Source organism: Gottfriedia acidiceleris, from assembly GCF_023115465.1.
GTDB classification, from domain to species: Bacteria; Bacillota; Bacilli; order Bacillales; family Bacillaceae_G; genus Gottfriedia; species Gottfriedia acidiceleris_B.
In genome coordinates, this window is record NZ_CP096034.1 from 2,190,614 (window position 1) to 2,248,284 (window position 57,671).

Consider the following 57,671-nt stretch of genomic DNA (forward strand, 5'->3'; position numbering starts at 1 on the left):
TTGGTGGTAAGTTAAGAATTTCTCCAATTTGATTACAATTTGCAAGAGTAGAGCCCATATAACATATACCTAGTCCTGCATTCTCAGCAGCTAAAGCACAGTTTTGAGATGCTAAAGTAGCATCAATAGCACCAATCATAAAGCTCATGAAATTATCAAAATGTACTGGTGCATCATTCAGCGTAAGCCATTTTCTCATTCGATTAAAATCTACACAAAAAGTTAAAAGGATCGGTGCATCAATAACCATTGATTGCTCCATATGTGCTGTATATAATTTCTTTCTAATTTCTTTGTCTTTTGTAACAATAATCGAATAAGATTGCATATTGCCACTTGATGAGGCACGAATACCCGCATCTAATATTTGATCTAAAAGCTCCTGGCTTACTTCCTTGTCCTCATATTCTCGTATTGATCTGTGCCCATGTAAAACATCATTAAATTCCAAAGCTTTCACTCCTCATATCAAAAGATTTTCATTAGACATATTATGAATGTAAAATAATTCGACAGATTATTTTAATCCATAATTATTTCTGAATAATCAAATTATAAAGTAAACATATCACAAAAATCCTTTATCGTACACAAATTTGTAGTTTTAATAAGTTTTTAGTAAAAATTACTCAGTTAAACATTTTTGCAGAATAGTACAGGTTTATACCAATGTCTAAATGTGTCAAATTTTCAAAGTTGTAGTATTTAAGACAATATGCTATTTACAAGCAAATCTGTTATTAAAATATAACAATAGATGAATCATAAAAAATTAGTAGAATATAGTAAAAAATGAGCCTAAAAAACAGGAAGACAAAGGGGTGAAAAAGTGAAAAAATTACTTTCAGGAGTTATTACATTTGTAATCTTGATACTGACACCTTTTGGATTTTCCCATGCAATGGGTTCCACTTGGACCGATTGGCTTTTTGCTAGTTCATTGCTTATTACAGCTATAATCGCTTTTTTTAATATTAGTGGTGATGGCTTGATTGGAAGATTAGATAAATCAACAGTTAAGGGGAAAACAGGAATCACAGCAAGAATAGATAATGAAACAGAAGTTTTTAAAGTTCCATTTGCATTTTATGTTTCTTCTATATTTACAATTGGAAGCCTAATTATGACGCATATAAATTGATTACGCTATTTGTTTTAGTCTTTTTTAAAAAATATAAAATAAATTAAAGCTCAGCCTACTAGTTTAGACTAAGCTTAATACTTTCATATCAATTTTTTTTAGTGTCTACTTATCAATCAAGTTCTTTATTCTAGCTTTAAATTTTTAAATTCAATTCGATATAAATCACGACGTCGATCGCGTAGCTGACGGACTGATCCTGTATTTCGGGAACGTCTTAATTTTTCAAGGTCAACATCGCCGACTACGACAGTATCAACATTTGCATCGCATTCACCAACAATGCCATCTCTTGCGAAGCCAAAATCAGAAGGGGAGAAAATACCAGATTGTGCATATTGAATATCCATGTTTTGTACATGTGTTAAGTTCCCAACTGTGCCTGCGATACAAGTATATACTTGGTTCTCGATTGCTCTTGCTTGAGCGCAATAACGAACACGGAGGTAACCTTGGCGATCATCCGTACAAAATGGAACGAAGATGATATTCGCACCCTGATCTACTGCAATACGAGCAAGTTCTGGAAACTCGATATCGTAGCATATTTGGATAGCGATTTTACCACAATCCGTATCAAACACATGGATTTCGTTTCCTTCTGAAATTCCCCACCATTTTCTCTCATTAGGAGTAGCGTGAATTTTTAATTGCTTTTCAATCGTACCATCACGTCTAAATAGATACGCAACATTGTAGATATTACCGTCTTCCTCAACGAAGTGAGATCCCCCAACAATATTGACATTGTAGCGTACAGCAAGTTCTGTAAAAAGTTCGATATATTGCTCAGTATAGGTTGCAAGCCTGCGTACAGCCTGATCAGGGCGTTTTTCTTCTAGAAAAGACATCAATTGTGTTGTAAACAACTCTGGGAAAACAGCAAAATCGGAACCGAAGTCAGCTGCAACATCAACATAATACTCGATTTGCTTCGTAAAATCAGAGAATGAATCGATTTTTTTCATCATGTATTGTATTGCGCAAATTCGAACTGGGAATGATGCTCGATAAACTCGTTTAGATTTTGGAAGATAGTCAATATTACTCCATTCCATCAAAGTGGCAAATGAATCTGATGCCTTATCATCGGGAAGGTAACGTGTATTAATCCGTTTAATTGTAAAACCTTCCATTAATTGGAATGATAAAACTGGGTCATATATACTATGTTTTTCTACTGCAGCTACATATTCACGTGGTGACATTTCATCTCTATGTTTATGATAATTTGGAATTCGACCACCAATGATAATACTTTGAAGATTTAGTTGTCGAGCCAATTCCTTTCGTGCTTCGTAAAGGCGATGACCAATTTTCATACGACGGTATTCAGGATCAACCATAACTTCAATTCCATATAAATTAAACCCATTCGGATCATGATTTGTAATATAACCATTATCAGTTATGACGTTCCAAGTATGCTGGTCATCATATTCATCGAAGTCAACCATTAAACTTGAACAAGAACCAATAATTTTATCTTCATACTCTACGCAAAACTGACCTTCAGGAAAAATGCGAATATGACTTTCTAATTGTTCTCTTTTCCATCCTTCCATGCCAGGAAAACAACGGTTTGATAACTTCATAATTTCAGTAATATCTTCCATACGTATATTTCGAACTTCAATTTTCTTCTCGTATTTTGACATATCTGTCTCTGACATAATCTCACGTCCTAAATATAAATGTCTCGCTTGCAAAGGGACCATTATAAATGGTATATAGCACTCGAATCTAACAGTTAGGATACCCACAATTTACCTTTTCAATATAGTCTAAAAAATATAGTTACTCATAAGAGGTTGATGAGGAAATAAAAAAGCTAGAAGATTTTTATCTGATCCATTTGTATAGTAATAAACATTATTTATGAACAGAACGGAACCTTAGTTCATGTAAATAAACAAGTAGCATATTATACTAATTAGTATTTAGTAATATTATTATGTAAACTAATTATCACAATAAGAAATGAATCCATACTCGGACATTGACTACTTTCAAAAAATACTTTAAAATTATCTTTAATTCAAGATAGTTGAAAGGGGTTGATATGAATTGAATCAAAATGAAATTTCAACTAATTCGCTCCAGTTATACTCTGAAATTTGTAAAGCAAATCGATTTTTGACTGATGCTTCTATTAATAATATTAAATGTTATGGTTTGAATTTGACTGAGTTTGCAGTCTTAGAATTGCTTTATCATAAAGGAGATCAGCCAATTCAACAAATTGGAAAAAGGATATTAATCTCAAGCGGAAATATGACGTATGTATTAGATAAATTAGAGGCAAGGCGATATATTGAACGCATTCATTGTCCAAAAGATCGACGAGTTATTTATGCAGCTTTGACTAAAGAGGGTAGAAGAGTAATTAGTTGCATCTTTCCAGCTCATAGTGAAATGATTCATAACGTATTTTCTCAACTAAATTCAGCTGAAAAAGATATGTTAATCTACTTATTAAAAAAGGTTGGATTAAGCAAAAATCAACCTCAAGGTTGAGATAACTTAATTCGAACTAATTTGAATTAAAAGCTGTCATTTGACGGCTTTTTTTGTTAAGGCTGGAAATAATAGTAATAGACTAATTGCATGAAGAGGTATAAAAATATGGAAGAAAAGTTTATAGGGAAATCAATTATTATTACAGGTGGTGCGAATGGAATTGGAGAGGGTATTGCACTTGCATTTGGAAGATTAGGTGCAATTGTATTTATAGCAGATGTTAATGAACAAAAAGGTCATAGAGTTGTAAAGGAAATTGAGGAAAATGGTGGGAGAGCAATATTCTTTAAGACTGATGTTAGTAAAGAGGAAGACATCATAAATCTAATTCGCAATGTTATTGAAAAAATTGGTAAACTTGATATTTTAATTAATAATGCAGGAATTTCCGCTTTTAAGCCATTTTTAAGCTTATCAACAGATGAATGGGATCAAGTAATTAATACTAATTTGAGAAGTGTTTTTATTTCATCAAGAGAAGCTGTTAAAGTGATGAATAAAGGTGGAAGAATAATAAATATGGCATCAACAAGGGCCATTATGTCAGAACCAAATTCAGAAGCTTATGCAGCATCAAAAGGTGGAATTGTATCAATTACCCATTCGTTAGCAGCATCGCTACAGCCAAATGGTATAACAGTAAACTGTATTAGCCCTGGATGGATTCAAGTTGATCAGAATGAAGAATTAAAAGAAACTGATCATCTTCAACATTGGTCAAATCGAGTAGGTAGGCCTGAAGATATCGCTAAAGCATGTATTTATTTAGCTGATCCAGAAAATAACTTTATAAATGGTCAAAATATCATAATTGATGGTGGCATGACTAGAAAAATGATTTATGAAGAATAGGAAAGCAAGGAAAGGTAATTTTCCTTGCTTTCTTATTGGTTACTTATCCGTTTTACCTTACTTTCTTGTATCCTTGCTCTAAAAATATATCTTAATAAATATGGTACAACAATAAAGATGAATAGTGTTCTAAATAGTTGATAACACATTATGACAGTAATGTCTGCATCTACTTCTTTTGCAATTAATGCCATTTGATCCATTCCACCAGGGGCTAAGCTTAATAAGGCACTTATATGATCAATGGTGTGAGTATGTGTTAAAAATAGACTAGATAAAAGCGAAAATGTTAATAAAACGACTCCACTTAAGATTGAAACTAAAACTATTTTTAATTTGTTATTCAAGTTTTCTGGTTTCAATAATAAGCCAATATAACTTCCCATCATTAACTGGGAGCAGTCTAATATAACAGAAGGTAAGGCAGGTCCATGTAGTCCTGATAAATTAAGGATAATTGTTGCGATCATTGGACCTAAAAGTAATGCTGTTGGAAAATTTATTTTCTTCCCTAAAAGCCCTAGGAGCGTACATACAATCGCAAAAATAATAATATTTGGAAATAAGCCATGCCAGCTTGCTGAAGAGTGGTAAATGGCTTCTGAGATCGAACTTTTATGTACATTAAAAAATGGACTGAAAATTAATAATGGGACCATAAAAATGATCATCATAAGCCTAGAAATTTGTAAGAATGTCACAATTGTAAAGTCAATATCTTTAATCTCTTCAGCAAGAGCAATCATTTGACTTAAACCACCTGGAATACTACCTAATAAAACAGTTGGATAATGAATTTTAAATACTTTAGAAATTATGATTGACATTGTAATTGTAAAAAGGATGAGTAGAAAGGTCATCAAAATCATAGAAGTTAATTGATGTCCGATTTGAATAAACGTAGAAGATGTAAATGATAGCCCAATTGTGTAGCCGATTATGATCATGGCTGTATCTCGAACTTTACTTGGCCAATACAATTTTATCCCTTTAATTTTAGAAAGGATCAGTACAAAAAACATTGGGCCAAGGAGCCAAGGTATTGGAAGTTTAATTAATTGAAATAAAAAACCACCAATAATTGCTATAATTAAAGTAAATAAAAGCTGTGTCCATTTATTATCGTTGTAATTTATTACCATAGTTTCACTTCTTTTCAAATTATAAAATTTTAATGTAAAGATCATGTTTACATTTATTCATCGCGCTTGTTATGTTAATATCATTATTGACCTTAAGTTTATGGTATGCAAGGATTTTGCTCTGTTAGTCGTTTGAACATTTAACAGGATAGTAAAACTAATCGGAGGATATATTAAAGATAGTAAATTTGTTACAATTTTTAATTTGAAAACCCTTGCAAATTTTAATTAGAAAGGACTAATTGAATTGGCTAAACAACAAATAGGCGTAATCGGTTTAGCAGTAATGGGAAAAAACCTAGCTTTAAATATTGAAAGTAGAGGTTTCTCAATTTCTGTATATAACCGTTCAGTTGAAAAAACAGAAGAATTTTTAAAAGAAGCAGAAGGTAAAAATGTAGTTGGAACATTTTCAATTGAAGAATTTGTAAATTCTCTTGAAACACCTAGAAAAATATTAATAATGGTAAAAGCAGGTGGCCCAACTGATTCAACAATTGAAATGTTATTACCTCATCTTGATAAAGGTGATATTTTAATTGATGGTGGAAATACATATTATAAAGACACTCAAAGACGAAATAAAATGCTATCTGATAGCGGAATTCATTTTATTGGAACAGGTGTTTCAGGTGGAGAAGAGGGAGCTTTAAAAGGACCTTCAATTATGCCTGGTGGACAAAAAGAAGCATTTGAACTAGTAAAGCCTATTTTTGAAGCGATTGCTGCAAAAGTAAATAATGAGCCATGTACAACATATATTGGTCCAGATGGTGCTGGTCATTATGTAAAAATGGTTCATAATGGAATTGAATATGGAGATATGCAATTAATCTCAGAAGCTTACTTTTTATTAAAAAATGTACTTGGCTTAACTGCTGACGAATTGCACCATGTATTTAGTGATTGGAATAAGGGTGAACTTGATAGCTATTTAATTGAAATTACTGCCGATATCTTTACTAAAACAGACGAAGTAACAGGTAAACCACTTGTAGATGTTATTTTAGATAAAGCAGGACAAAAAGGTACAGGAAAATGGACTAGTCAAAGCACGCTAGATTTAGGCGTTCCTACTTCTATTATTACTGAGTCTGTATTTGCACGATTTATTTCTGCAATGAAGGATGAAAGAGTAAAAGCAAGTAAATTATTATCTGGTCCATCAACTAGTACATATAATGGTGATAAAGAGCAACTTATTGAAGATGTGCGTAAGGCTCTTTATATGAGTAAAATTTGTTCATATGCTCAAGGATTTGCTCAATTAAGAGCTGCATCTGATGAGTATAACTGGGATTTACAATATGGTGATATTGCAATGATTTTCAGAGGTGGATGTATTATTCGAGCGGCTTTCTTACAAAAAATTAAAGAAGCTTACGATTTAGATGCTAATCTATCTAACCTATTACTTGATCCATATTTCAAAGAAATCGTAGAAAGCTACCAAGGTGCTTTACGAAAAATAAGCGTAGTAGCAATTGAAGCTGGTGTACCAATTCCATGTTTCTCTGCTGCTTTAGCTTATTTTGATAGCTACCGCACAGAAACACTTCCTGCAAATTTAATCCAAGCACAAAGAGATTATTTTGGTGCGCATACTTATGAACGAATCGATAAAGAAGGTACGTACCATACTCAGTGGACATAATTTAAAATTTGTTTTCGAAACATAAAAAAGTTACCCCCTCGATAAAATGTACCCTTTGTAAAGGACATTGAAAAAAAGTCTATGCAACTTTAAGGAGATGATTTCTGTATTGAACAGGGGTCATCTTCTTTAAATTCCACTGATATCTATAATGATTGTAATAGTTCATATAATGTTTTATTTCTTTATTAAGCTCTTCTAAATTTTGACATGACTTAATAGAGGCTTCATCTTTAAAATGGCCAAAAAATGATTCTTGTGGAGCGTTATCCCAACAGTTTCCACGTCTAGACATTGATTGAATTAAACCTAATTTTTTTACTAGTTTTTGAAAGTCTGGGTGTGTATAATGTGTTCCTTGATCTGAATGAATGAGTGAACCTTCTACTTTCTTAAAGTTACGATTCCTTTTTAACTTCCGAAGAGTATTTGTAGCTAACTCCATTGTTATTCGGTCTGAAACATGGTATGCCATTATTTCATTTGTTGAACTATCTAAAATTGTTGATAAATATGCTTTCTGACCTTTACCATATTTTAGATAGGTTATATCTGTTAGAAGTACTTTCCCAGGTACTTCTTGTTTAAATTGACGATTCAATCGGTTTGGCACAACCCTATGTTCTTTTGTAGCCTTCATCATTCGTCTGTAGGGATTTGCCTTTCTAATTGGGCAAACTATACCGTATTTTTTCATGATTCTTCGTATACGTTTTAAATTGTAGACAATCTTAAATTGACCCGCCAATGTACTCTTGATTTGACGTGCCCCTTTTTTATAACGTTTAAAGCGATAAGCCTTTAATATATTTACCCTTACAATTTCATCCTTTTCATCTTGTTGCTTTCTTCGTTCTTGTGACTTAATAGAAAAGTAATGATAATAACCACTTCTTGATACGCCAGCTATCTTACAAAGGTAAGTTACCATATGTTTTATTTCAAACTTTTCAATTATGGAACGTATTAGAGTATATTTTTGGCTAGGAGAAATAACGACTACTTCATCCTCCCTTCTAAGAAACGAATCTTTTTTAGTAGTTCATTTTCAGCTTTAAGTAGATTAATTTCTGCTTCTAAACGAGCGTTCTTTTCCTCTAAAGTTAGTTCTCTATTTAAAGGTCTTCCTGAGCTATCGGATCTCGTGTCACGAAGACCAAGTTCACCATTCTCTCTATACGCAGAACGCCATCTACTACCAGCAGCTTGAACTCTTTTCATTCCAATCACTTCTATATCAAATCCACACTCTTCAAATATTTGTCTTGGTAATTTTCCTTTCTTATTTTCCGAAATAAAAATACGCTTGAACTCATCGGTGTAAGTGATCCCTTTCGAACTAACTGACTTTACGTGTTGGTTTTTGGAAAGTAGATTAATTTCTTTATCTGTAAATATTTTATCGCTCATCTAATATTTCCCCGATCCCGTTTTTTCTAATTATAAACAAAAGTACCCTATAGAGGTCACTTTTTTTAAGTGTCTACTCTATAGGGTACATTTTACGATAGTTTGGGGGTAACTTTTTATTATTTTAATTTTCATTTAATCGATCAGTAACAGGCCACCATTTATGACCATCAACTGTCAATAATGTATCAGCTTCGTTTGGACCCATTGAACCAGAACTGTAAGTTGCAAGTGGTGCTAAATTATTGTTCCAAGCTTTCGAGATGACATCAACAAAGCTCCAAGAATATTTTACTTCATCCCAATGTGTAAAGTTTGTTCCATCACCTTGCATACAATCATAAATTAATCGCTCGTATGCTTCTGGTGTATTAATACAATCAACGCAATTATTATTAAATGTTAATTCAATTGGCTTTGTGTAGCCTTCATCTGAGCCAGATCTTTTTGCATTTAATTGCAATGTAATTCCTTCATCTGGTTGAATATGTATTATTAATAAATTTGGAGACATTGTCTCTTTTGTATTGTAATAAAGATTCATTGGTATATCTGAGAACTGAACAATAATCTTAGTAGATTTTGTTGCCATTCTTTTTCCAGTTCGAATATAGAACGGAACACCAGCCCATCTAAAATTATCGATAAAAAGTTTGCCCGCTACAAAAGTTTCAGTTTGAGACTCAGGTGCAACATTGTTCTCATTTCTATATGCTGGTACTTCTTCACCGCTAATTACACCAGCATCATATTGTCCGCGAACAAAATAATCTTTTACTTCGGTTTCATCAATTTTACGAAGAGCTTTAAATACTTTAACTTTTTCACTACGAATTTCTTCAGTTGTTAATTTGATCGGAGGCTCCATAGCAAGTAGTGCCGCCATTTGAAGCATATGATTCTGAACCATATCTTTTAAAGCGCCCGAATTCTCATAGTACTTTCCACGGTCTTCAACACCAAGAATTTCACTAGAAGTAATTTGGATATTTGAAATAAATCGATTATTCCAAAGTGGTTCAAACATGGCATTCGCAAAACGGATCACTTCAATATTTTGAACCATTTCTTTACCTAAGTAATGGTCGATACGGTAGATTTGATTTTCTGAAAATGCTTCACGAATTTCATCATTTAATTCAATTGCACTTGGTAAATCATGTCCAAATGGTTTTTCGATTACAATTCGACTCCAACCTTCTGTATCAGCCAAACCATTTTGCTTTAACTGTTTAGCAATTGTTCCGAAAAATTCAGGTGCCATTGCTAGGAAGAAAACACGGTTACCAGGAATTAAATAATGGTTATCCAAGTTTGTTAATAAATTTCCTAATTCTATATATGAAGAAGGTTCTAAAACTTCAAATTGATGGTAATAAAAATGAGATAAAAAGCTTTCAATCTCAGTCTCAGATGAAGCAATAGATTGAATTGATTTTTTTACTGTTTCACGAAACTCTTCATTTGACCAAGGTCTTCTACCTACACCAACAACCGCAAAACCCTCATCAATTTTTTGACTTAAAAATAATCTATATATTGAAATAAAAAGCTTTCTTTTTGCAAGGTCTCCTGTTGCTCCAAATATGACAATAGCTGCTTTTGGGTTTACTTTAGTTTTCAATTAATTTACCTCACTTCTTAAACATAAATTACTAACTTATTTTAGTAATAATCAAGGCTGATTATACAAAATATGTAAAATCACATTCAAAAAAATATTTGAAAGCATTTTCATTAATTATTAAAAAATAAATTAAATTTCCAAATTATTCATCTTATATCATAAACAAAACAAACAGATTCGTAAATAAGAGACTTGATAATATTTAACTTTTTTCTTACAATTCCTTGTAAACAAAGGGGTTTTAAATGATTTGGATAATGCAACTTTTTTTCTTATATTAAATAGAAAGTATGTAATTGCTAGATTGAAAATTAAAAAATAATTAAAAAACAATAAAGGTAATTTGTAAAAATTTTAGTTTTTTAGTAGAATTGTAATGTACCTTAATCTTAATTTGGAAAATATAGTAAAATTGAAATCTCGTTTTGATTTCTGTTATACTGTTTTTTATAACTTTTTTTGATTGTAAATTCTGAATATAATCAAAAAGTCAATTATGGAAATGATGGGTAATTTATGAGAGTTCCATCGATATCTTAATAAGCCAAGAAGTGCTTAAACCATTTAAAAAAGATTTAAATGGTTTTGTTATTTTTAGTAAATTAAAAAACTTGGCAAAATTCTATTACAAGGGGGACTTTTATTATGAAAAAAATTGGCTTAGCTTGGCAAATATTAATTGGTCTTGTTATCGGGATCATCGTAGGCGCAATTTTTTATCAAAATCCAAAGGTTGCAGATTATTTACAACCAATTGGAGACATCTTTTTACGTCTGATTAAAATGATTGTAATACCAATCGTTGTTTCAAGTATCATTGTAGGTGTCGCTAGTGTTGGTGACACAAAAAAACTTGGCCGTTTAGGCGGAAAAACGATTCTGTACTTTGAGATTATTACAACAGTAGCAATATTAATCGGATTACTAGTAGCGAATATCGTTAAACCAGGCGCTGGTGTAGATATGAGTATTCTTCACAAAACTGATATCAATACTTATGTTGAAACAGCTAAAGAAGTGAAAAGTCATGGGTTTGCAGATACATTTGTAAATATCGTACCGCCAAATATTTTTTCAGCTTTTGTTGAAGGAAATATGTTAGCAATTATCTTTTTCTCAGTGCTGTTTGGTCTTGGGATCACAGCGGTAGGAGAAAGAGGAAAACCAGTATTAGCATTTTTCCAAGGTACAGCTGATACAATGTTTTACATTACAAATCAAATTATGAAATTTGCTCCATTTGGTGTTTTTGCATTAATCGGTGTTACAGTTTCAAAGTTTGGATTAGAATCTTTAATTCCATTAGGGAAATTAGTCATAACTGTTTATCTAACGATGGCATTCTTTATCGTTGTAGTATTAGGCTTAGTAGCTAAAATGGTAGGAGTTAACATATTTAAGTTCATTAAATTAATTAAAGATGAACTGATTCTAGCATATTCTACTGCGAGTTCTGAAACAGTTTTACCTAAAATTATGGAAAAAGTAGAAAAATTCGGAGTACCAAGATCAATTTCTTCATTCGTTATTCCGACTGGTTATTCATTCAATCTTGATGGATCAACTTTATATCAAGCATTAGCAGCAATTTTCATCGCTCAAATGTATGGTATTCATTTATCAATCACTGATCAAATTTCACTAATGTTAGTTCTAATGGTCACTTCAAAAGGTATCGCAGGTGTACCAGGCGTATCATTCGTTGTATTATTAGCAACATTAGGTACAGTAGGAATTCCAGTTGAAGGTTTAGCATTTATTGCTGGTATTGACCGTATTCTAGATATGGCTAGAACTGCAGTAAACGTAGTAGGTAACTCTTTAGCAGCAGTTGTAATTGCTAAATGGGAACGTGAATTTAAACCAGAAGTGGTGAAGAATGATAATAACGTTGCTATGTAACGTATAATATAGTAAAGATATTTTAACTCTCAAATAAATTACCTAAAAACAACAGCCACAAGGAAAAAGAAATTCCTTGTGGCTTTTCTACTTTTACAGAAGTTTTTTTAAAGGGAAAAATCTAAAAACATAGAATATTCTTAATTGTGTTTAATTTAAGTTCTACTAACGCGTCCTTTTGGAAGGGAACCAATTAAGGAGGATAAGATGACAAATTTACTAGATATTACGATAGGGAAACTATTAGAAGAAAAAGCGAAATTACATCCTACTCATGAGGCTGTTGTCTATGCGGATAGAGGTTTAAGGATGAATTACGAACAATTTGAAAACCACTGTAGAGAAGTAGCAAAAGGTTTGATGAGTCTTAGAATTCAAAAAGGTGATCATATAGCCATATGGTCCTCAAATACACCTGAATGGCTTACTTCACAATTTGCAACTGGCAAAATGGGTGGAGTTCTTGTTACAGTAAACACAAATTATCGTACAGCTGAGCTAGAATATTTGTTAAAGCAATCTGATTCAACAACGATTATTTTAATGGATCAGTATAAAGACTCTTCATATATTGAAATGCTTTATGAAATTATACCTGAATTAAAGGATGCTGTTCCTGGAGAACTTCATAGCAGTCGACTGCCATTTTTACGGAATGTAATTGTTCTTGGTGAGAAAAAATACCCTGGAACATTCTCATGGAATGAGCTTATTACCATGGCTAAAAATACATCAGACATCGAGTTGGATAAGCGAATTGCAACAATGAGTCCGTATGATGTTATAAACATGCAATATACATCTGGAACAACTGGTTTCCCAAAAGGTGTCATGCTAACTCACTCAAATATCGTTAATAATGGGTTTAATATTGCGAATTGCATGGAATTAACAAAGGCAGATCGATTATGCATACCCGTTCCATTTTTCCATTGCTTTGGATGTGTTTTAGGCACCATGGCTTGTGTTACTGTTGGAGCAACGATGGTACCTGTACAAGACTTCAGTCCAAAAAGAGTACTTCAAACAGTACAAGATGAAAAATGTACTGGATTACATGGAGTTCCTACAATGTTTATCGCTGAATTAAATGAACCTGATTTTTCTAAATATGATTTATCAACATTACGAACAGGAATTATGGCAGGTTCAAACTGTCCAATTGAAGTTATGAAGGCAGTAATCGAAAAAATGGGAATAACAGAGATTACAATTGCCTATGGCCAAACAGAGTCTTCTCCAGTTATCACACAAACTAGAACAAATGACCCGATTGAAGTACGAGTTGAAACGGTTGGTAAGGCATTACCAAATGTTGAAGTAAAAATAGTAGAACCAGGCACTTCTAATGAAGTACCACGTGGAGTACAAGGTGAACTTTGTACTAGAGGCTATCATGTAATGAAAGGCTACTACAAAAATGAAGAAGCTACTCGTACTGCAATTGATGAAGATGGATGGTTACATACTGGAGATTTAGCAATTATGGATGAGAATGGCTATTGCAAAGTTACAGGTAGGCTCAAAGACATGATTATCCGTGGTGGGGAAAATATTTACCCACGTGAAATTGAAGAATTTTTATATACTCACCCAGATGTGTTAGATGTTCAAGTTGTTGGAGTACCTGATCATGTGTATGGTGAAGAAGTAATGGCTTGCATTATTCTTAAAGAAGGAATAAAAATTACACCTGAGGATATTCGAAATTACTGTAAAGGAAAAATCTCAAAACATAAAATTCCTCGATATATAGAATTTGTAAAAGAGTATCCTATGACTGCCTCAGGAAAAATACAGAAATTCCGACTTAGAGAGCAAGCAGTAGAAACTGCTTCAAAACAAGTTTAATTAAACTGATTTAATCATTGAAGAAATAGCAAAGTGAAACAGAACGCTTTGCTATTTTTTCATTAAATATTTGTAAGGAATATTCAAATAATTAATCAAGTTATGGTAAAATGTGGAGACAATAAATTTAAAGGGGATACAAATTTGAAAATACGAAAAAAGGAATCTTCATGGCAAACTTTTAAAATAATAGTCTATTCTTTTACAACTGCATTAATTGTTAAGATTTTTATTTTTTCACCCTTTATTGTTCAAGGTGCTTCAATGCAACCGACCCTACATAATCATGATTATTTGTTTGTTAACAAAGCCTCATTTCATATTTCGTCAATAAATAGAGGCGAAGTTGTCATTATAAAAAAACAAAATGACCCTAAGTATTATGTCAAAAGAATCATTGGTTTGCCAAACGACAACGTTAATTTAACGAATGGGCTCCTATATATTAATGGAAAACAGATAGCTGAAAACTATTTAAATGATCATTTAAAAAATGTCTATAAAGAATATCTTCAATTTAATCAAGTTAAAGTACCTAGCGGGTCGTATCTAGTAATGGGTGATAATCGACTAAATAGTAAGGATAGCAGAAATGGTTTAGGGTATATAAAGCAGTCAGAAATAGTCGGCAAAGTTGAAGGCGTTTTTTTCCCTTTTGATCGAGTAAGAATAATACACTAAACGAAAAAGTAAAATGGATTAAATAAAGATAATTGAAATAAGAAAAGGGTTTTCATTAAAATTTCATTTTCATTATATAAAGTAAAAATGTAACAAATTTATACTTACAGGTATTTTAAGCTTTATTTAAGGAAATAAATCTTAAATATAAGAATAAATTAATCAAAACTGAAAGTAGGAATATATAATGAAAAAAAGTGAAGAGCTGTTATTGGAGGAAGAAATTACTCAAATTAAGAAGAATAATTGGTTATTAATGATTGTAGCGATCATCACGATACCTTTCTTGGTCATAAATATGTGAAGAAGTAAAGCCTGGAATAGTTAAAAACCAGGCTTTTATGCTGTTTAAATAGAAATTGACTATCTTCTTTTTCTAGTAATCTAAAATGGACGACAATTTAATTGACTTCATACCTATCTGGGTATATAGTTCAATTTAACTAATGTAAAAATTTTACTAAGAAAGGAAAGATTTCTATGTCTTATGATGATCAAATAAAAAATAGAGTAAAAAGAATTGAAGGGCAGCTTAGAGGCATTTTAAAAATGATGGATGAGGATAAAGGTTGTAAAGATGTTATCACTCAATTATCAGCAGTAAGAGCGGCAATGGATCGTACAATTGGGGTCATTGTAAGTACGAATCTAATTGAATGTGTAAGACTAGCTGATGAAAATGGAGAAAATGCAGAAGAGCTTGTAAAAGAAGCAGTTAACTTATTAGTAAAAAGTAGATAAAAAACATTCGTAAAACTTATCACTGGCCAAAATATTTCTGACCATCAACTTCTCGAAAGTAGGACTTAAATGGAAATGTTAAATATTCTAATCATCGTATTAATTGCTTATTTTCTAGTACAAACTTTTCTTCCAATTAAAGGAGTTAAGCAAATTTCAACAAATGAATTAAAAAATGAATTGAAAAGTAAGGAAAAACAATTCATTGATGTTAGAACGCCTGCAGAATATAAAGGAAGACATATTAAAGAATTCAAAAATATTCCATTGCATTTGTTAAAACAAAATTTAAATCATCTTTCAAAAGATCAAGAAACAATTATTATTTGCCAAAGTGGAATGAGAAGTAAAAAAGCATGTAAAGTTCTTAAAAAAATGGGTTATACCAATATTACAAATGTAAAAGGCGGTATGAGTACCTGGTCTTAATAAAGGAGAATAATGAATGAGAGAAATTACAGCAGAAAAACTTGAAGATCTATTAAAGAATGGAAATTCCCTAAATATTATTGATGTTCGCGAGGCGGATGAAGTAGCAAACGGAATGATCCCAGGTGCGACGCATATTCCACTCGGTTTAATCGAATTTCGCATGGCAGATCTTGATAAAAATAATGAATACATCGTTGTATGCCATGCTGGTGGCAGAAGTAGTCGAGCAGTACAGTTTTTAGAAAGTCATGGATTTAATGTTGTGAATATGACTGGCGGTATGCTTGCTTGGACAGGAGAAATTAAATAATCGAATTGCTCAAAATTGCTTATATAAAAAAGAATATAGGCAATTTTTTTATTTGAATTGAAAGATCACAACATACTCAGGTTTATTAGTAGGAGAATACAGTAAAAGAAAGGGTTCATGAGTAAGTAAAAAGGGAAAAAGCGGAGAGAAAGTGACTCAAAAAGGCTTCGTGAGGAAGCAAAAAGACAAATGGCTGAGATATAGTAACTCATAAACGACTCTTTCATATACTTTCTATTAAATTGAACAATAAATCGGACTAGCTATTGACATAAAAAACAGAATATTCTTATAATTAATTAAAACCTAATGCTACAAATAAAGATATTATTAGAATGCTACCTTTATCTAGTTTAACTAATTTGAACGATTTACTTTTAATCGACTAAAAAGGGTGTTCAGATGAATCAAGTTAATGAATTAGAAAGCTTTCCGTATCCGTTTAAAGAGGAGATTTATCGTTACTCTAATAATTCGATTCTATTAGATCCACCTGTAAGCATCGAGATTACTCCTAAATATGAGAATGAAATAAAATTAAAAAGAAGCTTGTTACACAATTCACCAAGCCATTGTTACCAAGCACTTCCTACTAGTTTTGAAGGGCAATGGGAAATTGTAGAAATAGTTTTAGAACATTTAATAAGGTATTATCCAAACTATTTTGAAGTTTATAAGGGGCATGAATATTGGACTATTTATAATAAGCTTCTGATGGAAGAGGAACAGTTTAGGTTTGGGGATCGAACTTCGGTTTTAGGAAAGCCCTTAAATTTCATAGGTAGACATGTACAAGAGGATTTAATTTATATGAGTCAACGAGATGGTGATTTATTTTTAGATGCTGGACATCTCTGTTTTCCTTCTAATTGGTCACTTGCTTTTAAACTAGGGATGAGATTTAAAGAGATTCATCAGCCAATCCCACTATTTAGTGAAAAATCATTGGATGATCGAATTCTTCGTTTCTTAAAAAATATTGAACAAGGAACTCCTTGGACTCGTAAAAATTGGTCACTAATGGCAGGGGGAAGATTAGATACTTCATTAGAAACATTCAATCAATGGGGTAAAGATAGAAAAAAAGTTACAGTTGATAATGTAGGGAACTTTGTTCACTTACGTGTTGAAGTTCAAAAGTTATTTAGGTTGGCTGCTAGTAATGGGCTCCTATTTACGATTCATACTCACTTATTACCACTAGAGCAATTAAGCTTAAATAAGGAATGGTTAGAGCAATTTTATAAAATTCTAAGTGAATTGCCAGATTTCATTTTGGATTATAAAGGAATCTCTTCATATAAAAAAGAAGTAATAACGTATTTAAAAAATAAACTTGATGAAGTTGGGTAAAATGCGATGAATAATTTAATAGTTGAAGAAGCTAGTTTTATAGATGGAAAAAGAAAATATTTAATCTGTTCCAATCATAGAGGGAGGCCATTAATTCAGCCAATTTTAGAAAAGTTACTTGAGAAAAATTATTCTTTTGATTTTGTCTTTATCGGATTTGATTCAAGTCCGGAACAATTGCAAAATAATCTTAAAACTTGGTTGCAAAATCAGAAAATGGGTAGCTATTTATATATAGCACTAAGTAAAGAAGAACTAAAAAATTTACGATTAATTATAGAAGATGTTGGATTTTTTGAAGATGAAGTACAATATGTTGGTTATGGTGAATTGAACGCTAAGGTTTTTTGCTGTCGTTGTCATAGTTTAACTGAATTAAAAAATTTAGAAATTGGTAAAGAAGTTCAGTGTCAAAACTGTCATTTATTACTTTCAGTTTCTGACCATTATTCGGTCCATTATGACGCATATTTAGGAAATATTGCTAAATTGTAGATGGGAGTGAATAGATTGATTGAGAATACGATACTAGTTCGTGTTAATGAAATAAAGCAAATAACACAACAGGTTAAAGAATTTAGTTTTATTCCAATTGATGAATTAAATCTTCCAACTTTTAGTGGAGGTTCTCATATTAATACATATGTAGCTGCAGAAAATGAGATTATTTGCAGACCCTATTCTTTAGTACATCATTCACTTATTGATAACACTTATAAAATTGCCGTTCATTTAAGTTCGGAATCAAGGGGCGGTTCAAAATATTGGCATGAACGAATTAAAATAGGTGATCGATTACGGATTAGCTATCCAAAAAATCATTTTCCATTAAGTTCAAGAGCGAAACATCATGTGTTTTATGCAGCGGGTATTGGCATAACGCCATTTTTATCAATGATGAAAGAATTAAAAAGTAAAAATAAAACTTTTGAACTTCACTATACTTCGGCAACAAAATCAAGTAGTGCATTCTATGACTTTTTAAATGAATATTATAAAGAAGAGACTACTTTTTACTTTACGAAAGAGATTAATTCTAGTCGAATAAAAGTTGAAACGCTTCTAGACCATTCAATCGGAACTCATGTATATTTTTGTGGTCCTAATCGGTTTATTTCTCAATTTAATGAATCAGCTTATGCATTTGGCTATCCGAAATCAAGTGTCCATATAGAAGTTTTTACACCACAATTATTGGGTAACTATCGACCTTTTGAGGTTAGACTGGCGAATGGAACGACAAAGCAAGTTCCTGTTGATAAAACTTTATTAGATGTTTTACTCGATGAGGGTATTAAGGTACCCTATTCCTGTAGAGTTGGTAGATGTGGGACATGCGAAGTAAATGTAATTGATGGTCAAATTGAGCATCACGACTTCTTATTGGATGAGGATCAAAGAAAAAGTAATAAAATGATTTTAACCTGTGTCTCTCGGGCAAAGTCAAATCAGATAATCCTTGAAATTTAGAGTTTAAGATAGTAAAACAGCTAGACTACCCATTGATTTGGTAGACTAGCTGTTTTTTTTATGCTTTTTTTTGAAAAAACTAATATCAAAATATATTAATAAATAAGAGGATTTAAAAAATACGTAATTTTCATAATTTTAGAGGATTTTTGAAAGTGTTTGTCGAAATTTTAATTATTCTTTGCATTTATATTCTTAATGAAAAGAATAATCGACTTTATTACATAGATAAGTTCGATGAGCTAATGTATTTTTACATCTTATTAAATTAAGAGTTAAAGAAAGGAGTGGCTTTATTCATGTCAGAAAATACGAAAACTTCGAACCATAACTTGGAAGAGAAATTATTTGCTGAATTTCCAAAGCCTACTGTTCAAGAGTGGAGAGATGTTGTTGAAAAATCCTTAAAAGGAGCCACTATTGAGGAAAAGCTAGTAACAAAAACGTATGAAGAAATAATTTTGAAGCCGATGTATGGGGAAGAAGATATCGCTAACTATCCTTATATAAACGCACAACCTGGAGAATTTCCTTTTGTTAGAGGAACAAGTGAACAAGGCTATTTAGAAAAACCATGGGAAATTAGTCAGGAATTAGATTATTCTTCGCCAGTAGAGTTCAACCGTGTTGCAAAACATGATTTAGACAAAGGGCAAACGATGTTAAAGATTCAACTTAATGAATCTTTTGAAATAAAAAGCAAAAATAATAATTCAAATAAAGGGTTAATCTTAACATCTATGAATGATTTTAGAATAGCCTTTCAAAATATAAATTTAGAGGAAGTTCCTTTATATATTGAAACAGTTAACGGTGGGCAAGCATTTTTTGGTTCATTTATCGCATATTTGCAACAACAAAATTACGATTTTAATAAAATAAATGGCTTTATTGGAATGGATCCAATCAGTAATTTAGTGAAAAATGGGACACTTCCGTATTCTCTTGAAAATGCTTACAAAATGATGGCTGAGATTACAAAATGGTCAGTCAAGCATACAGCAAATTTAAGAAATATATTAGTGCAGTCACATTCTTATCACGATGCTGGAGGAAATGCAGTGCAAGAATTAGCATTTGCTATTTCAACTGGTTTAGAGTATTTACGTGAAATGGATAACCAACAAATTCCGCTTGATGATGCAGCGACGAAAATACTTTTCGCGTTTTCTGTCGGATCGAACTTCTTTATGGAAATCGCAAAATTAAGAGCAGCTAGAATGATTTGGGCAAGAATGTTGAAAGAATTAGGTGGTAATGAAGCATCACAAAAAATGAAAATTCATTCTCGTACATCTGCATGGACGAAAACAATTTATGATCCTTATGTAAATATACTTAGAGGAACTGTTGAAGCTTTTGCAGGAGTAATTGGAGGATCTGACTCACTTCATGTTTCACCATTCGATGAATCGATTAAATCATCTGATGAATTTTCTAGACGTATTGCTAGAAATACACATTTAATTCTTGATAAAGAATCAAATTTATCAAAAGTCGCTGATCCAGCTGGTGGTTCTTGGTATATTGAAGCACTTACTTACTCTTTGGCTGAAAAGGCATGGGAACTATTCCAAAAGATTGAAGAAAAAGGTGGAATGGTTAAGGCAATACAAGAAGGTTTCCCCCAAGCATTAGTTAGACAGGTTGCAGAAGAAAAATCGAACAATATAAAAAATAGAAAAGATAAATTTATTGGGACTACTATTTATCCAAACCTCAACGAAACTGGGGTAGAGAAAAAAGAATCGGATCCGAAAGAAGTTGAGTGGATTAAAGAAAACTTCGAGGGTAGTTCCGAACATTTCATATTACAAAGTGGTTGTTCAATTGAAGAGATAATTGATGTTGCAAATAGCGGTGCAACAATATCGAATATTTTAAATGCAATGGAATTAGTAGATTCGGAACTTCCTAGAGTTAATCCATTGAATATACATCGTGGTGCACATCCATATGAATCATTACGCCAAAATTCTCAAAGCTATAAAAATAGTACAGGTGAATTTCCAACTGTATTTGTAGCAAATTTTGGACAAGTTGCAGCATATAAACCTCGAACGGACTTTGTTACTGATTTCTTTGAAGTTGGAGGATTTAAGGTGCTTCAAAATAAAGGCTTTTCATCAATAGATGAAATAATTGATGCATTTAAAAAATCAGAATCGACAATTGCTGTCATTTGTTCTACTGATGATCAATATTCAGAAGTTGTACCATCTTTAACAAAACAGATTAAAACAATTCATTCGAACGCAAAAGTACTTTTAGCAGGAAAGCCGTCAATAGATGATATGAATTTATATAAAGAAGTTGGAATTGATGATTTCATTCATATCAATGTAAATAATTTTGAGAAGTTGCAAAATCTTCAAAAGGATGGAGGGATTATGAAATGAACAAACTAACAGACTTTACAAAGATGCCATTTAATACAACATTTTCAGCACCAAATATAGCACCTCCTAAAAAGATGCAATTTAATCATGATGATTGGAAAACTTTAGAACAAATAGATGTAAAACCATTATATGATTCGAATGATCTTAATCAGATGGAACATTTAGGTTACGTTTCTGGAATCGCTCCGTTTTTACGTGGACCTTACCCTGCGATGTATATAAACAAGCCTTGGACAATTCGTCAATACGCCGGCTTTTCAACTGCAGAAGAAAGTAATGCATTTTATCGAAGAAATTTAGCTGCAGGTCAAAAAGGTTTATCGATTGCGTTTGATTTAGCTACTCACCGTGGATATGATTCAGATCATCCTCGTGTTGAAGGGGATGTTGGAAAAGCAGGGGTTGCAATTGATTCAATCCTTGATATGAAAATTTTATTTGATGGTATTCCTTTAGATAAAATGTCAGTTTCAATGACGATGAACGGTGCAGTACTTCCCGTTTTAGCATTTTATATTGTTGCTGCTGAAGAACAAGGGGTACATCAATCACAGCTTACAGGAACGATTCAAAACGATATTTTGAAAGAATATATGGTGAGAAATACTTATATTTACCCACCAGAAGCATCAATGCGTATTATTGCTGATATTTTTTCTTATACTTCACAACATATGCCAAAATTCAACAGCATCAGTATATCTGGTTACCATATGCAAGAAGCAGGGGCAACTGCAGATATCGAATTAGGCTATACGTTGGCAAATGGATTGGAATATGTTCGAACAGGTTTAAAAGCGGGTATCGATATTGATTCGTTTGCTCCTCGTTTATCATTTTTCTGGGGAATTGGGATGAACTATTTCATGGAAATTGCAAAAATGAGAGCAGCTCGTTTACTTTGGGCTAAATTAATCAAATCATTTGATCCAAAGAAAGAAAAATCGATGGCGCTAAGAACGCATTCACAAACATCTGGTTGGAGTTTAACTGAACAAGATCCATTTAATAATGTGACTCGTACATGTATTGAAGCAATGGCTGCTGTATTAGGTCATACTCAATCACTTCATACGAATGCTTTAGATGAAGCAATTGCATTACCAACTGATTTCTCTGCCCGTATTGCCCGTAATACGCAGCTTTATTTACAAGAAGAAACGGGGATTTGTAATGTAGTCGACCCATGGGGAGGCTCATATTACGTCGAATCGTTAACTAATGAATTAGTACAAAAAGCTTGGGCGCATATTCAAGAGGTTGAATCATTAGGTGGTATGGCAAAAGCGATTGAAACTGGTTTACCAAAGATGAGAATCGAAGAAGCCGCTGCAAGACGTCAAGCTCACATCGATTCAGGTAAAGAAACAATTATTGGCGTTAATAAATACCGTCTTGAAAAAGAAGATCCATTAGATGTTTTAGAAGTCGACAATACTGCGGTTCGTGTAGCACAAATATTGCGATTACAAGAGCTTCGAGCATCTAGAGATGAAGCAAAAGTTCAGGCAGCATTAAGTGCAATAACTGAGGCTGCGGAGTCTGGGGAAGGTAATTTGTTAGCGCTTGCAATATCAGCTGCTAGAGCTCGTGCAACATTAGGTGAAATATCAGATGCTTATGAAAAAGTAGTAGGCAGACATAAAGCCGTTATTCGTTCAATTATGGGTGTTTACAGTGCGGAATACGGAGAAAAAGATGAAATCGAGATTGTGCGTAAAATGGCAGATGATTTTGAAGAAAAAGAAGGTCGTCGTCCTCGTATTATGATTGCTAAACTGGGACAAGACGGACATGATCGTGGAGCGAAAGTAATCGCAACGGCATTTGCTGATTTAGGCTTTGATGTAGATATCGGTCCTTTATTCCAAACACCAGCGGAAACGGCACTTCAAGCAGTCGAAAATGATGTTCATGTTATCGGGATGAGCTCTTTAGCAGGTGGTCATAAAACGCTACTTCCACAATTGATGGAAGAGTTAAAAAAACTAGATCGACAAGACATTGTTCTTGTAGCTGGAGGGGTAATACCAGCAGGGGATTATGAGTTTTTATTGAAGAACGGAGCGGCAGCAATCTTCGGACCAGGTACTGTTATCCCAGTTGCGGCACAAAAGGTTATTGAAGAAATTAATCGCCGACTTGAGGATTCGATTTAAATGGATTACGAAAACAAAAGAAAGAAAAAGCTTTCAGAAGACGACTATGTAAATGGAGTACTTGAAGGCAATCGAACTATTTTAGCCCAAACAATTACTCTTATAGAAAGTAATTCATCAGCACATATGAATTCAGCACAAAATGTGTTGACGAGGTTACTTCCTTATTCAGGGCGTTCGATCCGGATTGGAATAACTGGGGTTCCAGGTGCCGGTAAAAGTAGTTTAATAGAAAGCTTTGGAACATATTTGTGTGAACAAGGACATAAAGTAGCCGTTTTAACAATCGATCCAAGTAGCACAATTACAAAAGGTAGTATTTTAGGAGACAAAACAAGAATGGATTCACTTTCAAAGAATCCTAATGCATTTATTAGACCTTCTGCATCAGGTGGTTCTCTTGGTGGGATTGCACGTAAAACAAGGGAATCAATGCTAGTATGCGAAGCAGCAGGATATGATGTGATTTTAATCGAAACTGTCGGTGTTGGACAAAGTGAAGTACAGGTTCGTTCAATGGTAGATTTTTTTCTTTTAGTCATGCTAACTGGAGCAGGAGATGAGCTACAAGGAATTAAAAAAGGCATCATGGAACTTGCAGATTCAATTGTCATCAATAAAGCCGATGGACAAAACAAATTAAAGGCCAAGGCGGCTAGGGCTGAATTTAATCGAATACTTCACTTATTACAGCCTTCAACTCCTGGTTGGTCTAGTAAAGCATATACAGCTTCAGCGTTACTTGGTGAAGGTATTGAAGAAATATGGAATGAAATTAATGCTTTCAAAGATTTAACAACTAAGTCTGGTTATTTTTCTTTGCGCCGTCAAAAACAAATGATTGATTGGATGTACAACATGGTTTTTGAACAATTGAAACTAAGTTTTATGAATCATGAAAGTGTGAAACTAAATTTAAAAACGATTGAAAGCTCAATTGTAAATGGAGAAGTAACAGCAACTTCAGCTGCAAACTATTTATTATCCATTTTTGAAGGCAATCGGAAGGAGACATTGTAATGCATGAGATTAGTCCTAAAAAAATTAATCATATTGGAATTGCAGTAAGAGATTTAGAAACTTCTATTCAATTGTATACGAATATACTTGGCTTAAAACTTAAAGGTATTGAAACAGTTGAAAGTGAAAAAGTACGAGTAGCATTTATCGAAATCGGAGAAGTGAAAATTGAGCTTTTAGAAGCAACTAGCCCAGAAAGCCCAATTGCAAAGTTTATTGAGAAAAAGGGTGAAGGAATTCACCATATCGCATTAGAAACAGAAAACTGTGAGAAACAGCTTGAAATGATGAAAGAACATGGAATTAAACTAATAAATGAAGTTCCAAAAAAGGGTGCGCATGATAGCCTCGTTGCTTTCCTTCATCCAAATTCAACGAATAAAGTTTTGTTTGAGCTATGCCAACCATCATCTAGTGTTACTAAGAAAGGAAGTTGAATAAAGTTATGACGACAGCGTATGAGAAAATAAATGAATTAATGGATCGAAAGAGAGTCATTGAACTAGGCGGTGGAGACGAACGAATAGATTCACAGCATAATAGAGGGAAATTAACTGCTAGAGAACGTATTAATCTTTTATTAGATGAAGATACTTTTGTCGAATTAAATCCTTTTATTAAACACCGCGCTACGAATTTTGGAATGGATAAAATGGATAGCCCAGGTGAAGGTGTTGTCACAGGTTATGGTAAAGTCCATGGACGTTTAATCTATGTTTTTGCACAAGATTTTACAGTATTTGGTGGAGCATTAGGTGAAATGCATGCTATAAAAATTGCAAAAGCTATGGACTTAGCTGCAAAAGTTGGTGCTCCGATTATAGGATTAAACGATTCTGGTGGTGCTAGAATACAAGAAGGAGTAGTTTCTTTAGACGGTTACGGTCATGTATTTTATCGTAATTCGATCTATTCTGGTGTTATTCCGCAAATATCTGTCATAATGGGACCATGTGCAGGTGGAGCAGTCTATTCACCAGCTATTACTGATTTTGTTTTTATGGTTGAAAAGACAAGTCAAATGTTTATTACAGGTCCAAAAGTAATTGAAACTATTACTGGAGAAAAAATTACAACGGAAAATCTTGGTGGGGCAAAAGTTCATTCTTCGATTAGTGGAGTAGCTCATTTCACTGAAGAATCAGAACCAGAAATATTAGAACAGGTACGCAGATTAATTAGCTTTTTACCTCAAAATAATAATGAAAAACCAGAAGGAGTTCCATTCTTCGAAAAAGATGATTGGAGAGAAGATCTAATTGACTTAGTTCCAATCGAATCTACGAAAGTTTACGATGTAAGAAAAGTAATTGAGCAAATTCTAGATAATGGAGATTTCATGGAAGTACAACCAAACTTTGCGAAGAACATCGTTATTGGATTTGGTCGAATTGATGGACATAGTGTTGGAATCATAGCAAATCAGCCAAAAGTAATGGCAGGCGGTCTTGATATTAATTCATCTGATAAACTTTCAAGATTTATTCGTTTTTGTGATTCATTTAATATTCCTTTAATTACATTTGAAGATGTAACAGGTTTCTTCCCAGGTGTAAACCAGGAGCATGGTGGCATTATTCGACACGGAGCTAAAATTTTATATGCATATTCAGAAGCTACAGTTCCAAAAATTACAGTTATCTTAAGAAAAGCATATGGCGGGGCATACGTAGCAATGAATTCTAAAGCAATAGGTGCAGATGTCGTATACGCTTGGCCAAATGCAGAAATCGCCGTAATGGGACCAGAAGGAGCAGCAAATATTATCTTTGCAAAAGAAATTAATCAAAGTATTGATCCGATTGCAACTCGCGCTGAAAAAATTGCAGAATACAGAGAAATGTTTGCAAACCCATATGTTGCAGCTTCTCACGGCATGGTCGATGATGTTATTGATCCAAGAGAAACACGTAAAGTCTTAAAACAATCCTTAGAAATGTTAAGTACAAAAAGTGAAACTCGACCTAAGAAGAAACATGGAAATATCCCTCTTTAAAAATAGAAATTAACTAAACTGCTAATAGTTTGAATGTTTTTGATCGATGTAACAAGTCCTTAAGCAACAAAATGACTAGATATACTTTAGTATATCTAGTTTTTTGTTTAGAAAATGTTAAAAATTACATTTTAGTGAGTCGAACAATCTATTGACAAACAAAAATATTTATGTTATAATATTATATTTTTGTATTGACTGGGTGAGCTATAATCGGTACGATAGAACTTGGAAATGATTATACAATATAGTTCAGGAGTGATTTTATGCTTGGTAAAAGTAAGATCCAAATGTTAAGCATTACGATGAATTCAAATGGTATGACGAATACAATTCATCCAACACTAATTTGGGATGACGAGGATATGGTATTAATTGACACAGGTTATCCCGGACAATTAAACGAATTTCAAAATTGTTTTGAAACTGTTGGAGTATCTTTTGAAAAACTGAATAAAATACTGATTACTCATCAAGATATTGATCATATTGGAAGTCTTTCTGTAATTGTAGAAGAATCTACAAACAAAATTGACGTCTATGCGAGTGAAATAGAAAAACCTTATATTCAAGGTGAAAAGTTACTGATTAAAATTACACCTGAAAAAATTGCAAAAGCTGTAGCGTCATTACCAGCGGATGCAACAGATGAATTTCGAAAAGCATTTAAAAACAGATTAGAAAACCCACCAAAAGGTAAAGTTAACCATATTATTACCCCAGGAAATGATTTGGCAATTTGTGGTGGGATTACTGTAATTGACACTGCTGGACATACACCAGGTCATATAAGCTTTTATCATCAGGAGTCAAAAACATTGGTTGCAGGAGATGCACTAATGATCGAAAATGGGCAATTAAACCCTTCAAACCCACAATATACATATGATATTGAACAATCGATAAAATCACTTGAGGCTTTATTGTCATTTGATATTGAAAAAATGATCTGTTATCATGGTGGATTATTTGAGGGGAATATAAAAGAAAGATTAAGTGAAATCATTCGATAAAAATATTAAAAAATCGTTTTTGGAGGCAAAAAAATGAGCAACAAGAATTATCAAGAATTAATAAAAGATCGTGTCTTTTTCGGTGGAGCAGATGACGTTAAAGACATGATGGAAAACGAAAAAGCAGATATTGTTTTTGATCTAAGAGTAAAAAATTATGAGATTGACCCTCAAATTAACCGAGTACATAGTCCGATTGTTGATGATAAAGAAGAACAAGCAGAAACACTTAAAAGAGCAATTGATTCTGTAGTAGAAGCATATCAAAATGATCAAAAAGTGTATTTCCATTGTGGTGGTGGTAATACTCGTGCAGGTACAGTTGCAGTAGGTGCATTAATTGCACTAAACAAAGCTGAAACAATTGAAGAAGCTGAAGAAATGGCTAGATTAATACGTCCAACAATTAAATCGAATCCTGATATGAAGGAATCGTTAAAAAAGATTTTTCCTAATGCTTAAATAAAAATAAAAAACGCTAATTATACAAATTTGGTTTGTATCATTTAGCGTTTTTTATTAAGAAATACCATTTAAATGATCTTTTACACACTTTATGAATTCATTTTTTTCACTTGTATTTTCTTTGGTAATTGGAGATATTATCCAAAAGTCCTGATAAATATAATCTGTTTCTTTAATTGGGATTATTTTTAATTCGCCGCTTAAAACTTCAGGAAAATATTTTAAAGTTGTATTATGGACAAAAGTAAATACGCGTCCTTCCTTAATAATTTCAATAAGTGTCATTGTACGATTTGATTTAAGAACGATCTCATTTTTAAATTTTTTAGCTAATTGTAGAAAATTTTTATTAGAAAAAGTATACATTACAGCTTTTTGATAAAGTAATTCTTCAGCGGTAACATAATCTAATTCATATAAAGGAGAATTTTTACCTACTAGAATGCAAACATTTCCTTTACTTAAAAATTCGAAATTAATATTATTTTCCTTTTCTAATTCCGCTTTTGAAGATACAACTAATGCTAAGTCATAGTCTTCTTTTGCTAAATTGTTAAGGATCTGAGGTGTACCTTGTTCAATTAATTCAATCGTTGCTCCATTGTTATTACCAGAGTATTTTTTTAAAACTTCGTGAATTGTATAAGTAAAAGTTGGTGCACATGCAATTTTCATATGTTTTACTCTAGTTTCCTTAAAATCCGAAAGCTGTTCTTTTAATTCTTTTAAATTATTTAAAATTTCAATCGACCTAGATAATACTAACTCTCCCTCAAAAGTTAAAGTAATTCCTCCTCTAGAACGATTAAATATATTTATTTCTAACTCTCTTTCAAGTTGACTAATGGCTTGACTAACCCCAGAAGGAGATATATGCAATTTTTTCGCTGCCTTTGAAATCGACTTCTCATTCGCGATACTTACAACATATTCTAGTTGTTCAAAGTTCATATTAACCTCCTAATATAAAAACATCCTATCAATAGTTTAATATATTTAAATGCAATACATTGTTAAGTATTACTTAACAATAGCTTAACATATATGAAATATAATTTCTTCCTTAAACGATGTAAAATACTACTTAATTCCATATAATTTTATAGGATTAATTAGGATTAGGTAATGAAATATCAGTGATTGAATCTAGTTACTGTTGAAAGTTGGGAATAAAAATGTTTACTAACAATGAGTTTAATCACCACGAAAATAAAACATTTATTTTTGTTGAAAATACTCTTTTCGTATCTGGAATATGTACAATTTTAGTTCATCATAATCTAGATGCTAGAAAAATAGATTTCCATGAAGTAAATTCAAGCAATTTAAATGAATCATTTTTTATTTGTTATGTGAAAAATGAAGAGATGGAAGCAAAATCTCAGCTTTTAAAGTTAATTGATCAGAATATTAATATAGTAATCATTAAAAATAATATAAATTATAATGAAATTGAGAGTTTGATGAAAATTGGGGTAAATGGAATTTGCTTAACAGACATTGACGAACAATATTTACTTCATATTGTAAGACAAGTTCAAAATGGTCAATTCTTCTTAGATTCTCGATTAACACATTTAATCATTCAAGAAAATACACGACTGCTTGAGAATGGAAAGAAACAGAAAGAACTAGATTATGAAGCTATGAATAATCTTTTGACGAAAAGAGAAATTGAAATTTTACAACTTTTAGCTCAAGGGTTTTCCAATATTCAAATAGGCTCTGAATTATTCATTTCGAGTAAAACTGTTAAAAATCATGTATCAAATATAATCCAAAAATTACAGGTATCTGACAGATTAAATGCTGTGATTTTTGCATTTAAAAATAATTGGATTTCGCTTGATTAATTATCAAATATTGTAAAGACTGTTTTATATTTCACCACTCTGACACTAATCTTATACTTAAAAGGATTAGTGTTTTTTTATGAGTTTAAAAGCGCTTTCGAAAATGGCTTTAAGAGATAATTCCTTTTCGAATTAATTCACAAACCGCATGAGAGTGATTATTAGCACTAAGTTTTTAGATTTTACATATTGTTTTACTGTAAGATCACTAATATACATGGAATCTGCCTATTTTTTTGTACTTTCGCCACAAGCAATTCGTTTCATTATCTCTAATTCTCTTTTGCTTAAAATGATTGTATCATAAGCTCTAGTTGTATTTTCTAAAAATTTCCAATTAAATTACCATAGTATATAAATGCAGAGAGTAGTTTATCATCCATTTGCAGATTTTTTTAAATTCCGTTGAACAAATATAACCAACTTCATCATGAGGTGATTAAAAGAAAGTAAAAACGTAAAAAGATATGAATATCCTACACATAAATGGTTAGAGTGGGAAGATAATAGAGCTCAACATTTATTAAAAAACATTTAATATAAGTTGGATTAATCCACAAATTCAGAGTAAAAATAGTATAATGATGTGTATTTAAATTTCATTAATAGTATAAATATTCAATTTGCTAGTTAGAGTTAAAAAGGGGAGAGTTTGAATTTGTCTGCATCAAAAAAATCTATTTTTAAAGGGACTTCATTTACAAATTTCTGGGTCTCACGAATGTTTACTTCGACTTCATTTCAAATGCTATCTGTAGCAATTGGATGGCAAATGTATGAATTGACACATGACGCGTTTAGTCTAGGTCTAGTAGGTTTAGCACAATTCATTCCAATGGTCTTACTTACTTTAGTAGTTGGTCAAGTTGCTGACAGAGTAGATCGTCGGAAAATTGTTTTCATATGCCAAATGGTAGAAGCTTTAATAGCAGGACTTCTTTTATATGGTAATTTTGCTAATTGGCTTAGCAGAGAGGAAATATTAATTGCTGCTTTTATACTCGGTGCATGCCGATCATTTGAAGGACCTGCTTCTTCGGCGTTATTACCTCAAGTTGTGCCAAAATCTATTTTACAGCAAGCAATTTCTTGGAGCACATCTGCAGGTCAAACAGCACAAATACTCGGGCCATCTCTTGGTGGTGTATTATTTTCAGTGGGACCTGCATACGTATATGCAACGTCAGCAATTGCTTTATTACTTTCATCAATCTTAACAATTTTTATAAAATTAGAAAGTGAATTTATCCGTAAACAAGAGCCAGTAACTTTACGTACAATGCTGATGGGGTTAGAATTTGTCTATAAACACCCAATCATTTTAGGAACTATATCACTTGATTTGTTTGCCGTTTTACTTGGAGGAGCTACAGCACTTTTACCAATTTATGCACAAGATATTTTACATACAAAGGCTTGGGGCTTAGGTCTGATGCGTACTGCACCAGCTGTCGGAGCATTAATCATGTCTTTAGTTTTAGCTTATTTTCCACTTAAAAAATCTTTTGGGCCGATATTATTTGTAGCGTTAGGTATTTTTGGATTAGCAACAATGCTATTTGCAATTTCAACAAACTTAGTCATTTCATTAATTGCATTATTTATAATCGGAGCTTCAGATGTGGTCAGCGTAGTAATACGTTCTTCGCTTGTTCAGCTACAAACACCAGATGATATGAGAGGCAGAGTAAATGCTGTAAATTCGCTATTTATTGGAACTTCGAATCAGCTTGGGGAATTTGAATCTGGAACAATGGCTGGATTAATTGGTGCCGTACCAGCTGCATTTGTAGGTGGACTTGGAACGATAGTAGTTGCTGGACTTTGGATGTATTTATTCCCTTCACTTAGGAGAATTAATTCACTTTCTGGAGACAAAACAGAAAAAGCAGGATAATTTGTTAAAGGAGGATTTATGGAACATACTAAAAAAACATTTGAAACGATTGATGAATATATCTCACAATTTCAGCCTGATGTTCAGGAAAAATTACAAGCTTTAAGAAAGATTGTAAAAGAGGTTGTACCGAATGCGGTAGAGAGAATTAGTTATCAAATGCCTACATTTGCTCTAAATAAAAATTTAGTACATTTTGCTGCATTTAAAAATCATATTGGATTTTACCCTGGCGCAAGCGGAATTGCAGCATTTAAAGAAGAATTATCAGTTTATAAAGGCGCTAAAGGGTCTGTACAGTTTCCAATAAATGATCCACTACCATTTGATTTGATAAAAAAGATTGTAAAGTATAGGGAACTTGAGGATATTAAAAAAGCTGAAGAAAAATTAAAAAAGAAAAAATAAGTTCGAAACCTCTAAAGCAAATTTAAACTTTGGAGGTTTTTTAGTAATAAGGACATATCATTTTGTTCAAAATTTTGTCAATTATTTTCCAGTATTAAATTACTTTATCCGTTATACTAAACTTGTATTTAGTAGGTTAGGAAAAACAAGTAATGAATGATGAAGTTGATTTTTTTAGTAAAATTGGATTCCTAAACCTAGTGAATCTTGTGTTCCAATTCGACATTATTATTTTTAAACATCCAGAAACAGTAACATTAGCTGGAATGATGATTTCGAATCTTGTACCCGTTACAATTGGAAATATTATTGGCGGTAGTTTATTTGTAGGAGTAGCTTACTGGGTTTCTAGTTCGGAAGCAATAAATAAAAAATATTCAAATGTTAAGTATAATGAAAATAAAAAAGCATCTTAAGTTACGTTTGAAAAAATAAAAAGTAAGGGAAACAACCTTGACCAAAAAATCGAAAAAGGTTGTTTCTTTTTACTATATAAATATACTCAAGGTTGATTTTTCATTTTTTTATTCTTCTTTTGTTGTTAAATCAACCAGAATAACAATACCTATGACACATACTAGAATTAACGAAAATGTAAATACGAACAAATTTATTCACTCCTACCAAGTTTTGAAACCTTCCGAGCCAGTCGGATGATGTTGATGCATCATATGTGATAAAGGAATTGTATAAGCAATTGCAATTAATACAATTGAAACACCAATCCAAAGCCACCAATTTTCCAATATACGAGGTGTGTTTTCGGTATTACTTTCTGCAACCGGAAATTCAACTATTTCTTCTTTCGAACTAGCAGTTGGTAAAGTAAATAACGATTGTAGAACAATAAAAATTAATAATAAAGCAGATAAAAACAAGATTGATCCACCAACAGCAACAGTTACATGATTTGTGAATATACCAGAAAACCATTTAGCTGCTGCAGGATGTCCCATATAATCAGTGTATGAAGTGCGTCTAGGTGCACCATAAATTCCCAAAATATGCATTGTAGTCGACATTAAAAACATTCCGATAGCCCATGTGAAAATCTGTATAAACGCTAATTTTTGGAATGCTTTTGTTAGTTTTTTTCCTGTTAAATAAGGAATAAGCCAAAAAGTTAAACCGAAAAATGTCATTGCAACAGGTGTACCAACTGTAATATGGAAGTGTCCAACAATCCAAAGTGTATTATGAACAATTTCATCTAATTGATAGCTTGCATTGATGATTCCACCTGCACCACCAGGAGCGAAAAACAACATTGCAATAAAAAGAGATGTAAAGCGAACATCCTTCCATGGCAATTTAAAAATCCACCCAAATAATCCTTTCGCCCCTTTTTTTCTTCCTGAAATCTCAAACACAGCAAACATAGAGAAAGCCGTCATTAATGATGGTATGATTACCATAAAAGTTAAGACAGTCTGTAAGAATTTCCAAAAGGTTGAAATACCAGGTTCTTGAAGTTGATGGTGAAAGCCGACTGGTATAGAGAACAAAAGAAATAAGATAAAAGCGAGTCGTGCAAGAGAGTCACTAAATACTTCTCCACCAACTATTTTTGGCATAATTGCATACCAACCAATATAAGCAGGAAGTAGCCAAAAATAAACAAGTGGGTGACCGAAAAACCAAAAAAGCGATCGACTTAATTCAACGTTGATTGTATCTACCCATCCGAACGACCACGGAATGAATTGAAATAGAACTGTCGAAGCTACACCTAGGCTAGCAATTACCCATAATACGATTGTTGCTACAGTCATAAAAGCGATTAGTGGACTTATTTTACCTTTATTATTCTTTTTCCAAGCAACATAATGTCCAACTAATGCAAATCCACTAATCCATGTGCCAACAACAAAAAGTGCTAATGCGACATAAAACCATGCACTAGCCTGCAATGGAGCATAAAAGGTATATAAAACAGAGGCTTGACCAGATAAAATCATAATCACTGCAAGTATTGTTCCAATTGTCATTACAATAAAACCTAACCAAGTAAATGTCTGTACCTTCGAACCAAAATCACCTAATGTTTTACTCATACCTGTAATTAAGAAACCAAATATAAAATAGGTAGTAAAGACAATTGCAAGTAGAATTCCATGAGCAGTTAGAATTTGATAGTAATCGAGCCATTTTGGTAGTTCAAGTGCGTTATTTCGGACAAATACTTGCATTAGCCCAGTAAATGTTCCTATTAAAAAAGCAGTATATGCCACTATAATATGTGTTAAAGCTAGTCTACGATCAGGTCGTCCAATCATTTCATTCATTATTTCACCGCCTCGATAGTTGTTTGCATAAATGAATGACCCGTTCCACAATATTCGTTACATAAAATTAAATAATTTCCTGGCTTTTTAAAGGAATACTCCTTCGTATTAATTTGACCTGGCACAACCATCATATTGACATTTGTATTAACAATCGAAAAACTGTGTGTCACATCTGTACTAGTCACAACAAATCGGACTTTCTTTCCGATTGGGACTTTCAATTTACTAGGTGCATAAGCAAAGGTTTTTGCAAGTAATACAACTTCGTAAGTACCATCATCTTTTTGATACACACCTGGGTGATTGAAAGGAGCAGTCTTTTCAACTGTTTGAGGATTTACCGTGTCCATCCCGCCTGCTGGCTGAAGATGTGAACGAAATGCTGTAATACCGATAATTACAAGAAAAACAATTAACGAAATCATTCCAAATGTTAACCAAATTTTTTCGTATTTATGTAGATGCATACACATCCTCCTTTCTAACGATGTAAATAAAAAACATAGAAACTAAACCATAAAATGATAATGAAAACACCAAGTACAAGTACACTTATAAAAGTTCCATTTAAATTATGATCTTGTTCTCTGTCAGCTCTCTCAGTTTTTTTTGAAGACAATTCAATCTCTCCAATCTCAAAATTAAAAATTTAAACTAAAAGTTAGTATGATGATTTCCAAGTATTTCTATTCATGGAAAATGAAAACAAAATATATAACATTTAGGGAAACTAGATGAAGCTATTTGGTAAAATATAGTAATATTGAGGGGGCGTAAAAATGGGATATATAGTAGATTTAAGGAGTATTGTTGTAAATAGACCTTTAATATTTGTTGGTTTAGTTGCAATCATCATTGACCAATTCGGTAGATTATTATTAGAAAATCAAGTTCAAAAGTGAGGTGGAATGATATGGCAAAGCACTATAAAGCATATAAGTTTCGTTTATACCCAACAGAAGAACAAGCATTTCTTATGCGAAAAACTTTCGGTTGTGTCAGATTCGTATACAACAAAATGTTGGCAGAAAGAAAAGAAACATACGAGAAATACAAAGATGATAAGGAACAACTAAAGAAACAAAAGTTTCCAACTCCTGCAAAATACAAAGCAGAATTTGAGTGGCTAAAAGAAGTTGATTCTTTAGCCTTAGCAAACGCTCAACTAAATTTGCAAACTTCTTATAAGAATTTCTTTAGTGGTCACAATGAATTACCTACATTCAAGAACAAAAAGGGTAGAAATTCATATACAACCAATCTCGTAAACGGAAACATACTGTTATTTGCTCGCCATATAAAATTACCAAAGCTAAAAATGGTACGAATCAGACAACATAGAAAAATCCCACAAGACTACATAATCAAGTCATGCACGGTCTCCATGACATCTACTGGTAAATACTATGTTTCTATTTTGACTGAATACGAAAAAGAAATTGTACAAAAAGAAGTGAAAAACGTTATTGGATTAGACTTTGCGATGTCTGAATTATATGTGAGTAGCGTGAATGAGAAAGCCAATTATCCTCGCTACTATCGTGTTATGTCAGAAAAATTAGCAAAAGCACAACGCATTCTGTCTAAGTGTAAAAAAGGTTCTGTACGTTGGAATAAGCAACGACTAGTAGTTGCTAAGTTTCATGAGAAAGTAGCGAACCAACGCAAAGATTTCCTTCATCATAAGTCAAAAGAATTAGCTTCTAACTTTGATGCTGTCGTGATTGAGGACTTGAACATGAAAAGAATGTCTAAAGCCCTTCACTTTGGTAAAAGCGTTCACGACAATAGTTGGGGCATGTTCACTACTTTCTTAGCGTACAAACTAAAAGAACAAGGAAAACAGCTTGTGAAAATATGATAAGTGGTTTCCTTCCACTAAGAAGTGTTCTTGTTGTGGTTCAGAAAAACAAATGAAACTATCTGAACGAACCTACCATTGTTCATGCGGTTATGCGACAGATCGTGACTACAATTCAGCAGTCAATATCAAAAATGAAGGCATTCGCCTATTAGTATTAGCATAGAAGCAAAAACTCATGGAACATGAGGGTTAGCTCGGTCAGTTTTTGTTGGCTAGCAAAAGCAACAATAAGTCGAGAAGCCCCCCTTCAAGTAGAGAGGCCACTGAAAAAGTAAATTTTGATCAAATTTTACTTTTTACGAAAAATCAATTCCCATAAAAACCTCGATTTTTATAAATAAAGTGGCAAGGACACATTACGTTTTAACCCATTTTTGAGACAAAAGTGGGGATGGAAATTTTAGGGAATTGAACTTTTTCAAAAATCATAGAGTTATTCAGCGGCCTCCAAGTACACCGGAAGGTTAACTAAGTGGTGGGTAGTTCACACAATCAGCCAATTAATGCTTTCTCTGGGAACTTCCTCACTTTACTAACATTTGCGGTTTTTATCGCGTCATTTTTTATTGAAGACAATTCGATGATCTATTTATCAGTTTTAGCGCTGATCGCAATATTGTATAGACTATACTCATTTTTTATTTTTGAAAGACATTTAGAGAAGTAGAAGGATCGATTGAAGGTGAACAGGTCAATGGAGCTATTTGGTGGGAAGTTTTAAACAAAAAATAGTGAATAAAGGAAAAAACTCTGATAGACAGAGTTTTTTCTTTTTATTTACCAAAATTTCCAGCAAATTGCATTACAACCGCTTTAACTTCTTCAAGTTTATCAGGCTTTAATAAAGTAATCATCTTTGGGACGAATTGTTGAACTTCTTCTAATGAAAAAGTGCCTTCATCTTGTTTTCTGAAGTTTTCTAAAAGAATTTCCCTTGCTTCATCTTCTTTACCTTCTTGAACTCTTTGTAAAATAAAATTTAAAAACATTTCTTGACCTTGCTTGTCCATTCTTGTTGCCTCCTATAAAATATTTATACAACCATAAGGTGTTATATAAATTATAACACCTTATGGTTGTATGTCAATTTTATTTTCTGAGAATCATTCTTTGTTATTTATTAGCTATTGTATAAAAATTTATTATATTTTTTGAAGGTTAATCAAATTTCCGCTGCCTAATGTTATTTATATGAATATTAATTAATTGAAAAATGCTATAATTTTTTATGGAAGATGATGGAACCTATATCCGATAGGAGACTTAAAATTTAATTAATAGAAAAGTTTATAAAAAAGGTGGTAATCGCAATTAATAAGAAAAAAATAGCAGTATCTTTTAGTGGTAAAGATTCAACTTTGGCATTGCATGATCTTTTACATTCTGATGAATTTGAAGTAGTAGTACTAATCGCATCAGTAACTGAAGGATTTAATCGGACGAGCATTCATGGAGTTAGGATTGAATTATTGGAGGCGCAAGCAAATTCAATCGGTCTACCATTAAAGAAAATTTGGATTCCAGAAAATTGTTCTAATCAAAAATATCAAGAAATTATGACAAAAGTAAATTTAGAGCTAAAGGAACAAGGGATTGAATGTATTGCATTTGGAGATTTATTTCTTGAAGACGTACGAAAATATCGAGAGGAAATGCTTAAACCATTAGGAATTAAGCCAATTTTTCCATTATGGGGTCAAGGTACGACAAATGTGATTGAACGCTTTATTTCCTTAGGCTATAAAACAATTATTACATGTGTTGATTTAACTAGATTATCAGAAGAATTTTCTGGTAAAGAAATAGATTTTCGATTAATCTACGAACTTCCAAAAGAGGTTGATCCTTGCGGTGAGAATGGAGAATACCATTCATTTGTATTTGATGGTCCTATTTTCAATAATCCCATTCAGTTTGGCATTGGAGAAAAGAAGCTAACTGCTGATGTTTATACAGGAGAAATTAGATTTTGTTATACAGATTTAATTCTTGCATGAAGTAAGTTTTATCTTTGAGAATGTTGAATGGATAAAAGTTTAAAATAGACTGTTAATTTGAAACAGTCTATTATTTGGTTTTAATAAGAAACTATAAATAAGGTTGAATGTAATCTTACTGTTTTTTTAAATCTGGTCCCCAAGGCGGTTCTGCTCCTACATCCATCTTAATATTTTGTTTCGTTAATCCTACTTGATTTGCATAATCATCTAACATATCATATACGGTTAACCGATGATAAGAACCATTGGTATATCGTGGTTCATTTCTTCTTTTTGGATCCACAATCCAAAGTGACACCGAATCTTTAGCCGTATGATCATTAAACTCATTGATTGGTACTCTAAAGTCAATTTGTTCATTATATCCCTTTGCTACAGTGATTATAGTAACCTCTCCCATTTGCCTGTTCGGAAAAAGAGGATCCTTGTTCACTAGTACATTAATTTTTGCAATTCCTTTCGAATCTGTTAATTCAGTACTTAAAATTTTACCTAATGAATTGATTATAATAACCCTAGCGCCTTTAATAGGTTGACCAGTTTCTCCTGAAGAGGTAGCTGTAGGGCCAACTTGGACCGTAAGTGTTGCAGAAACTTCATTTAACTTTGCTGCCAGCGTTAACTGCGAAGAACTTAAAAAAATGAAAGTGCTTAAAATAGTAGAAATACATATTTTTTTCATCTATTCATATCAATCCTCGTGATAATTTTTTTGTTTAGTTTAAGTTGAATGATTCTTAACTATACTTAAAAAAATGTTCGAAATTATATAAATATGAATATGATAATTGTTATTATTTTGGCTAGGAGAAGTTATGAATATTTATGTACAATTATTTAGTTCAGTGAATTTACTCGCATTAAGTGGAAATACTTTTTACTGAACCTTTTGAGTAATAATTGGATTTCGTTCTGCTAAATAATTAAAAATAATAGATTTGTAGCTTCATATTATAATAAGTAGACTAGTAGTAGAAGGATCCATCATTTCGTCGATTCTTTTTATTTGTGAACAAATGATGATAATGATTGTTGTCCAAGTGATTTTCAGCAATATACTATTCAAGCTAAAATTCAGAGCCACCAAGACCTAATAAAAGAACAAGGAAGTATTGAAAAAATGTCGAAATTTACATTATATAAAAAATATATAGGGAGTGGTGCCAAATGATTACAAATTTATACTTAGTCAGACATGCGCATGCAACTTATACTCCTGATGAATTGGGCCGACCATTATCTAAAAGAGGATTCACTGATGCAAGTATTGTTACTAAACTACTACTAAAAGAAAAAATCGACTACGTTATTTCAAGTCCATATAAACGGGCAATTCAAACTGTTGAAGAGATAGCCAAATCATTAAATTTAGAAATTATGATAGAAGTAAATTTTAAAGAGCGACTCCTATCACATGAGCCAGTTGAGGATTTTGAAAAAGTCATAAAAGAAGTTTGGATGGACTTTAATCGATCGTTGAATGGTGGAGAGTCAAATTATACAGCTCAAAAACGAGGAATAGAAGCAATAAACAAACTATTAAAAAATTATTCCGGTAAAAATATTGTTATTGGTACGCATGGTAATATGATGGTACTCATTATGAATTATTTTGATCAAAAATATGATTTCAATTTTTGGAATGGACTTGCTATGCCGGATATTTATAAATTAACTTTTGAAGGTAATTCATTAGTTGAAGTGAAAAGAATATGGAAATAGTGTAATGGAATTTCTTAATTTTTGTATAGAGTGAATGATTGAACAACTATAAGGTAGATAAAAAGAATAGAAGTTTCTATATTAAAAAGGAATTTCAAACAGGTGATATTCTTCTAAAAATGCATAATTTGAAAACGGTGAAAGAAATTGACGATTCTTATTTTTCAGTAAATTAACGAATCGTATAATAAGAGATGATATAATATTTCTAAGTTCGTTTTATGGTTAAATGAAAAAACTGATTTAGTAAAACACACAAGTGAGGATCACGCATGTTAGAATTCAACGGAAAATATAATAATGGAAAAATACTACTTGATTATGTTGATACAAATGTCATTACACGATTAAAAACAATCTTGGATACTGAATGCTTTGCAAATTCAAACATTGTCGTTATGCCAGACTGCCATATTTCTAGTGGAGGTGTCATGGTAGGTTTTACGATGACGTTGAATGATTTTATTATTCCTTCAATCGTCGGTGTAGATATTGGATGTGGAGTTAGTGCATACAATCTAGGGCGTATGAAATCAATAAAGAGTGAAAAACTCGATAAGTTCATCCGGAAAAATATCCCGATTGGTTCAAATATCCATGACGAGCCAGTTATTGAACCGGTAGAGATTGCAGAAGCTATTAAGAGACTTAATCTGAACTACATGTATGTAATGAACAGTATTGCAACGCTAGGCTCCGGTAATCATTTTATCGAAATTGATAAAGATGAGAATAATCATTTTTGGCTTGTAATCCACACAGGTTCAAGAAATTTTGGATTTGAAATTGCAAAACATCATATGAATGTCGCTAAAGAAAATATGAAACAATTATTCGGAGAAAATTATAAAGGATTCGATTATTTATCTAAACAGGAAGAAAAAGATGAATATTTAAGAGATCTATCAATTGCTCAACATTTCGCTTCGTTAAATAGAGAGACGATTGCTAAAATCATCATTGAAAAATATTTTAAGCTCGATTTTGATTCGATTAAAAAAATTGAATCGGTACATAATTATATCGACCTTAAAAACAATATTTTAAGAAAAGGTGCAATATCAGCTCGAGAGGGTGAAGAAATAATTATCCCATTTAATATGGCATATGGTTGTGTTGTAGGAAAAGGTAAAAGTTCAAGTGACTACAATTATTCAGCACCACACGGGGCAGGGCGAATAATGAGCCGAACTGACGCAGTCTATAAGGTCGACTTAGATGTTTACCAAAAAGCAATGAAGGGCGTATATACAACCTCTGTTAACAAACATACAGTTGATGAATCACCAATGGTATATAAAAAGCCTAAATTAATATTAGAAAATATTACAGAACAAATTGAGATCGATTTCTTTATGAAACCGGTTTACAATCTAAAAGCTGAGAAATAACCTCTCTATTATGAGAGGTTATTTCTCATAATGTATTACCAAGTGTAAAGAGGATAGTTAATGAAATAAGAAGGATTAATTTCTTTAAAATCCTGAAGTTATCATTACAATTTTATTAACAAATTAAGTTCTTTCTCCCCATTATCAGTATAAAATGATATATATTTACTTATTTTGACACCTAATCTTTTACACAACGGGGGATTACTATGCTGAATAAGTTTAAAAGCTTCTTTGTAGTACTTCTCATTTTTGTTCTGTATCTTGGATTGTCATTGTTAGTTGGAAATTTTCTTTGGAGTTTAGTAATTGGCTCAATCATATAAGTGGATTTAAATAATAAGGGTTTTGGGACTTCTCCTTTGAATATCATTCTTAAAGGACCAGAACAACAAAGAGTTGTGAAAGATGATTTTTTTAAGTTAGGGCACTTAAATAAGGATCAATTCTTGAGATGGTCAGGAGTTATTGGCATTTTTTATATTTGTATTGGGGGACTAGTATACTATATTAATTAATTTTTTATGATTTTATTCAATCATAACTCAAATAGTTTAATAGCTTTTTTACATAATCGACATTTTTGTCGATTTTTTTTATTGTGATTATTTCAAAGTAGGTCAATATGATTATTAGTAAGGGCATAAATTAAATGAAGTAGAAATTATATTTGTTTTGGCTATTATTAGGAGGTGCAAAATTGAAAATCGTTTTTTTTAGAAATCTTAATAAAATTGAAACATATGCTGCAAATAAAAAACAAATAAAGTTGAATCTTCCTAGTAAAGAAGAGGCTAGTGTTATATTTGGCCTAACAAGAAAGTTTGAATTTGATAATCGTTGTGCAAGACCGCCACAGATTAGCGGTACAGTTGTAGCTTCTGTTACTTGTAATAGAGACAAGGATATTCGAATTTATTTCTATCCAATCTCCCAAACTATTTATCCTGAGAAGGCGAAATCTCAATTTCATAATGAAGTAATACCTAAACTTAAGAAATGGATTGATCATCAAGTGTCAAAACCAGAAACAGCAGTTTTAGGGATTGAAGAATTTATAATCGAATGGGATGGAAAAAATCATAGATTCCACCAAATTAAATTTTTATAAAGGGCAGTTTTTAAAGACGGTAAAGAGTTTAAATACCGTCTTTTTTTATGTTGTATATAACCTGCAATAAAACTTATAAAACGTAATTAAATTAAGTTTTATAAGTTTTGTTGTGGAAATAATGACAATAATTAGTTATACTATTTTAGAATCACACATAAGGAAATATAAAAAAGGGGCTTTAAAGCATGTATCAAGAACAAAGATTAGCTTTGATAATAAAGTATTTAGCTTCAAATAGTGAGATTACTTTAGAAGAAATATGTAAAATGCTTAGCGTTTCAAAGGATACAGCAAGAAGAGATCTCGTCAAACTTGAAGAACGCGGAGAAATTATGCGAATAAAGGGTGGAGCAACACTTCCAACTACTAATCGAAATTTAACCGATTATAAAGAACGAAATGTAACTGAAGGTAAGGAGAAAATTGCGCAAAGAGCTGCATTACTTATTCGTGAAACTAGTGACTTATTAATGGACACATCTTCAACTTGTGCACTCATGTCTAAATTTATGTCAGGTAAACAAGTTAATGTAATTACAAACTCAATTGATATAGTAGATTTATTAGGTGAGTTTGAGGAAATTCAAACCTTTATGTTACCAGGAAAATTTAATCGAAAAAATAGAAATTTAGTTGGTCCTAGGACAATTGAAACGCTTAATGACTTCAAAGTTGACCAGTTATTTCTTGGAGCTTGTGGAATTAGCGCTGACGGAATAACTTCACCTGATGAAGAGGAAGCGTTTTTGAAGAAAAAAATGATCAGTTGTGCAAAACAAGTAGTTTTATTGGCGGATCATTCAAAGTTTGAAAAAGTTTTTCTGCACAAAGTAAGTGATATTAAGGGGATAGACATCATTATTACAGACAAAGATCCAGCTGAAGAATTTAAAAGAAAAATAATCGAAAATAATATTCATTTAATTAGTTTAGAAGAAGAGGAAAGTGAGAGGGTTTCGGATGGAAAAAATTAAGGTTGGTTTAGTTGGATATGGTTTTTCAGGAGCTACGTTCCACGCACCATTTATTAGTGTATTAGAAGAATATGAATTGAGAAAAGTTGTAAGTTCAAAAAAGGAAGATGTTCAAAGAGATTTAGGAGATGTAGAGGTAGTAAAAAGTTTAGATGAGGTTTTAAAGGATGAAATGATTGACTTAGTTGTCATTACTACGCCAAGTGGTATGCATTATGAAATGGCAAAACAAAGTTTAGAAGCTGGTAAACATGTTATTTTAGAAAAACCGATGGTAGTAGAAGCATGGGAAGCAGAAGACTTAATTAAGATTGCTAAAGAAAAGAATTTACTGCTAAGCGTTTATCATAACAGAAGATGGGATAATGACTTTTTAACAGTTAAAAAGCTAATAAATGAAGGTGTATTGGGAGAAATCAATACATATCAAGTTCATTTTGACCGTTATAAACCAGAAGTAAGAAATCGATGGAGAGAAAAACAAGGACCTGGTTCTGGCGTGTTATATGATTTAGGTTCACATTTAATTGATCAAGCTTTAAGCCTTTTTGGACAACCTCAATTCATTTTTGCGGATGTATTTGCACAAAGAGAAAATGCAGAAACAGATGATTATTTCCATATTATTTTAGGATATGACAAATTACGTGTAATTTTACATTCTGGTTCCATCATCCCAAGTAACGGACCACGCTTTCAAGTACATGGAAACAAAGGGAGCTTTATTAAAGATGGAATTGATGGACAAGAAGCAGCTCTAAAAGAAGGTAAAAAACCAACTGAACAAACATGGGGAACAGATGAACCACAATTCTATGGAAAGCTTTATTCTATTGACGGTGAAAAAGAAAAAATTGAAACAATACCAGGCTCGTATACAACGTATTATAAGAAAATTGCTGAAAGTATATTAAAAGGTTCAGATGCTCCAGTTACGGGTATAGAAGGTTTATTTGTTATTAAAATTATTGAAGCGGCACTTAAAAGTAGTGAAGAAAAGAAAGTGATTTATCTATAATTGGAGGATGTATGGTAGAGCCAACTATTCAACAAAAACTTGAAGAGGTAAGGAAACAAGAAGAAAAGCTAATCTTTAAAAGTTTTTCAAATGAAAATGCTTTAGAAATTGGTTTGTTAATAATTGAAGCATCTAAAGAATTTGATAAACCAGTTGCTATAAATATTCTGAAAAACGGTCAAAGTGTTTTTCATTATGCAATGGATCATACAGCACCTGACCAAGATTTATGGATCAAACGAAAATCTAATATTGTTCTCCGTCATCATTGTAGCTCCTATTATATGAGACTATACAACGAGATGAAAAATAGATCATATAACGAATTTTACTCAGCCAGTCCCTATGAGTTTGCTGCACATGGTGGGGCATTTCCAATTAAAATTGAAGGATCGGGTGTAATTGGTGTAATTACTGTTTCAGGCTTAGCACAAGAGGATGATCATCATTTAATTGTGGAGGCATTAGCCAAATTCCTAAATAAAACGTTTTAATTTTAATTTATAAAATTAATAGATTAGATAAAAACAATTAGTTTATGAAACAATTTCAAAGGAGTCGAACTTTCGGCTCCTTTTTTAAATGGGGCGCAGCCATTATGAACAAGCATTTGCGAGCATCATTTAACAAAAGAATAGATAAAATCTTTTAAAACAAGCTATTTTCATTTTCCTTTCATAATTGTATGGGATTATAAATTGTATTTAAAATTACATATGAAAGGGAATGATATTTTAATGTCAAATGCAAAACAAGTTTTAAAGTCGTCAGTTAGTAAAATACCACAATTGACACTGTTATTTTGGATCATGAAGATTGCTGCAACAACACTTGGAGAAACGGGTAGTGATTTAGTAACTGTACCTGGAACAGAAGATAATTATTTAACTCCTTTTCTGTTTTTCGTAGGTGTATTTGCTGTTTTTTTAATGATTCAATTGTTTGTAAAGAGATATGTATCAACTGTCTATTGGACAGTTATTCTATCTACTAGTCTTGCAGGTACAGCGTTTTCAGATTATATGGATCGTTCATTAGGGTTAGGTTATATGAAAGGCTCACTAATTCTAATAAGTTTACTTGCTATCATTTTTATTTTTTGGTATTTTACAGAGCCAACGTTAAACGTGAAAAATATTGCGACGAAAAGAGTAGAGGTTTTATATTGGGTTGCTATTCTTGTATCTAATACATTGGGCACAGCAGCTGGTGATTTTCTGTCACATAAAACTGAAGGGGTAGGTACATTAGCAGGTGGAGGAAGTTACCTAGAACAAGGGTTAGGATTAACTATCGCTCAAGGTGCAATGCTTACTGGTGGTCTAATATTATTAATTCTTTTAGCATACTGGTTTACAAATATAAATAGAGTATTTTTATTTTGGGTAGCGTTCGTACTAACACGACCGTTCGGAGCGACATTTGGAGATTTCCTAATTAAACCACAAGAAAAAGGCGGATTAGGATTAGAGAATGGTACACAAATCGCATCTGCAATTTTATTAGGTGTTCTTATAATCTGTATAATCATCCAGTTTGTAACAGATAAATCAAAATTAAAAAAATCGGAAATGAATGAATCTACTATTCAAGTAAGTTAATTTCATGTAAGGCTTATAAAATAGGGGAGTGGGAGGTAAGTAAGATTAAAACTCCTCACTCTCTTTATTTTTATTTTAGAAGAAAAAAAGCTGCCAAAGCAGCTTAAATTAATATTCATAATGTTATTTAATCTCTTTTATATCTAGCCATTCAGAATATGTCAAAATGTTTAATTCATCTTTTTTACTTACGACATAATTAACAATCGTTTTAAACTTTTCTGGATCAAAATTCATTTGAGCTTTATCAGCTTTTTTTTCAAATCGATGGTTAGTAAATACAATCGATTGATTCGTCTTAATTGCGAAGTCAATTTGATCTTTAACCCATGTAATATCTGTACTAGGAAGTAAATTTATCGTGCGAACTTCATATTTTTTGATATTGTTTGTTTGTATTCCATCCTTAATGGTACGAGCACTTCGATAATGTTCTTCCTGCAAAATTTTTAAAGTATCTTGATTAAAAGACCCATATGGATAAACAGCGATATTACTAGCTCTTGTAAAACAGTGTTGATCAAGCCATTTTCGTGCATCGTTTAATTCACTTTTTTGTTCTTTGTTATTTAAACTTGCTAAATGTCGATGTGTATTTGTATGATTCATTAAATCCCAACCAGATCGATATAAAGTATTTAATTGACGTAATGACATATATCCTTCAGTACCTATTTTCGAAGGTATGACAGCAATGCTTCCTTTTACATCATTTTCCTTTAAGATTTTAAAACCTTTCGTAAATTGCGTTTCCCATCCATCATCCATTGTAAAAATAATGTTAGCTTTATTTTTGTTTTTTTGAATTTCTTGTGGTGTTTTAACTTTACTTTGAAAATTTATACAATTAGTAGTTTGCTGCGAATCATTTTGTGGTTTAGGCTCTGACAAATAAGATGCACTACTTCTCATAAATGGATATGCTATTAAGAATGATGAAATCAGAACAGCATATACGATAACAAGTTTTTTATCCAACGTTCTTCATTCCTTTATCCTTTTCTAACTCATAAATTCTTCCCGATCGTGATACTTTGTTCCAATCATTCCGGTTTATAAAATAGGAAATAGTTCCAAATAATACAAAAAATAATGTTACAAAACGATAGACAAATAGGTCTAAAATAATTGTAACCGTTAATCTGATCTTTTCTTTGCCTTTAAATTTAACGCCATAATAATTAGCCAAATACATAGCAAATAGACTATATATAAAATTTAAAGATACAACCCCAAGCAGATAGAATAATAGTAGATTTTGAGCATGTCCTATATTTGTAAACAACATATAGCCAAAATTAAAAAGTGTAAAATAAATAGCAACTGTACCTAAAATAAAAGAATCGATTAACATAAAGAAAGAAACAGTGCGAAATAAAAAGGTCTTTATAAGCATCGGAAAATTATAAATGACACAATCAATAAATGCCTTTTGCCAACGAACCCTTTGTTTAAATAAATCCTTCCAGGTTTCTGGACACTCCGTATAACAGACAGCATTTGGTACAAACACCATTCTCTTGCCAGGATTTTTTAAAATGTACTGTTGAAATTTTAATGTAATGTCGATATCTTCTCCTAAAGTCTTTCTATATCCACCAACTTTAAATAAAATTTCTCTATTAAATACCCCGAATGCCCCAGAAATAACGGAGAGTGCATCGAATTTCGCAAGAGAAACTCTATTAATATAGAATCCTTTTATGAATTCAAAAATTTGAAATCGAATGACATGATTTACCTTTAAAGTGCGATCGATATTTTCATGATTAAATTGGACACCCTGAAGGGGATGCACCATTCCTCCTGCTGCTAATACATCAGGATCTTGGAAAACTTCGTTTAGGACATCCAATGCGTCGTTTGCTAGAATACTATCTGCATCTAAAGTTACGACTAATTCATTTTTTGAGTATTCGATTCCAGCGTTTAAGGCGTCATGTTTTCCACCATTAACTTTATCAATTACGTAGACATTAGGGTAAATAGTCGATTTATAAAAGTTTTTGATTGTATTACTCTTTAACTGATTTGATATCTTTCGCTCTTCCGGTAAAAGACGAAGAAGTTTATGCAAAATTTTCATGGTTCCATCTTGAGAACCATCGTTAATGTAAATAACTTCTTTTGCTGAGTAATCTAATCTATTAATACCTTTTATTGCTGTTTCGATAATGCTTTCTTCGTTAAAGCATGGAATAAGTATACTGATGCTTTTATTAGTTCTTACAAGGTTTTGTTGGAACTTCTTACGATTAAAAAAAATTGGAAGCGAATTAATCATATGTAAGATTGGGAAGAAGGTACATAAGAATAGGATGAGTATTGTAACAAATTGCATAATTAAATCTCCTTAAAACTTGTATTGTTACATAATTTCAATATCTGAGTATGAAAGATAAAAAATCAATCAGTCAGTCATAACAAAATTAGATTTCTACTACGATTATTTTAACGAGATTTCGGTTTGTTTAATATGTTATTTTTTCAACAAATTATTTCAAAATGGATACTAAAAAGACAAATATTAAAATGTTTTCGAAATTAGCGGAAATTTCACATACCGTATTGTAATGAACAAAAAGGGGAAAGTTTCTATTCATGTTTGCTTATGATTGCACTAATCTCTAAATGGGGGATTATTATTTTGAAGGTGAAGTAATTTTTAAAACTATTTCCTTGAAGTGTAATGAAAAAAAATATTTCATTTAAGTAAACAAGGGCTAATTATACTAAGTGTTGTGATCAATGGATTGAAGGAGAATTAGTTGCTTGAACTAATTCGGGAAAAAATAAAGCTAATTAATAAAACAAAACAGCCGAAAACTTAATAAAAAGATTCGGCTGATTTATTTTTACGTTAATTTTAATGTTTAAAGTATTATCTAACAAATAATCCTACAATCGTTCCTGTTAATACTGAACCTAGCGTAGCAACTAATAATACTTTTAAACCAAATTTAGCAAAAAGCTCTGATTGTTTTTTATCAATTGCAGCAATTGCACCATATATAATACCAATTGATGAAAAGTTAGCAAATGATACTAAGAATGATGACACGATTGCTACAGTTTTTGTTGATAAATTAGGAATGATTTTTTGGAAATCAAGCATTGCGACAAACTCATTTGCAGCAACTTTTGTCCCCATAACTGATCCTGAGCGTACTAATTCATCTGTTGGGATACCCATGATGAAAGCAACAGGTGCAAAAACATATCCTAAAATTTCAGTAAATGTCATTCCGATAATTGAATTGAATACGAAATTAATCATTGCAAGTAAACCAATATAGGTTATTAACATTGCACCTACAATTAAAGCAACTTTACCTCCATCAAGAGCACCGTTACCGATGGCTTCAAATAATGACTTTTCTTTAATCATTTCTTTGACATTAATATCTTCATCTTGTTCTGATGTAACAGGACATGCCATTGAAGAAAGAATTAAACCAGAGAACACGTTGATTGGTAGTGCAACTAGTACATATTCAGGGGGAATCATTTGCATATATGCACCTAAGATCGAACATGATACCGCTACTAACGAAGAAGTAACGACAACAAATAATCGGTTAGGTGTTAGTTTATGTAATTCAGTTTTAACAGAAAGAATTGCTGTTGTATCACCGAATACCATACTATTTACAGCAACGAAAGACTCAATCTTTGGTAAGCCTGTAATTTTTGCAACTGCACCACCGATATATTTAATTGCTAACGGTAGTATTCTTGTGTAAGTCAAAATTGATAATAATGAAGATACGAAAATGATCATCATTAAAACATTAATCCAGAAATAACCCTTTGTCGATAAATCACCGAATACAAATGAAATACCTTCGTTACCAAATGATAAAACTTTATTAAAGAAAGAGACGATTTTTTGTAAAACTGTTCTTCCAATTGAGGTTTTTAGCATAAACCAAGCTAAAATCAATTGGACCACTAACATAATTGCAACAGCTTTATAGTTAATGTGCTTTTTATCATTAGACATTAGCCAACTAATAATAAGTATCAAGATAATGCCAATGATTGCAATAATATATGACATTTATTTTCCTCCAAACTACAAAATCGTAGAATAATTTCTAATTTGCAATCTTATTGTTTCCAATCAATATAAAAATATCATTAAATAAAGTAAGGTTTTTTTATATAAATAGTTGAACCAATTTCATGCCACCCCACACACCTATAATCCCACAGATTGCTGAAAATACAGGTGGTGCCGGAATTGGTAATTTAATGAGAGTAAATACAACTCCAACAATTAAACCTGCGATTAAGCTCATAATTATTTCATGCATATTTACTAACTCCTTTTTGTTCAACACTTTTTACGATTGATCAAAATTACTAAACGCCAATCTTCTCCGTTAATAGGGTATTATCCCCAAAAATCATAGCTAATACAAATTACTCCACTAAAGAAAACTTTTTTTGTAAATCAAATAGTTGATAGGTAAAAAGAATGTTATTAAAGAATATATTTGTAAAGTAATTCTAAACTTGATCACTTAGAATAAATATTTTCAAGTTGAAAGGGGCTTATGAATGAAACATTCGCTGTTGCAAGAAATTCATGATTTTACTTTATTTGGTGAACATGCAGATCATTTTGAATACTTAGCAAGCGGAAAAGATGGAGATGTTTACACTAGAGACAATTATGTAATAAAAGTATTTAAGGAAGATGGGAAAAGTCGAGATGATGGAATGAAACTTCACCTTCTTGAACGAAGTATTTACTATCCAAAAGTCCATGCATTTACGCATGATTTTATGGTAAGTGATCGAATATATGGTGAAACTTTTTATCAATTAGATGGACATAGTAAAAATTTACGTAAACAATTTGAAACAGAGATTAATCAAGCGATCTTTGATGCTCAATATGCAGGCTTAAATGCGTTCGACTTACATAATCATAATTTAATGTTATCAAATGATGGAGAGGTTCGAATTGTAGACGTCGGGCGATTTTCTCTTGAAGAAGAAACGCTCCAACTAGGCTTTTTTAAATCTTTATTTGGAAGTTCCCATCGACGTCACAAAAAACAGAAAAGACGTCATGATCACTCATCTTCAAGGCATCATTACAGACACTCTTCATCGTCGAGACGCCATCATCGTAGACATTCGAGCTCATATAGCTCATACTCTTCCTAAAAATAAATCCAACTTACTACGTTAAGGTGGATTTTTTTGTCAATTGCATAAGTTATAATAGAATGGAAAAACTAACCAATATTGTTAAACATAATATTGGAGGGCAAAATGTATAAATCAATCGTATCGTTTATGCTTTTAATATTTCTTGGTTTTTCCTTCGATCATTTTATGGTAGCAAAGGCTAGTGTATATACGAAAGAAATGTTAAAAAAAGAAATTGAGAATTACGGAGAAAAAGCAACTAACAAAATCCCGGCATCCTATAGTAAAGAAGATGCGCTAAAAAATGGAGATATATTAATAATAGGAAGAACTACTAATCATAATGAACGGATTCAAAAATTTATTAATAATGTAAAAAATAAGAAGCCTGACTTTATTCGATTTGTTGAATTTACTTCAAAAGGTGATCCAGTAATTACAGAATATCAATATAATGGAAAATTAATTTATTATCGATTCGATAGTTCAAGGGATCGAACAGACCGATATCGAAAAGGTACATTTGCGATGAGTAAATTTGTTACAGGACCAAAAGTATTAGAAGACTATTGCCAAAAGCTAGTCGTAAATTCAAATACGTCATATTTAACAAATTGTTATCATTTTGATAAGGTGGAATTTTAATTATTTAAGAACGTCGGTTAATAAATCGGCGTTTTTTGTATGACATGAGAGTGAATGAAATTTCACTCACCGTAAATTAATACAAAACAATCTAGAACTTTAAATTCATAAATAAAACTTAATAAACAGTTATTCTAACTCAATAATTTCACGTACCGTAATGTATTCCTAAAATTATTTCTTTTAACGATAAGATGGACAAAAAGTTCCAAACTAAACTATAATTTCTACATATAACGAATAAAACTACTACTAAAATCTGGAAATAAAAAAGATTCACCAAAGGAGTAAATAAAATGACAGAAAATATAGTTCAAAATGAGAAAAATGAGAAAACTGAGATCATAAAATACATACCTCCAAAAGGAGAATTTACAAAATTTTTGTCCGATGAGGATTATTTAGAAAAAGGACGATTTTGGGGTTTATTTAATAAAAATCCAAAACATGATTTTTTATTCAAAGGTCAAGACTTTCAAGTAAATGTAAAGCTTGTTGGCTATGAAACTTATGGGGTTACAGATGAGTACCATACAATTATTATAGAATTTGAAGATGGCAATTTAACATGTATTCATCCTGCTTATTTAAAAGAAATGCAATCACCAAGTTTTAAGAAAGTATACACAGTTGGGGAAAGTGATACGAAGAGCAGTGAAGAGAAGAAAACAGAATCAGAAAAAGAAACAAAGTCGAAAGAAAGTACTTCTAAAGCTACTACAAAGAAAAAAGTAGAAAAGAAAGAGGAAGTTTCAATTACATTACCAACTGATAAATCACATTTTAGCGGCACCGTTAAAGAATTTAGTACAAAATATAATCATTTCAATGATAGCGAGGAAGAGATCGTTATTTGGGAAAATGTTGCTGTCAAAGGAGAACAGGAATTATTAATTGGAAATGCTTGGTGCTCATTGAGTAAAACCTTAAAGGCAGCTGAGTTAGAGGTAGGTAAATCTTATCAATTTGATGGAAAAGTAGTTGATAAGAAACTAAACAAAGAAGTTAAATATAAACTAAATAACCCTTCAAAAGTTGCTGGAATTTAAATCTAAAGCGAGAATATAAGTTTCAAATTAATTTAGATGTAGATTAAAAGTATTCATAAAAAGATAATCAGATCAGTTAGCTTTTTTATTTCTCTGTTAAAAAAACAAATGAAACAATTAGTGAATCATATTAATAATGCTATACCAGCCTTAATGAGCAACATTAAATTGACTAAATAAAAATCTCGTTTAATTACTATATGAATTAGTTATATATAAGATAAAAAGACTGTTTTAATTAACAGTCTTTTTAAGTTGCAATTATCTACATTTTAGTTTAACAGAGCCAAATCTTTAAAGGTCAATTTAATGAACCGCTTTTATGATTGTTAAGACTTTGAACATTTAAAAGTATCGTAATTTTTTTAAAAGTAAAGTTAGAGCGGTTATCACCACAATGACTCAACTAATTTTGTTAATTTTTATAAATTCTAGCATAGGTTGGAAGGCTAAATACTTTCTTTCCGTTAACTGTACGATAAACAATTACTTTAAAGTAGTATGTTTTCCCTTTTGTCAACTTCACATTTTTAAAGCTAGTTAGACTTCCGCTTGTGTTTGTACCAACCAAACTAAATGTTCCATTCGGAGAAGTGGAACGATAAATTTGATACCCACTTGCTCCATCAATTTTTGACCAAGATAAGGTCATTGAATTAGAACTCAGTTTTTTCACCCAAAGTGTACTAGGTGTTGCTGGGATAGCTTTACCACTCGTGTTTTTTGTGAAAGAAGTATAGCTATTCGTTCCATTAATAGTTCGATATGCTCTTACTTTATAATAATAGATAGTACCAGTTGCAACAGAGTTGTTTGTAAAGGTATTCGTACTTTCATTTAACACCGTACCAACCTTACTATAAGTCCCTGAACTAGAGGTGCTTCGGTATATTTCATAGCCACTAACTCCTGGTAAGTTGTTCCAAGTGATTTTAATCTTGTTGTACGAACTAGAAACAGCCTTTATTGTCGCATCAACTACAGTCGTGTTTGCTGTCGTACTGATATTTCCGATTTCATCTACTGTGTAAATTCCGATTACAGTTCCTGCTTTTTGAGCTGGAATCGTGATGTTATACTTTCCATTTACTGCTACAGTTTCTCCAAGTTTTTTACTTCCTACAGTCGCAGACACTTTCGTACCATTTTCGGCTGCACCTGTTAAATGCGTATCAATATGATAAACAGGGTCAACACTTGGTGTTTTATCTAGAAAATCCGCTTTAATCCGATAAGAGGAAATTGTTGTTCCAGGTAAATCTACTCCAGGTGGTTCAATCGGAACAACGTGAACATAATACGTACCTTTATCTAGATTTAAATTGAGGTGTATCTTTTCACCTGAATTTTGCGTATAGCCGTATGAACCGTATGAACTTAAAGGCATTACCTTGCTATCATAAAGCCACATCGAAAAAAGTCCCACTGTATTATCGAGCACAACACGGACAAAACCATATTTATTTGTCGTAATCTGATAAAAATCTCTATCATTCATATTCGTACAACTTGAAGAATAATATTGGTTTGATGTCAATGGCATGCTTGTTTCGTCTGTATCATTTGGTTCGAAAGTAGTTTTATCTCTTGTAAATATAGATGGAAATGTTGCTTTTATTCGATAAGAAGCAATTTTATCAGCTGTATAGTACGGATCAACATAAAGATAATACGTACCTTGTGGAACGTTCGTACTGAAATAGATCAGACCATTTGGTGATGGTTGGTGAGGGTGGTCTACGTAATTTCCCGAACTATCATAAAGATTAAAATTAAAATTACCAACAATTTCATCAATAGCAATATATACATTCCCTGCTTTGTCTGTTGTCAATTGATAGACATCTCTATCAAGATAATGTTCGGCAGTTGAGCTCGTATATTCTCCATTTTTAAGAATTGTACTTGTTAGCATGGTTTCGTTTGGTTCAAATGTAACCTCATTTCTACTAAACGAAGCTGCATATGTCGCTTTAATTCGATAGCTACCAATAGAAATCCCACTTAAATCGCGCGGTTCTACTTGAATGGTATAACTACCTTTTAGTAGTTTGCCTCTTAAGTTAAGAATTGGATTCGAACCACCATTATAAGTAGTTGAAATGGTCTTCCCATCACTATCAAAAAGAGTTAGATTGTATTTACCGACTGTATTATCGAGTATGATGTAATACTCTCCATCTTCATTCGTTGTAAATTCATATGTGTGTTTCGTTCCTTCTGCTATCTGTGCAGTAATCGGGTTACCATTTTGTATTGGAGTATTCGTTTCTTCTGCAAATGTGAGACCATTAAATGGAATGGTCATCATAAAAACAATTATAAAAATGCTAAATATCTTTTTCATTTTTCCCTCCAGTATCCGTTTCTATTTCCACCTTTATATCCCCTACTCTTTTTACACAAACTTATTTTTATGTTCATCATCAAATCTACCATATTTTTACTAGATTCATACACTTAAATTAATCTATTTTTTTTAAAAAATATTTATTTTCTATAAATGCTTTAAAAGTTTATCTTTAATTGGAACGTAGATATTTGTTCAATTGACTTACATACCTTATTTTAATATCTCTTTGGACGAAGAGACGCTTCTCGATATATTTTAATTTCATACTAACACCACACCGATCCGATAGCATCTTCACTCAACTAATTCACCAAGCTTAGGATGTACTAGGAAGGAAGAAAAAATGGTTACATGTTTTTATTCTTTTAGACAAATAATTTAATAAAACACAATACCTATAAAAAAGGTAATTAGAGTATAATCCTGAAAATTAGTATCTTAAGTCTTGTATTACTACTTTTTACTAATCATAAAAAGAAGTTTAGTATCTTAAAACACTTATTTAAGGGGGCGTATTTGTTGAGAAGAAGTAAAATTATTATAACGTTTCTTACTTTTGTTTTAGCAGGTTCTTTATTTTCAAATACAGCACTTGCAAAAGAGGATAAAGTTAATACTTATGAAAAGATCGAGCTAGTTGGTCTTGGAGACTCCATAACATTTGGTTTCAATTTAGGCATTACTAATAATATACCATCAAACTATGCGTTTCCTTTTCTAATTGGTGAAAACGCAAACCTTGAAGTTCGTGATTTAGGCGTTCCAGGTTGGACGACAGCTAATCTTCTACATGCAATCAAACATGATACCAATTTCAGACAATCAATAAAACATGCAGACTATATTAGTTTGGATATAGGAAATAATGATTTGTTACATATTTTGAAAAAAAGTAATCACTTAGAACAACTTCCTGGAAAAATTGCTTCAATGATGCCGAAATTAACAGGAAATTTAAATGAAATAATTAAGGAAATTCGTAAACTTTGTGATGCTCCGATTGTTTTGTACAATTTTTATAATCCATTTCAAGTAAATAATCAACCGATGCATAAACTATCAAATCAATTATTATCATTTATCATTAATCCTAAAATTGCTAGCATTGCAGGGAAATATAAAAATGTAAAAATAGCTGATGCTTTTTCTGCGTTTGATGAAAAACAAGCAACATATGTTAGAAAGGGAGATATACATCCAACAATTGATGGACAAACTGTACTAGCTAATATCGGAAGGAACGCTCTCGGAATAAAAAAATAAAAATTTTGTATTAAGTTTTTATTTTTCAATTTAACTTATTTATAATTATCGATTAACCATAGATGGTGGTTAATCTTTTTTTTGTAGTCATTTCTAATATTAATTAATTTTGAATCGAGACATAACACATTCATAGTAGAACTATATATTAATATTTACTAAAATGCCGTTAGTTTTGAATCAATGATTTTATATTTAGGAGTGATTTAATGGAAAGTATCCATGAGATACTAAATGAGATTACCTCATTTAAAGAAGGTGATGTATTAGCTACAATTATTCATGTAGAAGGCACAGCCTACCGGAAAGAAGGAACTTCCATGTTATTTAAGGGGAATGGGAAAGAGGTTGGCTTACTAAGTGCCGGTTGCCTTGAAGCAGATTTGTCATATCGAGTTCAAGAAACAAGAGTAAGAAAAACAGCTCAAACTGTTACTTATGACATGAGTGCTGAGGATGATTTAACATGGGGCAATGGAGCAGGGTGTAACGGGATTATTACTGTGCTTTTAGAGCCAATTGATGAAAGTTTGTTTCTTTTACTAACTAAATTAAAAAGATACCTCTTAAATGGTACGAGTGTATCGATGATGAAAATTTTTTCGGATAATAGTAATGAAGTTGAAACATTATTCTTAGTGGATGAAAAGACCTTTTTTGGAAATTGTAATGAACGAAAATTAGTTCAGATTAAAAGTGCTCTTAGTGAATTACATTATACGAATCAAAAAAGTGGTCTTCGAACGATTGAACTGTTTGAAACTAATATGTATTTACATACTTTTCATCCAAAGCCTCGATTATTCGTGTTTGGAGCAGGTAAGGATGCGATTCCTTTAGTAAAACTTGCTTCTTTAGCAGGATTCTTTGTAACTATAACTGATTGGCGAGCAGAACTATGTTCTAAAGAAAACTTTCCAGACGCAG

At 31.9% G+C, this 57,671-nt stretch carries 54 protein-coding genes and 1 pseudogene (2 of these 55 running past the window's edge); 39 read left to right on the plus strand and 16 right to left on the minus strand.

Annotated features, from left to right (window positions below; genetic code table 11):
* Positions 1 to 451: the 5' portion of a nitroreductase family protein gene (locus MY490_RS10675; RefSeq protein ID WP_248269169.1), read on the minus strand. It extends 329 nt beyond the left edge of the window; the window shows 451 of its 780 coding nt (coding positions 1-451); it begins with the start codon at positions 449 to 451; its stop codon lies beyond the left edge, outside the window.
* A gap of 378 nt (positions 452 to 829) precedes the next feature.
* On the opposite strand from MY490_RS10675, the gene MY490_RS10680 reads away from it, so the two are divergent.
* Positions 830 to 1,141 (plus strand): hypothetical protein, encoded by a 312-nt coding sequence (locus MY490_RS10680; RefSeq protein ID WP_248269170.1) that lies wholly within the window; start codon positions 830 to 832, stop codon positions 1,139 to 1,141.
* A gap of 125 nt (positions 1,142 to 1,266) precedes the next feature.
* On the opposite strand, the gene MY490_RS10685 is transcribed toward MY490_RS10680, so the two are convergent.
* Complete coding sequence (locus tag MY490_RS10685; RefSeq protein WP_248269171.1) at positions 1,267 to 2,814, minus strand: bifunctional GNAT family N-acetyltransferase/carbon-nitrogen hydrolase family protein; 1,548 nt, start codon at positions 2,812 to 2,814, stop codon at positions 1,267 to 1,269.
* Between the two features lie 394 nt (positions 2,815 to 3,208).
* On the opposite strand from MY490_RS10685, the gene MY490_RS10690 reads away from it, so the two are divergent.
* Together MY490_RS10690 and MY490_RS10695 are read left to right on the plus strand one after the other, a co-directional pair.
* On the plus strand, positions 3,209 to 3,658 hold the full coding sequence (locus MY490_RS10690) for a MarR family winged helix-turn-helix transcriptional regulator (RefSeq protein WP_248269172.1): 450 nt from the start codon (positions 3,209 to 3,211) through the stop codon (positions 3,656 to 3,658).
* A 108-nt stretch (positions 3,659 to 3,766) separates the two neighbouring features.
* Positions 3,767 to 4,513 carry an SDR family NAD(P)-dependent oxidoreductase gene (locus MY490_RS10695; RefSeq protein WP_248269173.1) on the plus strand — a complete coding sequence of 249 codons (747 nt, stop codon included), beginning with the start codon at positions 3,767 to 3,769 and terminating at the stop codon, positions 4,511 to 4,513.
* Positions 4,514 to 4,545: 32 nt separating this feature from the next.
* Here MY490_RS10695 and MY490_RS10700 read toward each other — a convergent pair whose 3' ends face one another.
* Positions 4,546 to 5,655 carry an AbrB family transcriptional regulator gene (locus tag MY490_RS10700; RefSeq protein ID WP_248269174.1) on the minus strand — a complete coding sequence of 370 codons (1,110 nt, stop codon included), beginning with the start codon at positions 5,653 to 5,655 and terminating at the stop codon, positions 4,546 to 4,548.
* A gap of 247 nt (positions 5,656 to 5,902) precedes the next feature.
* On the opposite strand from MY490_RS10700, the gene gndA reads away from it, so the two are divergent.
* Positions 5,903 to 7,309, plus strand: coding sequence for an NADP-dependent phosphogluconate dehydrogenase (gene gndA, locus MY490_RS10705; protein WP_248269175.1), 1,407 nt, complete (start codon positions 5,903 to 5,905; stop codon positions 7,307 to 7,309).
* Between the two features lie 79 nt (positions 7,310 to 7,388).
* Here the strand turns inward: gndA and MY490_RS10710 are convergent.
* Positions 7,389 to 8,719, minus strand: a protein-coding gene (locus tag MY490_RS10710) for an IS3 family transposase (protein WP_282439857.1) whose coding sequence is annotated in 2 segments (ribosomal slippage) — positions 7,389 to 8,332 and positions 8,332 to 8,719 — 1,332 coding nt in all. Because the reading frame shifts where the segments join, the coding sequence is not laid out codon by codon here.
* 124 nt (positions 8,720 to 8,843) lie between these two features.
* Positions 8,844 to 10,343 carry a glucose-6-phosphate dehydrogenase gene (gene zwf, locus MY490_RS10715; protein ID WP_248269176.1) on the minus strand — a complete coding sequence of 500 codons (1,500 nt, stop codon included), beginning with the start codon at positions 10,341 to 10,343 and terminating at the stop codon, positions 8,844 to 8,846.
* 648 nt (positions 10,344 to 10,991) lie between these two features.
* Between zwf and MY490_RS10720 the strand changes: the two genes are divergently transcribed.
* The 16 genes from MY490_RS10720 to MY490_RS10795 all read left to right on the plus strand — a co-directional run bounded on the left by MY490_RS10720 (position 10,992) and on the right by MY490_RS10795 (position 28,138).
* Positions 10,992 to 12,248 carry a cation:dicarboxylate symporter family transporter gene (locus MY490_RS10720; protein ID WP_248269177.1) on the plus strand — a complete coding sequence of 419 codons (1,257 nt, stop codon included), beginning with the start codon at positions 10,992 to 10,994 and terminating at the stop codon, positions 12,246 to 12,248.
* Between the two features lie 207 nt (positions 12,249 to 12,455).
* Positions 12,456 to 14,099 carry an AMP-binding protein gene (locus tag MY490_RS10725; protein WP_248269178.1) on the plus strand — a complete coding sequence of 548 codons (1,644 nt, stop codon included), beginning with the start codon at positions 12,456 to 12,458 and terminating at the stop codon, positions 14,097 to 14,099.
* A 144-nt stretch (positions 14,100 to 14,243) separates the two neighbouring features.
* Positions 14,244 to 14,780, plus strand: a complete 537-nt coding sequence (gene lepB, locus MY490_RS10730; protein WP_248269179.1) for a signal peptidase I — start codon at positions 14,244 to 14,246, stop codon at positions 14,778 to 14,780.
* Between the two features lie 480 nt (positions 14,781 to 15,260).
* Positions 15,261 to 15,521, plus strand: coding sequence for a metal-sensitive transcriptional regulator (locus tag MY490_RS10735; RefSeq protein WP_069032150.1), 261 nt, complete (start codon positions 15,261 to 15,263; stop codon positions 15,519 to 15,521).
* 69 nt (positions 15,522 to 15,590) lie between these two features.
* Positions 15,591 to 15,950, plus strand: a complete 360-nt coding sequence (locus MY490_RS10740; RefSeq protein ID WP_248269180.1) for a rhodanese-like domain-containing protein — start codon at positions 15,591 to 15,593, stop codon at positions 15,948 to 15,950.
* Positions 15,951 to 15,966: 16 nt separating this feature from the next.
* The gene (locus tag MY490_RS10745) at positions 15,967 to 16,263 is read left to right on the plus strand and encodes a rhodanese-like domain-containing protein (RefSeq protein WP_248269181.1); all 297 of its coding nucleotides are present in this window, start codon (positions 15,967 to 15,969) and stop codon (positions 16,261 to 16,263) included.
* Between the two features lie 402 nt (positions 16,264 to 16,665).
* Complete coding sequence (locus MY490_RS10750; RefSeq protein ID WP_248269182.1) at positions 16,666 to 17,616, plus strand: heme-dependent oxidative N-demethylase family protein; 951 nt, start codon at positions 16,666 to 16,668, stop codon at positions 17,614 to 17,616.
* Between the two features lie 6 nt (positions 17,617 to 17,622).
* Positions 17,623 to 18,111, plus strand: a complete 489-nt coding sequence (locus tag MY490_RS10755; RefSeq protein WP_248269183.1) for a dimethylamine monooxygenase subunit DmmA family protein — start codon at positions 17,623 to 17,625, stop codon at positions 18,109 to 18,111.
* Between the two features lie 6 nt (positions 18,112 to 18,117).
* Complete coding sequence (locus MY490_RS10760) at positions 18,118 to 19,086, plus strand: PDR/VanB family oxidoreductase (RefSeq protein WP_248269184.1); 969 nt, start codon at positions 18,118 to 18,120, stop codon at positions 19,084 to 19,086.
* Positions 19,087 to 19,385: 299 nt separating this feature from the next.
* Positions 19,386 to 21,485, plus strand: a complete 2,100-nt coding sequence (locus MY490_RS10765) for a methylmalonyl-CoA mutase family protein (protein WP_248269185.1) — start codon at positions 19,386 to 19,388, stop codon at positions 21,483 to 21,485.
* On the plus strand, positions 21,482 to 23,647 hold the full coding sequence (gene scpA / locus MY490_RS10770) for a methylmalonyl-CoA mutase (RefSeq protein ID WP_432707054.1): 2,166 nt from the start codon (positions 21,482 to 21,484) through the stop codon (positions 23,645 to 23,647). Before MY490_RS10765 ends, scpA begins: the two co-directional genes overlap by 4 nt.
* The gene (gene meaB, locus MY490_RS10775) at positions 23,648 to 24,667 is read left to right on the plus strand and encodes a methylmalonyl Co-A mutase-associated GTPase MeaB (protein WP_248269186.1); all 1,020 of its coding nucleotides are present in this window, start codon (positions 23,648 to 23,650) and stop codon (positions 24,665 to 24,667) included.
* Positions 24,667 to 25,104, plus strand: coding sequence for a methylmalonyl-CoA epimerase (gene mce / locus MY490_RS10780; protein WP_248269187.1), 438 nt, complete (start codon positions 24,667 to 24,669; stop codon positions 25,102 to 25,104). Before meaB ends, mce begins: the two co-directional genes overlap by 1 nt.
* An 8-nt stretch (positions 25,105 to 25,112) precedes the next feature.
* A complete protein-coding gene (locus MY490_RS10785; protein ID WP_248269360.1) occupies positions 25,113 to 26,663 on the plus strand; it encodes an acyl-CoA carboxylase subunit beta in 1,551 nt (516 codons plus the stop codon).
* A gap of 266 nt (positions 26,664 to 26,929) precedes the next feature.
* On the plus strand, positions 26,930 to 27,676 hold the full coding sequence (locus MY490_RS10790; protein ID WP_248269188.1) for an MBL fold metallo-hydrolase: 747 nt from the start codon (positions 26,930 to 26,932) through the stop codon (positions 27,674 to 27,676).
* Between the two features lie 33 nt (positions 27,677 to 27,709).
* Positions 27,710 to 28,138 carry a protein-tyrosine phosphatase family protein gene (locus tag MY490_RS10795; protein ID WP_248269189.1) on the plus strand — a complete coding sequence of 143 codons (429 nt, stop codon included), beginning with the start codon at positions 27,710 to 27,712 and terminating at the stop codon, positions 28,136 to 28,138.
* A gap of 57 nt (positions 28,139 to 28,195) precedes the next feature.
* On the opposite strand, the gene MY490_RS10800 is transcribed toward MY490_RS10795, so the two are convergent.
* A complete protein-coding gene (locus tag MY490_RS10800) occupies positions 28,196 to 29,092 on the minus strand; it encodes a LysR family transcriptional regulator (RefSeq protein WP_248269190.1) in 897 nt (298 codons plus the stop codon).
* 224 nt (positions 29,093 to 29,316) lie between these two features.
* Between MY490_RS10800 and MY490_RS22130 the strand changes: the two genes are divergently transcribed.
* The 4 genes from MY490_RS22130 (at position 29,317) to MY490_RS10820 (ending at position 32,715) form a co-directional block, all read left to right on the plus strand.
* Positions 29,317 to 29,994, plus strand: coding sequence for a response regulator transcription factor (locus MY490_RS22130; RefSeq protein ID WP_282439858.1), 678 nt, complete (start codon positions 29,317 to 29,319; stop codon positions 29,992 to 29,994).
* Between the two features lie 658 nt (positions 29,995 to 30,652).
* A complete protein-coding gene (locus MY490_RS10810; RefSeq protein ID WP_248269191.1) occupies positions 30,653 to 31,891 on the plus strand; it encodes an MFS transporter in 1,239 nt (412 codons plus the stop codon).
* Between the two features lie 18 nt (positions 31,892 to 31,909).
* Entirely contained in the window at positions 31,910 to 32,299 is a 390-nt protein-coding gene (locus MY490_RS10815) for an iron chaperone (RefSeq protein ID WP_248269192.1), read from the plus strand.
* A gap of 152 nt (positions 32,300 to 32,451) precedes the next feature.
* Entirely contained in the window at positions 32,452 to 32,715 is a 264-nt protein-coding gene (locus tag MY490_RS10820; protein WP_248269193.1) for a formate/nitrite transporter family protein, read from the plus strand.
* Positions 32,716 to 32,919: 204 nt separating this feature from the next.
* Here the strand turns inward: MY490_RS10820 and MY490_RS10825 are convergent, their stop codons facing one another.
* Genes MY490_RS10825 through MY490_RS10835 form a run of 3 tightly spaced genes read right to left on the minus strand, consistent with a single transcriptional unit; the run spans position 32,920 to position 35,206 of the window.
* Positions 32,920 to 34,575, minus strand: coding sequence for a b(o/a)3-type cytochrome-c oxidase subunit 1 (locus MY490_RS10825; protein WP_248269361.1), 1,656 nt, complete (start codon positions 34,573 to 34,575; stop codon positions 32,920 to 32,922).
* Positions 34,576 to 34,583: 8 nt separating this feature from the next.
* A complete protein-coding gene (locus MY490_RS10830; protein ID WP_248269194.1) occupies positions 34,584 to 35,054 on the minus strand; it encodes a cytochrome c oxidase subunit II in 471 nt (156 codons plus the stop codon).
* Positions 35,055 to 35,068: 14 nt separating this feature from the next.
* A complete protein-coding gene (locus MY490_RS10835; protein WP_248269195.1) occupies positions 35,069 to 35,206 on the minus strand; it encodes a cytochrome c oxidase subunit 2A in 138 nt (45 codons plus the stop codon).
* Positions 35,207 to 35,366: 160 nt separating this feature from the next.
* On the opposite strand from MY490_RS10835, the gene MY490_RS22135 reads away from it, so the two are divergent.
* Together MY490_RS22135 and MY490_RS10840 are read left to right on the plus strand one after the other, a co-directional pair.
* On the plus strand, positions 35,367 to 35,489 hold the full coding sequence (locus MY490_RS22135; RefSeq protein WP_282439859.1) for an NUDIX hydrolase: 123 nt from the start codon (positions 35,367 to 35,369) through the stop codon (positions 35,487 to 35,489).
* 11 nt (positions 35,490 to 35,500) lie between these two features.
* Positions 35,501 to 36,614, plus strand: a pseudogene (locus MY490_RS10840) (RNA-guided endonuclease TnpB family protein).
* Positions 36,615 to 37,224: 610 nt separating this feature from the next.
* On the opposite strand, the gene MY490_RS10845 reads toward MY490_RS10840, so the two are convergent.
* On the minus strand, positions 37,225 to 37,461 hold the full coding sequence (locus tag MY490_RS10845) for a hypothetical protein (RefSeq protein ID WP_069032177.1): 237 nt from the start codon (positions 37,459 to 37,461) through the stop codon (positions 37,225 to 37,227).
* Between the two features lie 288 nt (positions 37,462 to 37,749).
* Between MY490_RS10845 and MY490_RS10850 the strand changes: the two genes are divergently transcribed.
* Positions 37,750 to 38,448 carry a Dph6-related ATP pyrophosphatase gene (locus MY490_RS10850; RefSeq protein ID WP_248269196.1) on the plus strand — a complete coding sequence of 233 codons (699 nt, stop codon included), beginning with the start codon at positions 37,750 to 37,752 and terminating at the stop codon, positions 38,446 to 38,448.
* Positions 38,449 to 38,563: 115 nt separating this feature from the next.
* On the opposite strand, the gene MY490_RS10855 is transcribed toward MY490_RS10850, so the two are convergent.
* Complete coding sequence (locus MY490_RS10855) at positions 38,564 to 39,133, minus strand: hypothetical protein (RefSeq protein WP_248269197.1); 570 nt, start codon at positions 39,131 to 39,133, stop codon at positions 38,564 to 38,566.
* Between the two features lie 488 nt (positions 39,134 to 39,621).
* Between MY490_RS10855 and MY490_RS10860 the strand changes: the two genes are divergently transcribed.
* The 7 genes from MY490_RS10860 (at position 39,622) to MY490_RS10890 (ending at position 46,271) form a co-directional block, all read left to right on the plus strand.
* Positions 39,622 to 40,173 (plus strand): histidine phosphatase family protein, encoded by a 552-nt coding sequence (locus MY490_RS10860; protein WP_248269362.1) that lies wholly within the window; start codon positions 39,622 to 39,624, stop codon positions 40,171 to 40,173.
* A 272-nt stretch (positions 40,174 to 40,445) separates the two neighbouring features.
* A complete protein-coding gene (locus tag MY490_RS10865; protein WP_248269198.1) occupies positions 40,446 to 41,564 on the plus strand; it encodes an RtcB family protein in 1,119 nt (372 codons plus the stop codon).
* A gap of 700 nt (positions 41,565 to 42,264) precedes the next feature.
* The gene (locus tag MY490_RS10870; protein ID WP_248269199.1) at positions 42,265 to 42,675 is read left to right on the plus strand and encodes a hypothetical protein; all 411 of its coding nucleotides are present in this window, start codon (positions 42,265 to 42,267) and stop codon (positions 42,673 to 42,675) included.
* A 188-nt stretch (positions 42,676 to 42,863) separates the two neighbouring features.
* Positions 42,864 to 43,652, plus strand: a complete 789-nt coding sequence (locus tag MY490_RS10875) for a DeoR/GlpR family DNA-binding transcription regulator (protein WP_248269200.1) — start codon at positions 42,864 to 42,866, stop codon at positions 43,650 to 43,652.
* Positions 43,639 to 44,670, plus strand: a complete 1,032-nt coding sequence (locus tag MY490_RS10880; protein WP_248269201.1) for an oxidoreductase — start codon at positions 43,639 to 43,641, stop codon at positions 44,668 to 44,670. Before MY490_RS10875 ends, MY490_RS10880 begins: the two co-directional genes overlap by 14 nt.
* Before the next feature lie 11 nt (positions 44,671 to 44,681).
* A complete protein-coding gene (locus MY490_RS10885; protein WP_248269202.1) occupies positions 44,682 to 45,164 on the plus strand; it encodes a heme-degrading domain-containing protein in 483 nt (160 codons plus the stop codon).
* A gap of 243 nt (positions 45,165 to 45,407) precedes the next feature.
* Complete coding sequence (locus MY490_RS10890) at positions 45,408 to 46,271, plus strand: COG4705 family protein (protein ID WP_248269203.1); 864 nt, start codon at positions 45,408 to 45,410, stop codon at positions 46,269 to 46,271.
* A gap of 123 nt (positions 46,272 to 46,394) precedes the next feature.
* Here the strand turns inward: MY490_RS10890 and MY490_RS10895 are convergent, their stop codons facing one another.
* The 4 genes from MY490_RS10895 to MY490_RS10910 all read right to left on the minus strand — a co-directional run bounded on the left by MY490_RS10895 (position 46,395) and on the right by MY490_RS10910 (position 50,587).
* Positions 46,395 to 47,249: a polysaccharide deacetylase family protein gene (locus tag MY490_RS10895; RefSeq protein ID WP_248269204.1), complete on the minus strand. Its 855-nt coding sequence runs from the start codon at positions 47,247 to 47,249 to the stop codon at positions 46,395 to 46,397.
* A complete protein-coding gene (locus MY490_RS10900) occupies positions 47,242 to 48,612 on the minus strand; it encodes a glycosyltransferase family 2 protein (RefSeq protein WP_248269205.1) in 1,371 nt (456 codons plus the stop codon). Before MY490_RS10900 ends, MY490_RS10895 begins: the two co-directional genes overlap by 8 nt.
* A 540-nt stretch (positions 48,613 to 49,152) precedes the next feature.
* Positions 49,153 to 50,331: a NupC/NupG family nucleoside CNT transporter gene (locus MY490_RS10905; RefSeq protein ID WP_248269206.1), complete on the minus strand. Its 1,179-nt coding sequence runs from the start codon at positions 50,329 to 50,331 to the stop codon at positions 49,153 to 49,155.
* A 100-nt stretch (positions 50,332 to 50,431) separates the two neighbouring features.
* The gene (locus tag MY490_RS10910; RefSeq protein WP_025671048.1) at positions 50,432 to 50,587 is read right to left on the minus strand and encodes a XapX domain-containing protein; all 156 of its coding nucleotides are present in this window, start codon (positions 50,585 to 50,587) and stop codon (positions 50,432 to 50,434) included.
* A gap of 247 nt (positions 50,588 to 50,834) precedes the next feature.
* Between MY490_RS10910 and MY490_RS10915 the strand changes: the two genes are divergently transcribed.
* From MY490_RS10915 to MY490_RS10925, 3 genes are all read left to right on the plus strand, one after another.
* Positions 50,835 to 51,449, plus strand: coding sequence for a protein kinase family protein (locus tag MY490_RS10915; RefSeq protein ID WP_248269207.1), 615 nt, complete (start codon positions 50,835 to 50,837; stop codon positions 51,447 to 51,449).
* A gap of 108 nt (positions 51,450 to 51,557) precedes the next feature.
* Entirely contained in the window at positions 51,558 to 52,079 is a 522-nt protein-coding gene (locus MY490_RS10920; RefSeq protein WP_248269208.1) for a DUF4362 domain-containing protein, read from the plus strand.
* A 296-nt stretch (positions 52,080 to 52,375) separates the two neighbouring features.
* A complete protein-coding gene (locus tag MY490_RS10925) occupies positions 52,376 to 53,128 on the plus strand; it encodes a hypothetical protein (protein ID WP_248269209.1) in 753 nt (250 codons plus the stop codon).
* Positions 53,129 to 53,543: 415 nt separating this feature from the next.
* On the opposite strand, the gene MY490_RS10930 is transcribed toward MY490_RS10925, so the two are convergent.
* Entirely contained in the window at positions 53,544 to 55,475 is a 1,932-nt protein-coding gene (locus MY490_RS10930; RefSeq protein ID WP_248269210.1) for an Ig-like domain-containing protein, read from the minus strand.
* 525 nt (positions 55,476 to 56,000) lie between these two features.
* Here MY490_RS10930 and MY490_RS10935 point away from each other — a divergent pair.
* On the plus strand, positions 56,001 to 56,744 hold the full coding sequence (locus MY490_RS10935) for a GDSL-type esterase/lipase family protein (RefSeq protein WP_248269211.1): 744 nt from the start codon (positions 56,001 to 56,003) through the stop codon (positions 56,742 to 56,744).
* 209 nt (positions 56,745 to 56,953) lie between these two features.
* A protein-coding gene (locus tag MY490_RS10940; RefSeq protein ID WP_248269212.1) for an XdhC family protein crosses the window boundary here: on the plus strand, positions 56,954 to 57,671 show its 5' portion. The gene runs 326 nt beyond the window's last position; the window shows 718 of its 1,044 coding nt (coding positions 1-718); its start codon is at positions 56,954 to 56,956; its stop codon lies off the right edge, out of view.

Coding starts and splice junctions, on each gene's coding strand:
- MY490_RS10685 (WP_248269171.1), bottom strand. CDS start 2,814: ATGTCAGAGACAGATATGTCAAAATACGAGAAGAAAATTGAAGTTCGA.
- MY490_RS10695 (WP_248269173.1), top strand. CDS start 3,767: ATGGAAGAAAAGTTTATAGGGAAATCAATTATTATTACAGGTGGTGCG.
- MY490_RS10700 (WP_248269174.1), bottom strand. CDS start 5,655: ATGGTAATAAATTACAACGATAATAAATGGACACAGCTTTTATTTACT.
- MY490_RS10720 (WP_248269177.1), top strand. CDS start 10,992: ATGAAAAAAATTGGCTTAGCTTGGCAAATATTAATTGGTCTTGTTATC.
- MY490_RS10725 (WP_248269178.1), top strand. CDS start 12,456: ATGACAAATTTACTAGATATTACGATAGGGAAACTATTAGAAGAAAAA.
- MY490_RS10735 (WP_069032150.1), top strand. CDS start 15,261: ATGTCTTATGATGATCAAATAAAAAATAGAGTAAAAAGAATTGAAGGG.
- MY490_RS10740 (WP_248269180.1), top strand. CDS start 15,591: ATGGAAATGTTAAATATTCTAATCATCGTATTAATTGCTTATTTTCTA.
- MY490_RS10745 (WP_248269181.1), top strand. CDS start 15,967: ATGAGAGAAATTACAGCAGAAAAACTTGAAGATCTATTAAAGAATGGA.
- MY490_RS10750 (WP_248269182.1), top strand. CDS start 16,666: ATGAATCAAGTTAATGAATTAGAAAGCTTTCCGTATCCGTTTAAAGAG.
- MY490_RS10755 (WP_248269183.1), top strand. CDS start 17,623: ATGAATAATTTAATAGTTGAAGAAGCTAGTTTTATAGATGGAAAAAGA.
- MY490_RS10765 (WP_248269185.1), top strand. CDS start 19,386: ATGTCAGAAAATACGAAAACTTCGAACCATAACTTGGAAGAGAAATTA.
- scpA (WP_432707054.1), top strand. CDS start 21,482: ATGAACAAACTAACAGACTTTACAAAGATGCCATTTAATACAACATTT.
- meaB (WP_248269186.1), top strand. CDS start 23,648: ATGGATTACGAAAACAAAAGAAAGAAAAAGCTTTCAGAAGACGACTAT.
- mce (WP_248269187.1), top strand. CDS start 24,667: ATGCATGAGATTAGTCCTAAAAAAATTAATCATATTGGAATTGCAGTA.
- MY490_RS10785 (WP_248269360.1), top strand. CDS start 25,113: ATGACGACAGCGTATGAGAAAATAAATGAATTAATGGATCGAAAGAGA.
- MY490_RS10790 (WP_248269188.1), top strand. CDS start 26,930: ATGCTTGGTAAAAGTAAGATCCAAATGTTAAGCATTACGATGAATTCA.
- MY490_RS10795 (WP_248269189.1), top strand. CDS start 27,710: ATGAGCAACAAGAATTATCAAGAATTAATAAAAGATCGTGTCTTTTTC.
- MY490_RS10800 (WP_248269190.1), bottom strand. CDS start 29,092: ATGAACTTTGAACAACTAGAATATGTTGTAAGTATCGCGAATGAGAAG.
- MY490_RS22130 (WP_282439858.1), top strand. CDS start 29,317: ATGTTTACTAACAATGAGTTTAATCACCACGAAAATAAAACATTTATT.
- MY490_RS10815 (WP_248269192.1), top strand. CDS start 31,910: ATGGAACATACTAAAAAAACATTTGAAACGATTGATGAATATATCTCA.
- MY490_RS10820 (WP_248269193.1), top strand. CDS start 32,452: ATGAATGATGAAGTTGATTTTTTTAGTAAAATTGGATTCCTAAACCTA.
- MY490_RS10825 (WP_248269361.1), bottom strand. CDS start 34,575: ATGATTGGACGACCTGATCGTAGACTAGCTTTAACACATATTATAGTG.
- MY490_RS10830 (WP_248269194.1), bottom strand. CDS start 35,054: ATGCATCTACATAAATACGAAAAAATTTGGTTAACATTTGGAATGATT.
- MY490_RS22135 (WP_282439859.1), top strand. CDS start 35,367: ATGGGATATATAGTAGATTTAAGGAGTATTGTTGTAAATAGACCTTTA.
- MY490_RS10845 (WP_069032177.1), bottom strand. CDS start 37,461: ATGGACAAGCAAGGTCAAGAAATGTTTTTAAATTTTATTTTACAAAGA.
- MY490_RS10855 (WP_248269197.1), bottom strand. CDS start 39,133: ATGAAAAAAATATGTATTTCTACTATTTTAAGCACTTTCATTTTTTTA.
- MY490_RS10865 (WP_248269198.1), top strand. CDS start 40,446: ATGTTAGAATTCAACGGAAAATATAATAATGGAAAAATACTACTTGAT.
- MY490_RS10875 (WP_248269200.1), top strand. CDS start 42,864: ATGTATCAAGAACAAAGATTAGCTTTGATAATAAAGTATTTAGCTTCA.
- MY490_RS10880 (WP_248269201.1), top strand. CDS start 43,639: ATGGAAAAAATTAAGGTTGGTTTAGTTGGATATGGTTTTTCAGGAGCT.
- MY490_RS10885 (WP_248269202.1), top strand. CDS start 44,682: ATGGTAGAGCCAACTATTCAACAAAAACTTGAAGAGGTAAGGAAACAA.
- MY490_RS10890 (WP_248269203.1), top strand. CDS start 45,408: ATGTCAAATGCAAAACAAGTTTTAAAGTCGTCAGTTAGTAAAATACCA.
- MY490_RS10900 (WP_248269205.1), bottom strand. CDS start 48,612: ATGCAATTTGTTACAATACTCATCCTATTCTTATGTACCTTCTTCCCA.
- MY490_RS10905 (WP_248269206.1), bottom strand. CDS start 50,331: ATGTCATATATTATTGCAATCATTGGCATTATCTTGATACTTATTATT.
- MY490_RS10910 (WP_025671048.1), bottom strand. CDS start 50,587: ATGCATGAAATAATTATGAGCTTAATCGCAGGTTTAATTGTTGGAGTT.
- MY490_RS10915 (WP_248269207.1), top strand. CDS start 50,835: ATGAAACATTCGCTGTTGCAAGAAATTCATGATTTTACTTTATTTGGT.
- MY490_RS10920 (WP_248269208.1), top strand. CDS start 51,558: ATGTATAAATCAATCGTATCGTTTATGCTTTTAATATTTCTTGGTTTT.
- MY490_RS10925 (WP_248269209.1), top strand. CDS start 52,376: ATGACAGAAAATATAGTTCAAAATGAGAAAAATGAGAAAACTGAGATC.
- MY490_RS10930 (WP_248269210.1), bottom strand. CDS start 55,475: ATGAAAAAGATATTTAGCATTTTTATAATTGTTTTTATGATGACCATT.